53 protein-coding genes, 1 tRNA gene and 1 pseudogene (2 of these 55 only partly in view) are annotated in these 56,381 nt (G+C 72.5%); 28 read left to right on the top strand and 27 right to left on the bottom strand.

Annotation, left to right across the window (positions count from 1 at the left end):
- Positions 1–738: the 3' portion of an XRE family transcriptional regulator gene (locus AB8735_RS29170; RefSeq protein ID WP_372410434.1), read on the top strand. Its footprint begins 261 nt before the window's first position; 738 of the gene's 999 nt are visible here — the last part of the coding sequence; its start codon lies off the left edge, out of view; it ends in the stop codon at positions 736–738.
- An 88-nt stretch (positions 739–826) separates the two neighbouring features.
- On the opposite strand, the gene AB8735_RS29175 is transcribed toward AB8735_RS29170, so the two are convergent.
- The gene (locus AB8735_RS29175; protein WP_372410435.1) at positions 827–1,621 is read right to left on the bottom strand and encodes an SDR family NAD(P)-dependent oxidoreductase; all 795 of its coding nucleotides are present in this window, start codon (positions 1,619–1,621) and stop codon (positions 827–829) included.
- 152 nt (positions 1,622–1,773) lie between these two features.
- On the opposite strand from AB8735_RS29175, the gene AB8735_RS29180 reads away from it, so the two are divergent.
- Positions 1,774–2,361, top strand: a complete 588-nt coding sequence (locus tag AB8735_RS29180; protein ID WP_372410436.1) for a TetR/AcrR family transcriptional regulator — start codon at positions 1,774–1,776, stop codon at positions 2,359–2,361.
- A 91-nt stretch (positions 2,362–2,452) separates the two neighbouring features.
- A tRNA-Ala gene (locus AB8735_RS29185) sits at positions 2,453–2,525 on the top strand.
- Between the two features lie 43 nt (positions 2,526–2,568).
- Here AB8735_RS29185 and AB8735_RS29190 read toward each other — a convergent pair.
- From AB8735_RS29190 to AB8735_RS29215, 6 genes are read right to left on the bottom strand one after another with little or no spacing between them, the layout of a single operon-like run.
- Positions 2,569–3,588 carry an ABC transporter ATP-binding protein gene (locus AB8735_RS29190; protein ID WP_372410438.1) on the bottom strand — a complete coding sequence of 340 codons (1,020 nt, stop codon included), beginning with the start codon at positions 3,586–3,588 and terminating at the stop codon, positions 2,569–2,571.
- Between the two features lie 14 nt (positions 3,589–3,602).
- Positions 3,603–4,661, bottom strand: a complete 1,059-nt coding sequence (locus tag AB8735_RS29195) for a FecCD family ABC transporter permease (RefSeq protein WP_372410440.1) — start codon at positions 4,659–4,661, stop codon at positions 3,603–3,605.
- Positions 4,658–5,896, bottom strand: a complete 1,239-nt coding sequence (locus AB8735_RS29200) for an ABC transporter substrate-binding protein (protein WP_372410442.1) — start codon at positions 5,894–5,896, stop codon at positions 4,658–4,660. Before AB8735_RS29200 ends, AB8735_RS29195 begins: the two co-directional genes overlap by 4 nt.
- A gap of 11 nt (positions 5,897–5,907) precedes the next feature.
- Positions 5,908–6,378 (bottom strand): hypothetical protein, encoded by a 471-nt coding sequence (locus AB8735_RS29205; protein ID WP_372410444.1) that lies wholly within the window; start codon positions 6,376–6,378, stop codon positions 5,908–5,910.
- A 56-nt stretch (positions 6,379–6,434) separates the two neighbouring features.
- Positions 6,435–7,382, bottom strand: coding sequence for a cyclopropane-fatty-acyl-phospholipid synthase family protein (locus AB8735_RS29210; protein WP_372410447.1), 948 nt, complete (start codon positions 7,380–7,382; stop codon positions 6,435–6,437).
- A gap of 41 nt (positions 7,383–7,423) precedes the next feature.
- Positions 7,424–8,257, bottom strand: coding sequence for a phytanoyl-CoA dioxygenase family protein (locus AB8735_RS29215; RefSeq protein ID WP_372410448.1), 834 nt, complete (start codon positions 8,255–8,257; stop codon positions 7,424–7,426).
- 196 nt (positions 8,258–8,453) lie between these two features.
- Between AB8735_RS29215 and AB8735_RS29220 the strand changes: the two are divergent.
- A pseudogene (locus tag AB8735_RS29220) lies at positions 8,454–8,969 on the top strand (adenosylcobinamide amidohydrolase); the annotation flags it as partial.
- A gap of 66 nt (positions 8,970–9,035) precedes the next feature.
- Here AB8735_RS29220 and AB8735_RS29225 read toward each other — a convergent pair.
- On the bottom strand, positions 9,036–10,832 hold the full coding sequence (locus AB8735_RS29225; protein ID WP_372410449.1) for an ATP-binding cassette domain-containing protein: 1,797 nt from the start codon (positions 10,830–10,832) through the stop codon (positions 9,036–9,038).
- A gap of 292 nt (positions 10,833–11,124) precedes the next feature.
- Here AB8735_RS29225 and AB8735_RS29230 point away from each other — a divergent pair, with 292 nt between their 5' ends.
- The 7 genes from AB8735_RS29230 to AB8735_RS29260 all read left to right on the top strand — a co-directional run bounded on the left by AB8735_RS29230 (position 11,125) and on the right by AB8735_RS29260 (position 20,594).
- The gene (locus tag AB8735_RS29230; RefSeq protein WP_344019743.1) at positions 11,125–12,912 is read left to right on the top strand and encodes a trypsin-like serine protease; all 1,788 of its coding nucleotides are present in this window, start codon (positions 11,125–11,127) and stop codon (positions 12,910–12,912) included.
- 176 nt (positions 12,913–13,088) lie between these two features.
- The gene (locus tag AB8735_RS29235) at positions 13,089–14,906 is read left to right on the top strand and encodes a serine protease (RefSeq protein ID WP_372410451.1); all 1,818 of its coding nucleotides are present in this window, start codon (positions 13,089–13,091) and stop codon (positions 14,904–14,906) included.
- Positions 14,907–15,543: 637 nt separating this feature from the next.
- Entirely contained in the window at positions 15,544–18,288 is a 2,745-nt protein-coding gene (gene mgtA, locus AB8735_RS29240) for a magnesium-translocating P-type ATPase (protein ID WP_372410453.1), read from the top strand.
- Positions 18,289–18,333: 45 nt separating this feature from the next.
- Positions 18,334–19,134: an MgtC/SapB family protein gene (locus AB8735_RS29245; protein WP_344019750.1), complete on the top strand. Its 801-nt coding sequence runs from the start codon at positions 18,334–18,336 to the stop codon at positions 19,132–19,134.
- Between the two features lie 25 nt (positions 19,135–19,159).
- A complete protein-coding gene (locus tag AB8735_RS29250) occupies positions 19,160–19,660 on the top strand; it encodes a GNAT family N-acetyltransferase (protein WP_372410455.1) in 501 nt (166 codons plus the stop codon).
- A gap of 96 nt (positions 19,661–19,756) precedes the next feature.
- Positions 19,757–20,482, top strand: coding sequence for a glyoxalase (locus AB8735_RS29255; protein WP_372410456.1), 726 nt, complete (start codon positions 19,757–19,759; stop codon positions 20,480–20,482).
- Positions 20,382–20,594, top strand: a complete 213-nt coding sequence (locus AB8735_RS29260; protein ID WP_372411932.1) for a DUF397 domain-containing protein — start codon at positions 20,382–20,384, stop codon at positions 20,592–20,594. The genes AB8735_RS29255 and AB8735_RS29260 overlap by 101 nt, the downstream gene beginning before the upstream one ends.
- 67 nt (positions 20,595–20,661) lie before the next feature.
- On the opposite strand, the gene AB8735_RS29265 is transcribed toward AB8735_RS29260, so the two are convergent.
- Positions 20,662–21,237 (bottom strand): hypothetical protein, encoded by a 576-nt coding sequence (locus AB8735_RS29265; RefSeq protein ID WP_372410457.1) that lies wholly within the window; start codon positions 21,235–21,237, stop codon positions 20,662–20,664.
- 519 nt (positions 21,238–21,756) lie between these two features.
- On the opposite strand from AB8735_RS29265, the gene AB8735_RS29270 reads away from it, so the two are divergent.
- A complete protein-coding gene (locus AB8735_RS29270; RefSeq protein ID WP_372410459.1) occupies positions 21,757–22,539 on the top strand; it encodes a Rid family hydrolase in 783 nt (260 codons plus the stop codon).
- 6 nt (positions 22,540–22,545) lie between these two features.
- Here AB8735_RS29270 and lysA read toward each other — a convergent pair whose 3' ends face one another.
- Both lysA and AB8735_RS29280 read right to left on the bottom strand, forming a co-directional pair.
- Entirely contained in the window at positions 22,546–23,889 is a 1,344-nt protein-coding gene (lysA, locus tag AB8735_RS29275; RefSeq protein ID WP_372410460.1) for a diaminopimelate decarboxylase, read from the bottom strand.
- Positions 23,890–24,023: 134 nt separating this feature from the next.
- The gene (locus AB8735_RS29280) at positions 24,024–24,464 is read right to left on the bottom strand and encodes an SAV_915 family protein (RefSeq protein ID WP_344019772.1); all 441 of its coding nucleotides are present in this window, start codon (positions 24,462–24,464) and stop codon (positions 24,024–24,026) included.
- Positions 24,465–24,987: 523 nt separating this feature from the next.
- On the opposite strand from AB8735_RS29280, the gene AB8735_RS29285 reads away from it, so the two are divergent.
- Positions 24,988–26,697: an AMP-binding protein gene (locus AB8735_RS29285; protein WP_372410461.1), complete on the top strand. Its 1,710-nt coding sequence runs from the start codon at positions 24,988–24,990 to the stop codon at positions 26,695–26,697.
- Positions 26,694–28,313 (top strand): AMP-binding protein, encoded by a 1,620-nt coding sequence (locus AB8735_RS29290; protein WP_344019774.1) that lies wholly within the window; start codon positions 26,694–26,696, stop codon positions 28,311–28,313. The genes AB8735_RS29285 and AB8735_RS29290 overlap by 4 nt, the downstream gene beginning before the upstream one ends.
- 55 nt (positions 28,314–28,368) lie before the next feature.
- Here the strand turns inward: AB8735_RS29290 and AB8735_RS29295 are convergent, their stop codons facing one another.
- On the bottom strand, positions 28,369–29,367 hold the full coding sequence (locus AB8735_RS29295; protein WP_372410464.1) for an NADP-dependent oxidoreductase: 999 nt from the start codon (positions 29,365–29,367) through the stop codon (positions 28,369–28,371).
- A gap of 98 nt (positions 29,368–29,465) precedes the next feature.
- Between AB8735_RS29295 and AB8735_RS29300 the strand changes: the two genes are divergently transcribed.
- Complete coding sequence (locus tag AB8735_RS29300) at positions 29,466–30,347, top strand: LysR family transcriptional regulator (RefSeq protein ID WP_344019778.1); 882 nt, start codon at positions 29,466–29,468, stop codon at positions 30,345–30,347.
- 6 nt (positions 30,348–30,353) lie between these two features.
- Here AB8735_RS29300 and AB8735_RS29305 read toward each other — a convergent pair whose 3' ends face one another.
- A complete protein-coding gene (locus tag AB8735_RS29305) occupies positions 30,354–30,749 on the bottom strand; it encodes a hypothetical protein (protein WP_344019780.1) in 396 nt (131 codons plus the stop codon).
- A gap of 103 nt (positions 30,750–30,852) precedes the next feature.
- The gene (locus AB8735_RS29310) at positions 30,853–32,388 is read right to left on the bottom strand and encodes an FAD-binding oxidoreductase (protein ID WP_372410468.1); all 1,536 of its coding nucleotides are present in this window, start codon (positions 32,386–32,388) and stop codon (positions 30,853–30,855) included.
- Between the two features lie 358 nt (positions 32,389–32,746).
- Between AB8735_RS29310 and AB8735_RS29315 the strand changes: the two genes are divergently transcribed.
- Positions 32,747–33,457: an SDR family oxidoreductase gene (locus tag AB8735_RS29315; protein WP_372410470.1), complete on the top strand. Its 711-nt coding sequence runs from the start codon at positions 32,747–32,749 to the stop codon at positions 33,455–33,457.
- Between the two features lie 219 nt (positions 33,458–33,676).
- Here the strand turns inward: AB8735_RS29315 and AB8735_RS29320 are convergent, their stop codons facing one another.
- From AB8735_RS29320 to AB8735_RS29345, 6 genes are all read right to left on the bottom strand, one after another.
- On the bottom strand, positions 33,677–34,078 hold the full coding sequence (locus AB8735_RS29320; RefSeq protein ID WP_372410473.1) for a hypothetical protein: 402 nt from the start codon (positions 34,076–34,078) through the stop codon (positions 33,677–33,679).
- 309 nt (positions 34,079–34,387) lie between these two features.
- Entirely contained in the window at positions 34,388–35,317 is a 930-nt protein-coding gene (locus AB8735_RS29325) for a helix-turn-helix domain-containing protein (protein WP_344019788.1), read from the bottom strand.
- Between the two features lie 172 nt (positions 35,318–35,489).
- Entirely contained in the window at positions 35,490–36,035 is a 546-nt protein-coding gene (locus AB8735_RS29330) for a hypothetical protein (protein WP_372410475.1), read from the bottom strand.
- Positions 36,036–36,275: 240 nt separating this feature from the next.
- Entirely contained in the window at positions 36,276–37,493 is a 1,218-nt protein-coding gene (locus AB8735_RS29335) for a helix-turn-helix domain-containing protein (protein ID WP_372410477.1), read from the bottom strand.
- A 219-nt stretch (positions 37,494–37,712) separates the two neighbouring features.
- A complete protein-coding gene (locus AB8735_RS29340) occupies positions 37,713–38,615 on the bottom strand; it encodes a helix-turn-helix domain-containing protein (protein WP_372410479.1) in 903 nt (300 codons plus the stop codon).
- A gap of 168 nt (positions 38,616–38,783) precedes the next feature.
- Positions 38,784–38,990, bottom strand: a complete 207-nt coding sequence (locus tag AB8735_RS29345) for a hypothetical protein (protein ID WP_344019798.1) — start codon at positions 38,988–38,990, stop codon at positions 38,784–38,786.
- A gap of 69 nt (positions 38,991–39,059) precedes the next feature.
- On the opposite strand from AB8735_RS29345, the gene AB8735_RS29350 reads away from it, so the two are divergent.
- Both AB8735_RS29350 and AB8735_RS29355 read left to right on the top strand, forming a co-directional pair.
- A complete protein-coding gene (locus AB8735_RS29350) occupies positions 39,060–39,683 on the top strand; it encodes a TetR/AcrR family transcriptional regulator (RefSeq protein ID WP_372410482.1) in 624 nt (207 codons plus the stop codon).
- A 272-nt stretch (positions 39,684–39,955) separates the two neighbouring features.
- Positions 39,956–40,180 carry a hypothetical protein gene (locus tag AB8735_RS29355; RefSeq protein WP_344019802.1) on the top strand — a complete coding sequence of 75 codons (225 nt, stop codon included), beginning with the start codon at positions 39,956–39,958 and terminating at the stop codon, positions 40,178–40,180.
- A 52-nt stretch (positions 40,181–40,232) separates the two neighbouring features.
- On the opposite strand, the gene AB8735_RS29360 is transcribed toward AB8735_RS29355, so the two are convergent.
- The 5 genes from AB8735_RS29360 to AB8735_RS29380 form a co-directional block, all read right to left on the bottom strand.
- Positions 40,233–40,922 (bottom strand): hypothetical protein, encoded by a 690-nt coding sequence (locus AB8735_RS29360; protein WP_372410485.1) that lies wholly within the window; start codon positions 40,920–40,922, stop codon positions 40,233–40,235.
- 359 nt (positions 40,923–41,281) lie between these two features.
- Positions 41,282–42,988 (bottom strand): thiamine pyrophosphate-binding protein, encoded by a 1,707-nt coding sequence (locus tag AB8735_RS29365; protein ID WP_372411933.1) that lies wholly within the window; start codon positions 42,986–42,988, stop codon positions 41,282–41,284.
- A gap of 20 nt (positions 42,989–43,008) precedes the next feature.
- Entirely contained in the window at positions 43,009–43,896 is an 888-nt protein-coding gene (locus tag AB8735_RS29370) for a 2-hydroxy-3-oxopropionate reductase (protein WP_372410487.1), read from the bottom strand.
- A complete protein-coding gene (locus tag AB8735_RS29375; RefSeq protein WP_372410488.1) occupies positions 43,893–44,729 on the bottom strand; it encodes a TIM barrel protein in 837 nt (278 codons plus the stop codon). Before AB8735_RS29375 ends, AB8735_RS29370 begins: the two co-directional genes overlap by 4 nt.
- A 201-nt stretch (positions 44,730–44,930) precedes the next feature.
- Positions 44,931–45,464, bottom strand: a complete 534-nt coding sequence (locus tag AB8735_RS29380; RefSeq protein ID WP_372410490.1) for a transposase — start codon at positions 45,462–45,464, stop codon at positions 44,931–44,933.
- Positions 45,465–45,743: 279 nt separating this feature from the next.
- On the opposite strand from AB8735_RS29380, the gene AB8735_RS29385 reads away from it, so the two are divergent.
- The 10 genes from AB8735_RS29385 (at position 45,744) to AB8735_RS29430 (ending at position 55,629) form a co-directional block, all read left to right on the top strand.
- Entirely contained in the window at positions 45,744–45,995 is a 252-nt protein-coding gene (locus AB8735_RS29385; protein WP_344019963.1) for a hypothetical protein, read from the top strand.
- A complete protein-coding gene (locus AB8735_RS29390; RefSeq protein WP_344019812.1) occupies positions 45,992–46,357 on the top strand; it encodes a helix-turn-helix domain-containing protein in 366 nt (121 codons plus the stop codon). The genes AB8735_RS29385 and AB8735_RS29390 overlap by 4 nt, the downstream gene beginning before the upstream one ends.
- 137 nt (positions 46,358–46,494) lie before the next feature.
- Positions 46,495–47,340 (top strand): 2-oxo-4-hydroxy-4-carboxy-5-ureidoimidazoline decarboxylase, encoded by an 846-nt coding sequence (uraD, locus tag AB8735_RS29395; protein ID WP_372410492.1) that lies wholly within the window; start codon positions 46,495–46,497, stop codon positions 47,338–47,340.
- Positions 47,341–47,347: 7 nt separating this feature from the next.
- Complete coding sequence (pucL, locus tag AB8735_RS29400; protein WP_372410493.1) at positions 47,348–48,250, top strand: factor-independent urate hydroxylase; 903 nt, start codon at positions 47,348–47,350, stop codon at positions 48,248–48,250.
- A gap of 29 nt (positions 48,251–48,279) precedes the next feature.
- On the top strand, positions 48,280–49,659 hold the full coding sequence (locus AB8735_RS29405; RefSeq protein ID WP_372410496.1) for an 8-oxoguanine deaminase: 1,380 nt from the start codon (positions 48,280–48,282) through the stop codon (positions 49,657–49,659).
- Between the two features lie 132 nt (positions 49,660–49,791).
- The gene (locus tag AB8735_RS29410; RefSeq protein ID WP_372410499.1) at positions 49,792–51,174 is read left to right on the top strand and encodes a nucleobase:cation symporter-2 family protein; all 1,383 of its coding nucleotides are present in this window, start codon (positions 49,792–49,794) and stop codon (positions 51,172–51,174) included.
- 51 nt (positions 51,175–51,225) lie between these two features.
- Positions 51,226–52,728, top strand: coding sequence for a YfcC family protein (locus tag AB8735_RS29415; RefSeq protein ID WP_372410502.1), 1,503 nt, complete (start codon positions 51,226–51,228; stop codon positions 52,726–52,728).
- Positions 52,729–53,286: 558 nt separating this feature from the next.
- Entirely contained in the window at positions 53,287–53,943 is a 657-nt protein-coding gene (locus tag AB8735_RS29420; RefSeq protein WP_344019824.1) for a sporulation delaying protein family toxin, read from the top strand.
- A 103-nt stretch (positions 53,944–54,046) separates the two neighbouring features.
- Positions 54,047–54,649 carry an SdpA family antimicrobial peptide system protein gene (locus AB8735_RS29425; protein ID WP_344019826.1) on the top strand — a complete coding sequence of 201 codons (603 nt, stop codon included), beginning with the start codon at positions 54,047–54,049 and terminating at the stop codon, positions 54,647–54,649.
- The gene (locus tag AB8735_RS29430; protein ID WP_372410506.1) at positions 54,649–55,629 is read left to right on the top strand and encodes a sporulation-delaying protein SdpB family protein; all 981 of its coding nucleotides are present in this window, start codon (positions 54,649–54,651) and stop codon (positions 55,627–55,629) included. The genes AB8735_RS29425 and AB8735_RS29430 overlap by 1 nt, the downstream gene beginning before the upstream one ends.
- Positions 55,630–55,702: 73 nt before the next feature.
- On the opposite strand, the gene AB8735_RS29435 is transcribed toward AB8735_RS29430, so the two are convergent.
- Complete coding sequence (locus AB8735_RS29435) at positions 55,703–56,041, bottom strand: hypothetical protein (RefSeq protein ID WP_372410508.1); 339 nt, start codon at positions 56,039–56,041, stop codon at positions 55,703–55,705.
- Positions 56,042–56,044: 3 nt separating this feature from the next.
- Positions 56,045–56,381, bottom strand: partial view of a malate synthase A gene (aceB, locus tag AB8735_RS29440; protein ID WP_372410510.1) — the 3' portion only. The gene runs 1,292 nt beyond the window's last position; only the last 337 of its 1,629 coding nucleotides appear in the window; its start codon lies off the right edge, out of view; its stop codon occupies positions 56,045–56,047.

A 56,381-nucleotide genomic window follows, 5' to 3' on the forward strand; every position in this document is an offset into this window, starting at 1 on the left:
GTCGGCGAGCGACTGCACCGGCTCGCCGCCGGCCTCGCCCAGACCGTGGGGTGGCACCGCTTCGACCATGGTCAGCACGCCGCTGCCGCACGGTTCTGGCACGCCGCCGTCCACTCCGCGTACGCCTGCGGGGACCACGACCTCGGTGCCGGCGTCCTGTCCGATCTCGCCTACCAGGCACTGTGGTTGCGCGACCCCGCGACGTCGGTGGCCATCCTCGACCGCGCCCTGCGCCGCCCCCTGCACCCGGCCGCCCGCTCGGTGCTGTACCTGCGGAAGGCCCGCGCCCACGCCGCCCTCGGCGAGGAACGCACCTGCACCCGCGTCCTCGGTGCGGCTGAGCGCGCCTTCGAGGCGGCGGCCGACACGAGGGCGGCGCCCACCTGGTGCGGCTGGGTGTCCCACTCCGACCTCGCGGTGGACACCGGCCGGTGTCTCCTCGACCTCGGCCACCCCCGCCAGGCCCACGCGCTGATCCGGGAAGGCACCGACGTCCTGCCGGTGGCACGCGAGAAGACCCGTGGCATCTTCCTCACCTACGAAGCCGAGGGCTACCTCAAGCGCGGGGACATCGACCAGGCCGCGGACGCCGCGCGCACCGCGCTCGCCATGGCGCAGCGCATCGGGGCACCACGCTGCACGGCGTTGATCAGCGGCATGGTGCCCGCCTTCAGGAAGCACGGCACGGCCCCGGGGGTGGCGCAGCTCCTCGACGGGATCCACGTCGCCCGCCTCTGACTGCTCACCGCCGTACCCGGTCGGCAGCGGTGACGGTCGCATTGCGGTTCGTCTCACGGGCCGTTCCGGCGATTGCCCACCCCACCGGTCACACGGTCTTGATCGCCCCGCCGTCGATGACATAGTCCGCGCCGGTGACGCTCCCGGCCAGGGGTGACGCCAAGTGGGCCACCAGGGCCGCGACTTCGTCCGGGCGGACGAAACGGCCCGTCAGCATGCCCATGGCGCCGGGCAGGCCGGCCAGCAGCTGTTCCTGCTCCAGGCCCATCGTTGCGGCGAGTTCCGCGCCGTAGCCGTCGGGGGACTCCCACATGGCGGTGCGGACCGGGCCGGGCGAGACCGTGTTGACGCGGACGCCCTGCGGGCCGAACTCCTCGGCCAGGGCCTTGCCGAAGGCGGTGAGGGCGGCCTTCGCGGTGGTGTAGGGGACGGGGCCCGCGTGCGGGGTGCGGGCGCCGTTGGAGGAGACGGTGACGATCGCGCCGCCGTTGTCGGCGGTGAGGAGGGGTATCGCGGCGCGGGTGGTGCGGACGGCGGAGAGGAGGTTGAGGGTGAACGCCTCGTGCCACTGGTGGTCGGTGAAGGAGAGGAAGCCGCCCGTCTGCGCGCCGTCGGCGTCCCCGCCGCCGACGTTGTTGACCAGCAGGTCCAGGCGGCCGCCGAACTCGGCCTCCGCGCGTGCGACGAGCCGGGCCGGGCCGTCGGGTGTGGAGAGGTCCACGGGTACCGCGACCGCCCCCGTGGCGGCCAGCTCCGGGGTGACCGTCCGGGCCCCGGCCACCACGCGCATGCCTTCGCCGACGAGGGCGGACACGACGGCGAGTCCGATGCCCCGGCTCGCACCGGTCACCACGGCGGTCTTGTCCTTGAGCTGCAGATCCATGGAGTGCTCCCGTTTCGGAGAGGAGGGATGGAGATGAGTCGTTGGTGATGCGAGTAACTTAGAACCTGCGTCATTGATGTTGCAAGTGGGGGATGAGGTGAGTCTTCGGCGTAGTCTTTGGGCTTGAGCAGTGTCACGGTGAAGGAGAGGCCATGGAACGCAAACGGCCGCTGCGCGCGGATGTGGAGCGGACGGTCAGGGCGATCCTGGAAGCCGCCGAGCGCGTCCTCGGCGCGAACCCGGCGGCGACGATGGAGCAGATCGCCGAGGAGGCCGGCGTCGCGCGGACGACCGTGCACCGGCGCTTCGCCAGCCGGGAGGCCCTCGTCGAGGCCCTGGCGGCCTGGGCCGCCCGGCAGTTCCACGAGGCGGTGGCCAGCGCCAACGCCGACAGCGCCCCACCGCTCGTCGCCCTCTACCAGGTGACCGCCAACGTCCTGCGGGTCAAGACGAGTTGGGGATTCGCGATGGGAGGGGCGGCGGTCTCGGGGGACTCCGAGGTGGCGCGTGTCCACGCGGACGTGCTCGATCGCTGCGAGCGGCTCTTCCTGAGGCTCCGGGAGACGGGGGTGCTGCGCCCGGACACCGATCCGGTGTGGGCGCGCCGCGTCTACTACGCGCTGATCCACGAGGCGGCGCAGGGCCGGGCGGAGGGTGCGGACGTCGACGCGCTCGCGACCCTCGTCGTCGACACCCTGCTGCGCGGGGTCGGCGGACAGGGGAGTGCCCTCGGGGGGTGACCGCATGGCCCCGGCGGCCCGCTTTGGCGGGGGAGGGGAGGAATCGTGTAATCTCCTCTCCTGTCGCCGGGGGAACCGGCGCAACGCACACGGGGCTATAGCTCAGTTGGTAGAGCGCCTGCATGGCATGCAGGAGGTCAGGAGTTCAATTCTCCTTAGCTCCACAATTCCGTAGAAGAGTGAGGGTCGTTCCTTCGGGAGCGGCCCTCACTCTTCTTTGTCCGTCCGCAGCGCCCGCGCCAAGTCCTCGAACGTCGGCGCGCGGACGGTCCCGCCGTCCTCACGGGAGAGCAGGAGGGCGCCGTCGTCCGCCGCGACGATGTGGATGTCGGCCGGGCCGGGGACTACGGTCAGGCCCTCCCGGGACAGGAGGCGTTCCAGTAAGGGGCGCAGGGGCGGTGGCGCGTCGACGCTCGCCGTGCCCCGGGCCGGGCGGCGCAGGGCGAAGCTCGCGGTGCCGGGGTCGAAGGCCAGGTGCTCGGTGTCGAAGGCCGCCGCCACCGCCCCGGAGCGGATGAGGTCCTCCGGTGCGCCCGTGCGCAGCCGGCCCTCGCGGTCGGCCAGCCACACCACGTCGGCCAGGCGCAGCGCGAGTTCCACGTCGTGGGTACTGGCCACGACGGTCAGGCCGTGCTCATGCGCCAGTTCGCGGAGCAGCACGGTGACCGCCGCCCGGGACGGCGCGTCCAGGAAGGCCGTCGGCTCGTCGAGGAGGATGACGCGGGGCTCCTGGGCGAGGGCGCGGGCGATGAGGACGCGCTGCCACTCGCCGTCGGACAGCTCGGTGGCGGGCCGGTGCGCCAGGTGTCCCGCGTCCACGGCCCGGAGGGCCCGGTCCACGGCGGCGAGGTCGGCCGGGCGGAGGCGGCCGAGGAAGCCGGTGTGCGGGTGGCGGCCCAGGGCGACCAGCTCCCGCGCGGACAGCAGGGCCGGGGCGGTCCGGTCGGTGAGGACCACGGCCAGCCGCCGGGACAGTGCGGCGGGCGACTGGGCGGCGAGGTCCGCGCCCGCGATCCGGACGGTTCCGGCGACGGGGGGCAGCAGACCGCACAGGGTGCGCAACAGGGTGGACTTTCCTGATCCGTTGGGGCCGAGGAGGACGGTGAGCTCGGCCGGCCGCGCGGTGAGCCGGAGGTCGGCGAGGACGACGCGATGGACGGCGCGCCCCCACGCGGTCCGGGTCCGGTGGCCGACGGACAGGCCGTGCGCGGTCAGCGCCTCCGTCACCGTGCCGGGGGCGGCTATGACACCGGCTCCTGGGTGCTGCGCCCGCGCCGGAGCAGCGCGGTGATCACGACGGGGGCGCCCAGCAGGGAGGTCACCGCGTTCAGCGGAAGCACCGTGTCCGTCGTCGGCGGCTGGGTCGCCAGCGCGCAGGCCAGCGCGACCGCGGCCCCCGCGAACACCGCCGTGGGCACCAGGACGCGCTGGTCGGTGGTGCGCAGGGCCACCTTGGCCAGATGGGGCACGGCCAGCCCGAGGAACGCGACCGGTCCGCAGAAGGCGGTGCCCGCCCCGGCGAGGAGGGAGGTCGTCAGCAGGGCGAGGTCGCGGCTGCGCCGGACGTTGAGGCCCATCGTGCGGGCGTAACCCTCGCCCAGCAGCAGGGCGTTGAGCTGTTTGGTGGTGAGAAGGGCGGTGCCCAGCCCGACGGCGGTCACCGGGAGCATGACCTTGAGGTCGGGCCAGGTGGTGGCGTCGAAGCTGCCGAGGCCCCACAGCACGAACTGCTGGGCCTGTTCGGGACGGGCGTAGACGAGCATGACGCTCACCAGCGCCGTCACCGCCGAGCCGATCATGACGCCGACGACCAGGAGGGTCGCCACGGACCGGACCCGCCGCGACAGCAGCAGCACCAGCGCCAGCACGGCGCCAGCGCCGAGGGCCGCCGCCGCGACGACACCGGTCCGGCCCAGACCGGCCAGGCCGCCGGTGAAGGTGCCGGCGGCCCCGCCCGTGCCCGCCACCGCCGCGGCGACGCCCAGGCTCGCACCGGAACTGACGCCCAGGGAGAAGGGGTCGGCGAGCGGATTGCGGAAGAGCGTCTGCATCTGCACGCCGGCCACGGAGAGGGCCGCCCCGACGGCGGCCGCGGTCACCGCACGCGGCAGCCGCACCTCCTTGACGACGGCGTTCCAGCGCGGGTCCGCCGCCGTCCGCCCGGTCAGTACGCGCACCACGTCCGCGAGCGGCACCCGCGAGGGGCCCAGCGCGATCGTGAGGAGGAACAGCGCCAGCGCGGCGACGGCGAACGCGGCCAGGACGCCGAGGTGCCGTCGGCGGACGGCGGACAGCGTCACTTCGTGGGCACCTTCTCGTAGAAGGTGAAGGTGTGGTTCCGGGCGAGGTCGGGGTGGAGGATCGCCGCCATGTCGGAGAGGATCAAGTCGGGCCGCAGCACCCCGCGTTCGTAGAAGTCGTTGCCTCCTTCCGGGGTCGTGGTTTTCGTGTTGGACCACACCTCGCCGTCGCGCACCGCGGCCAGCCGGCCGTAGCGGCTGTCCGCCTTGAGGATGTCGGCGCCCGACGTCCACTTCTGGTCGGTCAACCACAGGCGCGCGTCGCCGGCCTTGGCGTAGACGGCCTCGAAGCTCAGCCGCAGACTGCCGGTGCCCCGGTCGCCCGCCCAGGGGTACGTGCCGCCGGCGTCCTTGATCAGGGTGCCGACGTAACTCCCGCCCGCGGCCATGGTCCAGGTGCCCTGGAACATGCTTCCGGAGAGGACCCCGACCGGTGTGCGGGCCTGCGCCGCCTGCCGGGCGGCCTCGGTGTAGGCGGTCTCCACGTCGTGGAAGACCCGGTCGGCGCGCTCCTCGGCGCCGGTGAGCGCGGCCGTCGCCTTGACCCACTCGGCGCGGCCGAGCGGAGTGGGCTCCAGCCACTCGGCGTCGGCGACCACGGGAATGCCCGCCGCGCGCAGCTTGGGGTAGTGCGGGTCGTCCGACCCCTGGGTCAGCAGTACGTCGGGCCTGGCCGCGATCACCTTCTCGGTGTTGATCGTGCCGCCCTTGGCGTACTCGGCCACCTTGCCCGCCTTCACCCTCGCCCGGACCTCCGGGGTGGTGACGAGGGAGGTGTCGGCGACACCGGTGAGCACACCGAGGCGGTCCGTCGCGGTGAGCAGCGGCAGATGGGTCGTGGACATGGAGTACAGGCTGTGGACCGGCACGGTGATCTGCTGGGCCTTCGCCAGGTCACCGGTGAGCGAGGGCTTCGGCGCACCGCACTTGACCAGGACGTACGACTCGGGCTTCGCGTTCGGGTAGGGCTGGGCGACGGTGAGGACCTGGTAGCTCTTCTCGTAGCGGACGGAGAAGTTCTTGGCGTGCCGCACCGTGGACTTGACCGGGAAGTAGTCCTTGTCCGGGGAGAAGTCGGTGACGCAGCCGTCCCCGCGGCCGTCGGCTTTCGTCTGCGACGGGGCGGGGGAGGAGTCGTCGCCGCAGGAGGCCACGAGCAGGGCGGTGAGCAGCAGGGCGGCCGCGCGGAGACGGGGCCGCCGCCGGTGTAATGCGCTCGTGCGTAACGCGCTCATGCGTAACGCGCTCATGCCCGGAAGCCGAAGGAGGCCACATAGGCGAAGTCCTGGGACCGGTTCGACAGCCGGGTGAGGACGAAGTCGTCGTAGAGGCCCGGCGGGACGTCCGTGTCGATGCCCAGCCGCACGCCCACCCGGTGGGGCGACTGGTGGCCGGTGAAGTCGACGGCGATCGTGTGCCGTTCGCCGTTTCCCGTGAGCCGGGTGCTCGCCAGGAGCTTGCGGGTGAAGTGCTGGGGGGTGGTGGCCGGGACGAAGAGGAAGATCTCCAGGAGGTGCCCCGGGTATCCCTGGAAGGTCTGCATGTCCTGGATCTCCAGCTCCAGGGTCGTGGTGAACGGGCCGGTGGTGGCGAGGCGTTCGAGGGTGACGGGCAGTTCCACGGTCAGGCCCGAGTACGAGGCGTCCCCGTAGACCCCGGGTTCGTCGCCGAGATGGATCCGTCCCTGCCAAATCAGCTCTGCCTGTGCGGACAGCATTGCAGACACCTCCTGCAGCGAACGCTGCGTTCAATAGGGGGGAAATAGGCGGCACTTCAGCCCTTGCGCACCAGGATTCTCCGGTACGTCATCCGCCGCTGCGCGTAGAGGCGGATGGTGGTGTTGACGGCCTCGACGAACTGCTCGATCATCAGCCGGCCGTAGGCGGGTCTGCCCGGGGATTCCACCGGGTCGCCCGGCCAGTCCGAGATCACCTGGGGGGCGAAGTACTCCCACATCTGGCGCTCGAAGTGGTCGGCCATCGGCCCCCGTCCCACATGGCCGAGGTCCAGCGCGACCTCGGCGGGCGGGAAGCCCGCGGCCAGCAGGTCGTCCTCGACCGTGTGGGTGCGGGCGAAGTGGGGGAAGCGGAAGTGGGCGGCCAGGCCGGCCACGTCCTCCTCGGTGGCGCGCGAGGTCAGCATCCAGTCGTCTATGACGAACCGCCCGCCCGGCGCGAGGCCGTCGAAGACCCGGCGGAACAGGGCGCGATGGTCCCGCACCTGGTAGAGCATGTTGACGCTGAGCGCGGCGGCGAAGGGGCCGCGGGGGAGGGCCCGCTGGCCGTCGCCGAGGACGACGGCGACGCTTCCGGGGCCGGGGGACAGGGACGCGTTGAGGATGCGGCTCGTCCTGGCGTGCGCGGCCGAGTTGGTCACCGAGGTGACGTGCACGCCGTAGTCGTGCGCCAGTAACCGGGCGGGCCCGCCGAGCCCGCCGCCGATGTCCAGGACCCGTTCCCCGGCGGCGAGTTCGGCGAGCTCGGCTATGCGCCGGGTGTGCAGCGCGGCGCCCTGCTTCCACCGTCTGCCGTCGGACCAGATCGCACTGTCGGGGACCATCGGGGGGTGCAGCAGATCACCGGTGAGATAGATGTGCAGGCCGCCTCCGGGCAGTCCGCGGCGGCCGCCGACGACGTCGAGGGTGTAATGGCCGGTGTCGCGGGGGGAGTTGCCGGGCGGTTCTTCGACGGCCGTGTCGGATGCCCGTTCGCCACTGTGCATGAACGTTACGTCTCCTCGGGTGCCGAGCGATGGACCGCATCTCAGGCCGTCGCCGGCCGCCGGCGCGGCCGTCGCCGGTAGGGGACGGGCGGGTGGTCGGGGCCCTCGTACGTCGGCAGCATGCGGCTGACCGGGGTGCCGCGCAGGGGATGGCCCGGTTCGCGCCACCAGCCGGCCTCCGGCAGGCAGAACTGCCGTACGTAGTGGGCCCGGAACTCCTCCGGGAGGTCCCGGAAGTGCGGGGCGAAGAGCAGGTCGACGGCCGTGCGCGGACGGTCGCTGCGGTTGGGGTGCGTGGCGTGGAGCACCCGGACGTCACCGATGACCAGATCGCCCGCGTCCGCCTCGATCGTCAGCTCGCCGGGGACCGGGAGGTGGGAGAGCGATTCCTGCGGCTGGTTCTCGATGTCCGGGGTGTGCGGCTCCGGCAGGGTGTCGTGCAGCTCGTGGTGGCGGCGGTGGCTGCCGGGGATGACGCGCAGGGCCCCGTTCCCCTCGTGGGTGTGCTGGAGGTAGAGCATGCAGAAGACCTGGGCGGGCCGGTCCGCGAAGCTGAGGTCGTGGTCCCAGGCCCACCAGTCCTGGTGCCACCACAGCCCTGGCGAACGGGGCGGTTTGGTGATGACATAGCCGCTGATCCAGCGCGGGTCGGTGAAGCCGAGGTCCCGGAAGGCGGTCCGCAGCGCGGGCGAGGTGAGGAGGTCGGTGTGCGGATCGTCCTCCAAGTGGACGGGGATCAGGCTGCCGTGGTGGGCGTACCGCCGGAAGTGCCCCTCCTGCTCGGAGCGCAGCTTGCGCGCCGCCAAGCCGCGCAGCCGCTCGACGAGCCCGGGATCCAGGGCGCCGGGGATCAGACAGAATCCGTCGGTCGCCATGCGGTCGATGAGATCCGAAGTGCGCGTGTGGGCCATGGAGTTCGTCCCCCCGACACCTGAATATCGTGGCACCTGGATATGCCGTAGGCGGACGGTACCAGCGCGCGGAGAGAGGCAGGAAGGTGTGATGGACGTCGAGTTGCTCGGCCCGCCGGGCGCACAGGTGCTGGTCTGGCGGGCCGGTCCCGGGTGGCGCATGCTCTCCTCCTGCGTCGCGGGCGGTGGGCTGGGCCCGCGCGCGTGGGTGCTCAACGCCCAGGTGCCGGTCTCGTACGCGCGGACCGACCCCGATGTCCATGTGGGCGAGCTCGCGGCGGCGTACGGGCTGCGCGGGCCGGGGGCCGGCATGCTGACGGCGGCCGCGGTCCGGCACCGCGCGCACGCCGAGGAGCGGGGTGTACGGGCCGTCGCCACCGTCGGGCTGAGCGTCCCGGCCTGGGCCGCCGGACCGGACGGCCCGCCCGGCGCGCCCCGGCCGGGCACGGTGAACATCGTGGCCGCCCTGCCCGTACCGCTGGACGACGGCGCGCTGGTCAACGCGGTGATGACGGCGACCGAGGCGAAGACCCAGGCGCTGCTGGAGGCCGGGTTCGCCTGCACGGGCACGGCCTCGGACGCGGTGTGCCTGGCCGTGCCGTACGCCACCGCCGCCGTGCCCGAGCGCTTCTGCGGGCCGCGCTCGCCGTGGGGCGCCCGGCTCGCCCGTACCGTGCACGCCGCGGTGCTGCGCGGCGCCCTGTCCTGGCTGGAACGGCACCCGGACCGTACGACCGCCGCCTCAGCGCAGTCCTCGCCCCGAGCGCGCGGGGGAGAGGCGGCCCAGCGTGAGCAGGCAGCCGACGGCGAACAGCAGCAGCACCGACAGCGGAACGGCCAGCCCGGCCCGCCACCCGTCCAGGACCAGGCCGCGGATCACCTCGATCGCGTACGTCAGCGGGTTGAACCGGGCGACGGCCGCCAGCCACCCCGGCATGGCGTCCAGCGCCACGAACGCGTTGCTCGCGAACAGCAGCGGAAATGAGGCGAACCCGCTGATCGCGAAGAAGGTGGTGTTGCTCGACGAGCCGTACGCCAGGGCGATGAAGCCGGCCGTCAGCGTGCCGGTGAGCAGCATGACGGCGACGAGCACGAGCACCGCGTCGACCGGCCCCGCCGCCGGACGCGCCCCCAGCGCCAGGGCCACGAGCATGATGAGGGCCGCCTGCGCCGCGCCCAGCACCATCTGGAAGAGGAGCCGGCTGAGGACGATGGAGCTCCGGGCCAGCGGCATGCTCATCAAGCGGCCGAGATAGCCCGTCTCCTTGTCCCAGAGCAGGGGCACGGCCCCGCTCACCCCGGCGCCGACCGCGTTGAACGCGATCACGCCCGGCAGCATGAAGGAGATGTAGTCGGCGTCGGCGACCGCCCCGGGGTCCACCGCGCGCCGCAGGGAACTGCCGAAGAAGACCAGCCAGATCGCCGGCTGGAGCAGGGTGAAGACGAGGTTGAGGCGCTCGCGGCGCAGCTGGAGGAACCAGCGGCGCAGCAGTGCGGCCGTCTCCTGCCGGCGTCCGCGGAGGGCGCCCCGGGCCGTGGTCGTCCGGGGCACGGGCGCGGCGGCGGGCGGGGAGGACGGCGTGTGCGGTTGCTCCTCGTCCGCCGCCGCGCCCGTACCCCGGCCGGTGTGCAGGAGGAACACATCGTCCAGCGTGGGCCGTTGGAGGCCGATCTGCTCCAGGGCGACGCCGCGCTCGCGGGCGGCGCCCGCGACCTCCGCCAGTGCCGTCATCGCGTCGCCGACGTGGAGGTTGACGGTGCGCGGTCCCGTCTCCAGGACGCGGTGGGCCCAGGCCCGGCCGTCGGCGATCCCGCGCAGGCCCGCCACGTCGTCCGTCACCACGTGCAGGACGTCCGCGCCGACGGCCCGTTTGAGGGCGTCGGGGGTGCCCGCGACCACCTCCTTCCCGGCGTCGATGATGGAGACGCGGTCGCACAGGCGGTCCGCCTCGTCGAGGTAGTTCGTCGTCAGCAGCACGGAGACGCCCTGGCGGCGCAGCCGGGCGACGTGGTCCCAGATGCGGTGCCGCGACTGCACGTCGAGGCCGAGGGTCGGCTCGTCGAGGATCAGCACCTCCGGCTGCTGCAGCAGTCCGCAGGCGAGGTCGAGGCGCTTGAGCATGCCGCCGGAGAACTCCGCCACCTGCCGGTCCGCGTCGGCCAGCAGGCCCACGACCTCCAGCACCTCCGTCACCCGCAGGGCCCGCTCCCGGCGGGAGACATGGTGGAGGTCCGCCTCGATCTCCACGCTCTCCCGGGCCGTCAGGAGATGGCGCACACCCTTCTCCTGGGACACATAGCCGATCCGCCGCCGCACCTGGGCGGCCTCCCGCGACACGTCGTACCCGCACACCAGGGCCCGGCCGCCGCTCGGGGCGAGCAGCGTGGTCAGCATCCGTATCGTGGTGGTCTTCCCGGCGCCGTTCGGCCCGAGCAGGCCGAAGACCTCGCCGGCCTTGACCTGGATGCCGAGCCCGTCCACCGCCTTCCGTTCGCCGAACTCGCGGGTCAGGCCCTGTGTTTCGATGACGTAGCTCATGCGGACGAGGATCTCCTTCCGGCCGGGGAGGTGTCCAAGCGTTCCGGCCGTGGGGTGTCCAAGCGGCCCGGCTCCCACGGGCGGGAAGTGGCGGTGGGTCAATTCGCCTCCCCGCGCGGCCACTTACGGCTCCTGCTCGCGGGGGCGCGGGAACGGCCCCGACCCGGGCGCGGGGAGTCCGATGGCTTATGCAAATATTTGATCGAACATTTGCCCTTGTCCCCTATCTCGGTGAGTCGTTTTGACCTCTTCCAGACCTGGACGTTCCCGGACCCTCGCGATAGCCCTGAGCATGGCCGCCTGCGGCACGGCCGCCGTCTCCGCGCCGGCCGCCGCCGCGCCCGCGCCCCCCGCATCCGCGTCCTCCGCACCCGCGCCGACCGCACCCGCGCCGACCGTGAGCGGCACGCCCGACGCGCGCGGCGCCGAGCAGTACTGGACGGCCGAGCGGCTGGCCGGTGCCCGGCCCGTCGACGCCGGGCGCGGCGCCGCTCCGGCCTCCGGCGCGCGACGGTCGGCGCGCGCCGTCCAGCAGGGCGCGCTCGGGGGCGGCATCCCCCCGGTCGGTACGTTCTTCGCCGCCGGGCCCTCCGGCGCCACCTACTGCAGCGCGAGCATCGTGCGCAGCGCGGGCAAGAACCTGGTGCTGACGGCCGGTCACTGCGCCAAGTCCCTCAAGGCGGACGGCCGGACGATCTTCGTTCCGCAGTTCCGCAAGGGCAAGGACGCGGCGCACCAGCCGTTCGGCGCCTTCCCGGTCCAGCGGGTCTTCATGGACCCCCGCTACCGCAGCAACTCCGTGAACGCGGAATCCGACCTGGACTTCGCCTTCGTCCGCGTGGGCGCCAACGCGCAGGGCGCGAAGGCGGAGAACCGCGCGGGCGGGCTGCGGCTGGCCGACACCCCGCGCTGGACGAACACGGTCACCGTGCACGGCTACCCCAAGTCGAAGAACCCCGGCCAGCAGGCCGTCAGTTGTACGGTCGACACGAGCCGCGCGCCGAAGTTCCGCCAGCTGAAGATGGAGTGCGGCGGCTTCTACGGCGGCGTCTCCGGCGGTCCGTGGATCGCCGGCTACGACGCGAAGAAGAAGACCGGCGACGTGATCGGGATCGTCGGCGGCTACAACGGCGGCGGTGACCTCCAGAACCACGACTGGGTGAGCTACTCCCCGGTCTTCGACCAGGAGATCCGGGCCCTCTACGCGGACGCGGTCGCCGACCGGGCGCCCGTGCGCGGGCCGTTGCGCTCGCTGTCGGGGCCCCGGCTGCCCGAGAGCGCCCGCATGATGACCAACGCCCGGCACCTGGCGGCCGGTGAGTTCACCGGCGACGGCCGCGACGACCTGGTGGTCGTCTGGCGCGACGGCGAGGTGACGCTCTACCCCGGCGACGGGAAGGGCGGGTTCGGCGCGGGGCGCCGGATGATGCCCCAGGGGAGTGCCTGGGGGCGGGTGCAGACCGTCACCGCCGGTGACTTCACGGGCGGCGGCCGCTCCGACCTCATGGTCGTGTGGACGGACAAGGCGGGCCGCCCCAGTGGCAAGGTGAGCGTCTTCGCCGACCCGGGCCCCTCGGGCCCCGGCAAGGAACGCGTGGTCGCCAAGGCCGGCTCGGTGTGGAAGGACGCGTCCCGGATCACGGCGGGCGCGTACACCTCCGGCCGCGCGAACGACGTGGCCGTCGTCTGGCGCGACGGCGAGGTGAGCCTGTACACCGGGGCGAGCGGCTCGGGCACGGGCCGGGAGCGTCAGCTGGTGGCCAAGGGCCCGGCCTGGAAGAGTGCCGCGGCCGTCACCACCGGGCGGTTCTCCGACGGCGCGGCGCGGCTGGTGGTGCGCTGGGGCGACGGGCAGCTGCAGACCGTCGCCGCGACGAAGGGGCTGAAGTCCCGGTCCACGCTGATGCCCGGGAACCGCTCGTACCGGGGGAACTCGCCCATGATCGCGGGAGCCTTCACGGGCCCGGCGCGGCGGGCGGACGACCTGGTGGTCCGCTGGGCGGGCAACGGCGAGACCGCGCTGTACGCGGGGACGGGCGCGGGGCGCCTGGGGGCGTGGAGTCCGCTGGTCTCCCCCTGAGGGGGTGCCCGGTGCGCGGGGCCGTGGCCGTACGGGCCGCGGCCCCGCGCCGTTGTCGGAGGGGCGCGTCGGAGGTGTGTGTTCCGTCCCGTGGCCCGGGCGACCCCCGGGAAAGGAACGCAAACGCGTTGTGTGAACATGTGCGCGACCGTTTCCCCTCACCCCAGTGAGTAGCTTTGACCCCATCCAGATGGTCCCGATCCAGATGGTCCCGGACCCTCTCCATAGCCCTGGCCGTCGCCGCCTGCGGCACGACGGCCTCCGTCGCGGTCGCCGCGCCCACGCCGCCGCCCGCGCCCACGTCCACCTCCGCCGCGTCGGACGATCTCCGCGCCGCCGAGAAGTACTGGACGGCCGAGCGCATGTCCGCCGCGAAGCCCGCGGACGACAAGGGGACGCCGGCCCGCGCACCCCGCTCGGCGAAGGCGGCCGGGCCGCCGAAGGGTACGCCCCAGGGCACGCTGGGCGACGGACTGCCCATGGTCGGGACGTTCTTCTACAAGTCGGCGCAGGGCGACACCTCCTGCTCCGCGAGCGTCGTGAAGAGCCCCGGCAAGAACCTGGTGCTCACCGCCGGGCACTGCGCCAAGCCCAGGGACCTGAGCAACTACCCGATCTTCGTCCCGCAGTTCCGCAGTGACAAGGACGCGGGTCACCAGCCCTTCGGGGTCTTCCCGGTGCAGGCGAAGTTCGTGGACCCCGCGTACACGGACTCCCGGAGCACGGGCCAGGATTCGAACCTGGACTTCGGCTTCCTGCGCGTCGGTGCCAACGGCAACGGCAAGGTCGAGGACGTCGTCGGCGGGCTGCGGCTGACGGCGACGCCGCGCATGACCAACAAGGTCACCGTCGTCGGCTACCCCAACGACAACAACCCCGGCCGGAAGGCCGTCAGTTGCACCACCGGCACCAAGCACTACCAGGGCTACCGCCAGATGGAGCTGGACTGCGCCAACCTCTACCGCGGAGTCTCCGGCGGTCCCTGGATCATGAACTATGACGCCAGGAACCGCACGGGCGACGTGATCGGCATCGTCGGCGGCTCCGGTGGCGGCGGCGCCAACCACTGGACCAGCTACTCCCCGGTCTTCGACCAGGCGATCCAGCGGCTCTACGCGGACGCCGTCAACGACCGCACGCCCACCGGCGGCCCCCTGCGCCCCCAGAACAGCCCGGTCATGCCCGAGAGGGCCGGAATATGGAGCTCCGCCCGGCACCTGGTGACGGGCGACTTCGACGGCGACGGCCGTGACGACCTGGTCGTCGTCTGGAAGGACGGCGAGGCCACCCTCTACCGGGGCGACGGGAAGGGCGGCTTCGAGAGCGGCCGTCGGATCGCGGACCAGGGCAGCGCCCTGAAGCGGGCCGTCTCCGTCACCGGCGGCACTTTCACGGGCAGCGGTCACGCCGACCTCGTCGTGCTCTGGGGGGACGACAAGGGCACGGTCTCCGGCAAGCTCAGCCTGTTCGCCGACGTGGCCAAGGCCGGTGTCTTCAAGTCCCGTGAGTCCGTGCTCGGCAAGGCCGGCTCCGACTGGAAGTACGCCGCCAAGCTCGTGGGCGGCGGGTTCACCTCCGCCGCGAGGCGGAACGACCTGGTCGCGGTCTACCGGGACGGCGAGGTCGGCCGCTTCAACGGCGTCGGCGCCTCGGGCACGGGCCGGGAGACCGTGATCCTGAAGAAGAACGACGCCTGGAAGGGCGCCACCGCCGTCACCGCCGCCCGGGTCTCCGGCCGGGGCGGCGAGGACCTGCTGGTCCGCTGGCCGGGCGGCATGCTCCAGGCGTGCGCGGGCACCGACTGCAACACCCGTACCACCCTCCAGCCGGGGAACACCTCCACCAAGGACGCCTCCGTGATGGCTGCCGGCGACTTCTCGTCCTCCGGCCGCAGGGACGACGTCGTCGTCCGCTGGAGCAACGGCGAGACCTCCCGCTACGAGGGCTCCACCGCGCGCGGTCTCGGCATCTGGAATCCGCTGGTCTCTCCCTGATCCCGTTCTGATCCCGTTCGATCCTGGGGTGACCCCCGCCTGACCTGGGGCGGGACCGGCTTGTGGCCGGTCCCGCCCCGGTTTTCGTTCACCCCCGCGTTACCCGCCGCCCCGCGGCGTATGGCAAGCTGGGCCGCGAAAGGTGCCGTACAGAGCAGCGCTTCCGCGCGTCCTGTGCACTCCGCGGCCGTCGGGCCGTTCGGCACCCACGCTGTCCGTTCGAGCGAGGAGGTGATCGGGATGAACAGTCGGAGTCCCGAGGGAAGTCCTCGCCACAGTGTGCTCGTCGTCCCGGTCACGTTCGGCTGACGTCTTCGCCCCTGCCGAATAAACCTGCTGAATGAACCCTGCCGAATGAACCGGCGGGATTTCCGGGCTCGTTGACCTGTACCGCCTTCGGCGCTGTCGCGTGAATTTCCCCCTCTTCCGGCCTTCACAGGCCCGTTCCTCATCCGCGATCGGGATCAAGTAGCCGTGTGACAGCGGGACTTGTCCTTGTGCACTTGTCCTTGTGCATCGCGCGATTCCCATTCACCGTTCCGGGCTGCGCCATGCCGCCGTGCCGCCATGCCTTCGCACCGCCATGCCGTCGTGCTGTCGCGCCATCGCGCCGTCGCGCCCGGAGAAGGGTTCCGCCATGACCGACACCACCCTCACCCCGCAGAAGCTCGCCCCGCCGGGCGGCCGCACCCCCGGCCCCCGCCGTGAGCGCAAGGCCGCCGAGCTGGAGGCCCGTACCCGTGCCGTCGCCGCCCGGCTGGCGGCGATCAGCGCCCAGCCGGCCGCGCAGGTGCTGCAGAACCAGCGGTCCACCGCCCGCGGACTGCGCCAGGACGAGGCCGCGGAGCGCCTGGAGCAGCACGGCCCCAACGCCGTCGAGCAGGAGCGCGCCCCGCGCTGGTTCGTCCAGTTCGCCAAGGCGTTCTGGAACCCGTTCATCCTGGTCCTCGTCGCCCTGGACGCCGTCATGCTCTGGCAGTGGCTCCAGGTCGCGGACGAGGAGCCCTTCGACCCCGGCATCGCCATCCTCGCCACGATGGTGCTGGTCAGCGGCGTACTGCGGTTCTGGCAGGAGTACCGCTCGGGCCGCTCGGCGGCCGCGCTGCGGGCCCTGGTCACCACCACGACGGCGGTCGAGCGCCGCGCGGGCCGCGGCGACGGCCCCGCCACCGTGGAGATCCCGATGGAGCAGGTGGTCCCGGGCGACGTCGTGCGGCTGGCCGCCGGCGACCTCGTCCCCGCCGACCTGCGGCTGCTCACCGCCAAGGACCTCATGGTCGGCCAGGCGGCGCTGTCGGGGGAGTCCCTCCCGGTGGCCAAGGCCGACACCCGCACCCACGACTACGGACAGCGGACCACCACCGACCCCGTCGAGGCCGACAACCTCTGCCTGATGGGCACCTCCGTCACCTCCGGCACCGCCACCGGCGTGGTCGTCGCCACCGGGGCGGACACCTACTTCGGCTCGATGGCCGGCTCCCTCGTCGGCGAGCGCCCGCGGACCAGCTTCGACACCGGGGTGCGGAAGGTCAGCTTCCTGCTGATCCGCTTCATGCTGGTGATGGTCCCCGTCGTCCTCGCGATCAACGGCTTCACCAAGGGCGACTGGGCCGAGGCGTTCACCTTCGCGCTCGCCGTCGCCGTCGGGCTCACCCCCGAGATGCTGCCCATGGTCGTCACCACCAATCTGGCGCGCGGCGCGGTCGCCATGTCGAAGCGCAAGGTCGTCGTCAAGCGGCTCAACGCCATCCAGAACCTGGGCGCCATGGACGTGCTCTGCACGGACAAGACCGGCACGCTCACCGAGGACCGCATCGTCCTCGACCGCTACCTCGACGTGCACGGCCGGGAGGACGGCGAGGTCCTGGAGTACGCCTACCTCAACAGCCACTTCCAGACCGGGCTGCGCAACCTGATGGACCAGGCGGTCATCGACCGCGTGACCGAGGCCGAGGAGGTTGTCGTCGACGCGCGCTTCACGATGATCGACGAGATCCCCTTCGACTTCGCCCGCCGCCGGATGTCCGTGGTCCTGGGCCGCAACGACGCCACCGGGCCGGCCGCGGAGCATGTGCTGATCACCAAGGGCGCGGTGGAGGAGGTCCTCGCCCTGTGCACCCATCTGACCGAGAACGGTGAGAGGGCCGAGCTGACGGACGCACTGCGCCGCCGCGTCACCCGCACCGCCGAGGACAACAACCGGCAGGGCCTGCGCGTCCTGGCCGTGGCGACCCGGACGTTCCCCGCCGGCCGGGACACCTACACCGTCGCCGACGAGGACGGGCTCACCCTGATCGGCTTCCTCGCCTTCCTCGACCCGCCGAAGCGGGACGCGGCCGAGGCGCTGCGCGCCCTCGCGGACAACGGGATCGCCGTCAAGGTCGTCACCGGCGACAACGAGCTGGTGGCCGCCCGGGTCTGCGCGGACGTGGGCATCGACGTGGGCGAGGTCGTCACCGGCGCGGTGATCGACACCCTCGACGACGCCGCCCTGCGCGAGCGCGTCCGCACGACCACGGTCTTCGCCAAGGCGAACCCCGTGCAGAAGGCCCGTATCGTGCGCGCCCTCCAGGCCGAGGGGCACACGGTCGGCTTCCTCGGCGACGGCATCAACGACGCCGCCGCGCTGCGCGACGCCGACGTCGGCATCTCCGTGGACACCGCGGTCGACATCGCCAAGGAGTCGGCCGACATCATCCTGCTGGAGAAGGACCTGACGGTCCTGGAGCGCGGGGTGCTCCAGGGGCGGCTGACCTTCGGCAACACCATCAAGTACATCAAGATGACGGCCTCCTCGAACTTCGGGAACGTCTTCTCGGTGCTGGTGGCCTCCGCCTTCATCCCCTTCCAGCCGATGCTCGCCATGCAACTGCTGGTGCAGAACCTCGCCTACGACATCTCGCAGCTGGCCACGCCGTGGGACCGGATGGACAAGGAGTACCTGCGCCGGCCGCGGACCTGGGACGCGCGCGGGATCGGCCGGTTCATGCTGGTGATGGGCCCGACGAGCTCGGTCTTCGACATCACCACCTTCCTGCTGATGTGGCATGTCTTCGGGGCGAACAGCGAGGACCACCAGGCGCTCTTCCAGTCCGGCTGGTTCGTCGAGGGGCTGCTGACGCAGACCCTGGTCGTGCACATGCTGCGCACCCGGAAGATCCCGTTCGTGCAGTCGCGGGCCACCGCGCCGGTGCTGCTGATGACCGCGCTGGTGATGGCCGTCGGCATCGCCCTGCCGTTCTCCCCGCTGGCTCCCGCGCTGGGGATGCAGGCCCTGCCGATGAGCTACTTCCCGTGGCTGGCCGGCACGCTCCTCGCCTACTGCCTGCTGACCCAGGTGGTCAAGACCTGGTACATCCGCCGGTTCAACAGCTGGCTGTGAGCGGCCGATAGAGATCACGACACGCACCGAGGAGGACGGAGCACCATGATCCGGAGCACCACGATCAACGAGTGGCACATGGCGGCCAACATCGGGGCCGGCCTGGGGCTGGGCGCGATCATCGGGCTGGAGCGGCAGTGGCGGGCCCGGGAAGCGGGACTGCGCACCAACGCGCTCGTCGCGGCCGGATCGGCCCTCTTCGTCCTCCTCTCGACGTTCGGCTTCGCGGACGCGACCAGTACGACGGGGTACGACGGCTCGCGGGTCGCCGCGCAGATCGTCTCCGGCATCGGTTTCCTCGGCGCCGGTGTCATCATGCGGGACGGACTGCGGGTGCGGGGGCTGAACACCGCGGCCACGCTGTGGTGTTCGGCCGCGGTCGGTGCCCTCGCGGGCACCGGGCTGTACATCATCGCCGTGCTCGGCACGGTCGGGGTCGTCGCGGCCAACACGCTGCTGCGGCCGCTGGCCCGGCAGTTGGACCGGGACCTGCGGGGCGGTGCGGAGGTCGCCACCGACTACCTCTTCGAGGCCGTCTGCACCGAACCGGAGGAGGCCCACGTCCGCAGCCTCGTCGTCCAGTCCGTCACCCGGCCCGGCTTCCGGCTGCGCTCCGTCTCCAGCCGGGACGCCGAGGCGGCCGGCCAGGTCGCCGTCACGGCCGAACTGACCACCGAACGGCGGGACGACAGCCTCCTGGAGGAGGCCGTCAGTCGCCTGTCGCTGGAACCGGCCGTCTCGGCGGTCAGCTGGACGGTGCTCCACGCGCCGGACGAGGAGACCGAGGAGGAGAACGGCGCCGGGCGGGCCCGACGGTGGCCGCGGAACCCCTTCACCGGCCGCTGAGCGCCTCCGTCCGTACCATTGCCCCATGCGTATACGTATCGCCCGCCCCGACGAACTCCCCCTGCTCCAGGACATCGAGAGGGCCGCGGGCCGTTGCTTCCACGACGTCGGCATGCCGGAGATCGCCGACGACGACCCGCCGTCCCTGGAGGAACTCCGCCGCTTCCAGGGGGCGGGGCTGGCGTGGGTGGCCGTCGACGACTCCGACAGCCCCGTCGCCTACCTCCTCGCCGAACCGATCGACGCCGCTCTGCACGTCGAGCAGGTGTCCGTGCACCCGGACGCGGCGCGGCGGGGCGTCGGGCGTGCGTTGCTGGAGCACGCGGCGGGCGTGGCCCGGGAGTCGGGCGCGACGGCGCTGACGCTGACGACGTTCGCGGACGTGCCGTGGAACGCGCCGTACTACGAGCGGTGCGGCTTCCGGCGGCTGGGAGAGGGGGAGTTGACGCCGGGGCTACGGGCGGTGCGGGAGCGGGAAGCCGTGCTGGAGCGGTGGGGGAGGGTGTGCATGGGCCGGGACCTGTAAAGCACATGGCCCCGTAGGCCCGGTCCGACGGAGGCCCGGAACAATCCATGTGCGGTTTTCGCCGAAGGGTGCGACCATCGCCGGGCGACCCGGGAGGTGAGCGGCTTGAGCGAGCCGACAGTCCGGCCGAACGAGACGACGGTGCCGATCATGCGGTGCGCGTCCGTGGAGGAGACCCTCGACTTCTATGAGGCGCTGGGGTTCGAGACGGTCTACAGACAGAGCAGGCCGTACACGTATCTGGTACTGCGGTGGAGCGGCTTCGAGTTGCACTTCGGCCCGGGTCCCGAGGATCCCGGCAGTTGCCTGGTCATGGTCGACGCCGTGGCGCCGTACCACGCGGCGCTCGTCGCGGCGATGCGCCGGGCCTACGGAAAGGTGCTGAGTTCCGGCCGTCCGCGGATCACCCGCTACCGGCCCGGTGCGTCACGGTTCACGCTGTTCGACCCGTCCGGGAACTCGGTCTATTTCGTCCAGCGCGACGAGCCCCTCGAAGTGGAGTACGGCGGTTCCAAGGAGCTGACCGGCCTGGCCAAGGCGCTCGACAACGCCCGGATCCTGCGCGAGTTCAAAAACGACGACCTGCAGGCCTTCCGTGCGCTCAAGTCCGCGCTCCGCAGGCACGGCGCGGACGCCGCGCCGGCCGAGCGGGCCATCGCCCTGTGCCACCTCGTCGACCTGGCGACGGCCCTCGGCGAGCCCACCGACCCCTGGCTCACCGATCTGCGCGGTCTGGAGCTCACCACCGACGACCGGCGGCGCATCGAGTCGGAACTCGGATATCTCACCGGACTTCAGGGGTGGCTCCCCCCGAAGCGATGACCTTCCCGTCCGTGACTCCAGGGACCCGAACAGCCCGGCTTCAGGCTTCGCCATAGAGGCGTTCTCTTCCTTCGTGGCAGGCGTCAAGGCCGGAGAGTTCGGCATCGCCTGAACACTCTTGGCTACGGGAAAGGGCGGGGCAGGGGCGGAAAGCCCCCGGCGCCCGCCCCCGCACAGCCCTACGGCTGGAACTGGCAGATGGTGTACCGGTAGCCCTCGTAGTTCGGCTTCGAGGCCGACTGCCACGTCCAGAAGAACGCGACGACCCTGCCTTCCGGCAGCGTGAACTTCTTCTTGTTGTCGGCGCGGACGAACGTCCGCGGCACGGTGCCATGGAAGTTGTAGTTCCACTGCCGCTTCTGGGTGCCGTTACCGGCGACCTCGTGGCCGTCCGCGAAGATCTGGGTCCGGAAGTTGACCGTCCCCATCGGGGCGTTGAGCTTCTTGGTCAGGGCGACCTGCCACGGGATGCCGCCCTTGAGCGACTCCTTGACCGTCACGTTGGCGATGGTCTGGTTCCACGTGCCCTGGCACTTGGGGATCGTCATCGCGGCGGCCGCGGACGGCCGGGCGGTGGCCCGCCGCAGGTCCGCGGCGGACGGCGCCCCGGACCCGCCGCCCTGGCCCTCGGCCGCGAGGACGCCCCGGGCCGGTGCCTGCCCGGGGGCGGCGGCCTGCGCGCCGGACACCGACCCGAAGACCAGTGCCGCGCCACACGCGGCGGCGACGGCGACGCGCGAACGGGATATGTGCATGAGTGTTCTCCCCGTGATCTTGATGAACTCGGCATGCACCGTACAGGACCGCTCGGCCTAGGACAGACGGAGGAATCTATTCCGGTTCCTGGGGCGGACGCGCCGGAGGTGGTTCATCCCTACTGTGCGGAATGTCCGCGATACGACCCGAAGGATGATCATGCGCCTCGATGAAGTCGTCCCCGTCAGCCAGCCCTCCGGCCTCGCCTTCTGCTCCGGATACGCCCTGGAGGCCGGCGCCCAGCTGGTGTTCCCGAGCCTCGTCACGCCCGAACGCGACGGCGACGTCCCGCCGGACACCCGCGGTCAGATGCACGCCTGCCTGGACAACCTGCACGAGGTGCTCGGCCTGGTCGGTGACGGCGCGGAGCCCGTCAAGCTCAACTACTTCGCCACCGAGAGCCGGGAGATCGCCGAGGCCGGACGCGCGTGGGAGGACCGGTACGGCCGTCAACTGGCCGCGGCCTGGCTGGAAGGCCCCGGTGCCCCGGTCCGGGGCGCGCGCGTGACGATGGACCTGTGGGCGGCCGCGCCCCGGCCCGGGAGCCGGTGGGAGTGCGGCGCGTCCGTCGCGACGGCCCCGTGCCCGTCGCGACGGTCGTCGACAGCGCCGCGACCCTGCACACCCTCACCGTCTCCCCGCCGGCCCCCGGCCCCGGCCCCGTCGAGGAGCTGGCCGGCTGTCTCGACGAACTGGACCGGCGGGTCGCCGCGTTCGGCGCCGCCCGGGCCTCGCTCGTCAAGCTGGTCGTGTACGTCCGCGACGCCGCCTCCTGGCCGCTGCTGGAGGCCCTGGCCGGCAGGCGTTACGGCCGGGACTGCCCGGCCGTCAGCCCGGTCGTGGTGAGCAAGGCGACCCGGCCCGGCCAGTGGACCGAGGTCGCGGCATGGGTCGCCACCGACCACGGCGCACGCCCGGACCCGGACGGCGGCATCGGTTCGTTCGACGTACGGGGCCGCCTGCTGGCCTCGGCCGGCACCGGCTCGATCCCGATCTTCATCGGCGGGACGGCCGAGGAGATGTACACCGGCTACGCGCCCCCGGCCACGATCGAGGAGCACACGCACATCTCGATGCGCAACCAGCTCGCGATCCTGGAGGCGGCGGGCACTTCACTGGACCGGGTCTTCAAGTCCACCTGGTACGTGACCGACTTGCGCGAACGCCCCGGAGTGGAGGCCGTGGCCCGCGAGTACTTCGGCCGTGACCTGCCCGCACCGACATTCGTGGAGATCTCCCGGCTCGCGCCGGTCGGTGCCCGTCTGGAGCCCGACCTGTGGGCGGACATCCCCGTGCAGTAAGGCGGTTCAGACCCCGACGTCCCGCCCCCGCAGATCCTCCGCCGTCTCCCGGCGCACCAGCAGCCGCGCCGCGCCGTCGGTCACGGCCACCACCGGGGGGCGGCCCACCAGGTTGTAGGCCGAGGCCATCGACACGTGGTAGGCCCCCGAGGCGGGGACCGCGAGGACGTCGCCGGGGCGGACGTCGCCGGGCAGCGGCACATCCTCGGCGAGGACGTCGCCCGCCTCGCAGTGCCGGCCCACGACGGTGACCGCCCGCGCGGGCTCCCGCGAAGTGCGGCCCGCCAGGCGGACGGTGTAGTGCGCGCCGTAGAGCGCGGGTCGCGGGTTGTCGCTCATGCCGCCGTCGACCGCGACGAACGTCCGGGCGCCGGTGGTCTTGACGGCCAGGACCCGGTAGAGGGCCACGCCGGCGGGGCCGGCGATCCAGCGGCCGGGTTCGACGGTCAGGCGGGGGACGGGCAGGTCCGCCCGGGCGCAGCGCAGGGCGAGTTCGCCGGTGACGCGCAGGGCGTAGGCGGCGGGTTCGAAGGCCGGGTCGCCGTCGCGGTAGGCGATGCCGAAGCCGCCGCCGAGGTCCAGCTCGGGGAAGGTGACGCCGTGCCGGTCGCGGAGCCGGGCGAGGAGGCCGACGAGCCGCTGGACGGCGGTGACGTACGGGCCGGTGGAGGTGATCTGGGAGCCCAGGTGGCAGTGCAGGCCCACGAGTTCGAGCCGGGGCTGGACCAGGGCGCGGGCGACGGCCTCCTCCGCCTCGCCGCCGGCGATGGGCAGCCCGAACTTCTGGCCTTCCATGCCGGTGCGTATCGCCGCGTGCGCCCCCGCCTCGACGCCGGGGACCACCCGGATCAGCACGCGCTGCCGGGAGCCGGGCGGGACGAGGGCGGCGAGCCGGGCGATCTCGCCGGGGCCGTCGATGACGATCCGGCCGACGCCGAGGCGCAGGGCGGTGGCCAGGTCGACGGGGCTCTTGGCGTTGCCGTGCAGGATGATCCGCTCGGCGGGGAAGCCGGCGTGGGCGGCGAGGTCGAGCTCCCCGGCCGAGCACACGTCCAGGCTCAGCCCCTCCTCGTCGATCCAGCGGATCATCGCGCGGGAGAGGAACGCCTTGCCCGCGTAGGCGACTTCGGCGTCCGGGAGGGCGGTGCGCCAGGCCCGCGCCCGGGTGCGGACCTCGTCCTCGTCGAGGACGTAGGACGGGGTGCCGAACCGGTCGGCGAGCTCCGCGAGCGCGACGCCGCCGACGGAGAGTCCGCCGGTGGCCAGGGCGAGGGTGGAGGCGGGCCACACCGGGGCGGGCACGGTGTCGTCGGGCACGAGCGGCGGGAGGGGGGCGACGGGGAGGGACACGCGGTTTCCTTCAACGGGCGGACGGCACAGGGGCGGAGAGGGCCGCGGGCGGCGGCCCGTGCGGTCCCGGTGCAAAGGGGGGCCGTCGGGCGGGCGGCCGTGCCGCGCCGCCCCACGGCGCGGGGCCGGCCGGGTCAGCCGGGGAACGTGGGCAGCAGGGCCGCGGACGCGGGGCCGTCGGGCGAGGAGCGCACCGGCGGGGCGGTGAGCTGGGGATCCACGGAGACCGTGGTGACGCCGAGGGGGCCGGCGAGGGAGCGTACGGCGGGCAGGGCGAGGCGGACGGCGGGCTGGCCGGGGCCCAGGCACGCGGCGAGCCGGCCGGCGGTGGTGAAGGCGACGGCGGTCCGGGCCCCGAGGGGCGTACGGAAGACGCGCAGGGCGTAGCCGTCGGCGCAGGGGCGCACGGGCACCAGGAGTGCTTCCGAGGGGCGGCCGGTCCGCCGCGCCCCGCCGGGATGGGACGGCTCTTCGGAGGATTCGGAGGAGGACTCCCCGCCCTCGGCCCGGGGGCCGTTGGCGGCCGTCACGGCGGCGACGGCCGCCGCCTCGGCGGGGGTTCGGTTGACATGCATGGTGATCCTCGGATGGGAGGAGGGATCCGTCGTGGAGACGGCCGCGAGGCCGCGCCGCTCACGCTATGCCCGCTCCATGGGCGGACGACCGTTTCCTTGACAGCCTGTTGACCCCTGCCCGGACACCCTTGACGGCCCGTTGACGGGCCGTTGCCCCGGGGTTCCCGGGGGTTCGCCCGGGGGACGCCTCCCGGTTTCCCGGCCGCAACAACCATGGGGGCGCCCGGACCCCTGCCGTGACCCCGTGCGCCGGGTGTGCGCCCCTGCCGTGCGCCGGGTCCCGCTACCACGCTGCCATGGAGGGGCAAAAACTTTGGAAGAATCGCGGCGGGGTCGGCGATCCCGTGGCCGCGCTTCTGTCATCGACTCAGGAAACCCACTCAGGAAACCCGTGTTCGCGAGGCGCGGTCAATACTGTCCGGGGTGGGGGCACCTCCCAGCGGTAGCTGGGGGAGGGTCCTCGATCACCGTCGCACGATGCTCACCTGCGACCGACGGCCCACCCGGCAACCTGGAGGTACACGTGACGACGAGGCGGCCCGAACACGAGCCCGTGCAGGAGCGGGTGCGGGAGCGCGAGGAGTTCCGGGCGGCGAGGGACTTCCTCCTCGGCCACCGGGCGGACTACGAGGCCGCCTGCGAGGGTTTCGTCTGGCCCCGGCCCACGACGTTCAACTGGGCGCTCGACTGGTTCGATCCGCTCGCCCGGGGCAACGACCGCACCGCCCTGTGGATCGTCGAGGAGGACGGGAGCGAGGCGAAGTCGTCGTTCGAGACCCTGCGCCGCCGGTCCGACCAGGTCGCCCGCTGGCTGCGCGGCCACGGCGTGGCCGCCGGCGACAGGATCGTGGTCATGCTGGGCAACCAGACCGAGCTGTGGGAGACCATGCTCGCCGCGATGAAGCTGCGCGCCGTCGTCATCCCCGCCACCCCGCTGCTCGGCCCCGCCGACCTGGCCGACCGCGTCGGCCGGGGCCGGGCCCGCCATGTGATCGTCCGCGCGCAGGACACCGGCAAGTTCGCCGACGTCCCCGGCGCGTACACGCGGATCGCGGTCGGCGGCGCCCCCTCGCCGGAGTGGCTCGCCTACGAGGAGAGCGCCGGGGCCGAGGAGGAGTTCACCCCCGACGGCCCCACCCGCGCCGACGACCCGCTGCTCCTCTACTTCACCTCCGGCACCACCGCCCGCCCCAAACTCGTCGAGCACACCCACGTCTCGTACCCCATCGGTCAGTTGACCACGATGTACTGGATCGGGCTGCGCCCCGGCGACGTCCACCTCAACATCTCCTCGCCCGGCTGGGCCAAGCACGCCTGGTCCAACCTCTTCGCCCCGTGGAACGCCGAGGCGACCGTCTTCGTGCACAACTACACCCGCTTCGACGCGGCGCGCCTGATGGCCGAGATGGACCGCTGCGCGGTGACCAGCTTCTGCGCCCCGCCGACCGTGTGGCGGATGCTCATCCAGGCCGACCTGAGCGCGCTGCGCACCCCGCCGCGCGAGGCCGTCGCCGCGGGCGAGCCCCTCAACCCCGAGGTCATCGAGGCCGTCCGGCGGGCCTGGGGGGTCACCATCCGCGACGGCTTCGGGCAGACGGAGACCTCCGTCCAGGTCGCCAACCCGCCCGGGGCACCGCTCAAGACCGGTTCCATGGGCCGCCCGAGCCCCGGTTTCCGCGTCGTCCTCCTCGACCCGGTGACGGGCGAGCCGGGCGACGAGGGGGAGATCTGCCTCGACCTGCGCGAGCGCCCCGTCGGCCTGATGACCGGCTACGAGGGCGATCCCGAGCGCACCGCCGAGGCGATGGCGGGGGGTTACTACCGCACCGGCGACATCGGCTCCCGGGACGAGGACGGGTACATCACCTATATCGGGCGCGCCGACGACGTGTTCAAGGCCAGCGACTACAAGATCTCCCCCTTCGAGCTGGAGAGCGCCCTCCTGGAGCACGAGGCCGTCGCCGAGGCGGCCGTCGTGCCGGCCCCGGACCCGCTGCGCCTCGCCGTGCCCAAGGCGTATGTCGTCCTCGCCGCCGGCTGGGAGCCGGGACCGGACACCGCGAAGGCCCTGTTCGCCCACTCGCGCGCCGTCCTCGCCCCGTACAAGCGCATCCGCCGGCTGGAGTTCGCCGACCTGCCCAAGACCGTTTCCGGCAAGATCCGCCGTATCGAACTGCGCGAGCGCACCGCACAGGGCGGCGGCACCGAGTTCAGAGAGGAAGACCACCGGTGAGCACACCCTCGTACGCGGGAGGCCCCACTGACACCCCCCTGCTCGACGAGACCATCGGCGCCAACCTGGCCCGCACCGTCGAGCTCTTCGGCGAACGCGAGGCGCTCGTCGACGTACGGGGCGGTCGCCGGTGGACCTACGCGGAGTTCGCGCGGGCCGTCGAGGAGGTCGCGCTGGGGCTGCTCGCCAAGGGGGTGGCCCAGGGCGACCGGGTCGGCATCTGGGCCGTCAACTGCCCGGAGTGGGTGATGGTCCAGTACGCCACCGCGCGCATCGGGGCGGTCATGGTCAACATCAATCCCTCCTACCGCGTCCACGAACTGGCGTACGTGCTGCGGCAGTCCGGGGTCTCCGTGCTGATCTCGGCCGTCGAGTACAAGAAGAGCGACTACCGGCGCATGGTCGAGCAGGTGCGGGGGGAGTGCCCCGCGCTGCGCGACGTCGTCTATCTCGGCGACCCGACGTGGACCGGCCTCGTCCGGCTCGGCGGGAGCATCCCGCGCGAGCGGCTCGCCGAGCGGGAGGCCGGGCTGAGCCCTTCCGACCCCGTCAACATCCAGTACACCTCCGGCACCACCGGTTTCCCCAAGGGCGCCACCCTCACCCACCGCAACATTCTCAACAATGCCTATTCCGTGGGCGAGTTGCTGGGCTACACCGAGGAGGACCGCATCGCCCTCCCCGTGCCCTTCTACCACTGCTTCGGCATGGTCATGGGCAACCTCGCGGCCACCTCCCACGGCGCCTGCGTCGTCATCCCCGCCCGCACCTTCGACCCCACCGCCACCCTGCACGCCGTCGAACGCGAGCGCTGCACCTCCCTCTACGGCGTCCCGACGATGTTCATCGCCGAGCTCGACCTGCCGGACTTCGCCACGTACGACCTGTCGACGCTGCGCACCGGCATCATGGCGGGCTCGCCGTGCCCGACGGATGTGATGAAGCGGGTCGTCGCCGAGATGCACATGGAGGAGGTGGTCATCGCCTACGGGATGACCGAGACCTCCCCGGTCTCCACCCAGACCCGCCGCGACGACGACCTCGACCGCCGCACCGGCACCGTCGGACGCGTCCTCCCGCACATCGAGGTCAAGGTCGTCGACCCGGACACAGGCGCCACGGTCCCGCGCGGCGAGACCGGCGAACTGTGCACCCGCGGCTACTCCGTGATGCTCGGCTACTGGAACGAGCCCGAGCGCACCGCCGAGGCCATCGACGCCGACCGCTGGATGCATACGGGCGACCTCGCGGTGATGGACGAGGACGGCTACGTCCGCATCGTCGGCCGCAGCAAGGACATGATCATCCGGGGCGGGGAAAACGTCTACCCCCGGGAGATCGAGGAGTTCCTGCACACCCATCCGAAGATCGCCGACGTCCAGGTCGTCGGCGTCCCGGACGAGCGCCTCGGCGAGGAGATCATGGCCTGCGTCATCCTCCGCGACCCGGCGGAGCCCCTCACCCGCGACGAGCTGGCCCGCTACTGCCGCGGCCGGCTGGCGCACTACAAGGTCCCGCGCTATCTGCGGATCATGGAGAGCTTTCCGATGACGGTGAGCGGGAAGGTGCGCAAGGTGCGGCTGCGGGAGGAGGCGGCGGCGCTGGTCGGCCCGTGAGCCGGCGTCCCTGCGTCCCGGTGTCCCTGCGTCCCGGTGTCCCGGTGTCCCTGCGTCAGGGGGTGACGCGGACGAGCATCTTCCCGGTGTTGCGCCCCTGGAGCATCCCCCGGAACGCCTCCACGATCCCCTCGAATCCGTCCATCACGGTCTCGTCCTGCACCACCCGTCCCGCCCGGATGTGCGGGACCAGGAAGTCCTCCCACTCGCCCTGCAGATGGCGGTTGTTGCGGACGAGGAAGCCCTCCAGGCGGATGCTCTTCTCGACGACGTCGTAGAGGTTGCGCGGCGCGGGCGGCGGCTCGGTGCTGTTGTACTGGGCCACCGCCCCGCACCAGGCGATCCGGCCGTGCGGGCGCATGGCCGCTATCGCGCCCTCCAGATGGTCGCCGCCCACGTTGTCGAAGTACACGTCGATGCCGTCCGGGGCGGCCGTCGCCAACTGCCCGGCCACCGGCCCGTCGTGGTAGTCGAAGGCCGCGTCGAAGCCCAGGTCGTCCACGAGGTGCCGGACCTTGGCCGCCGAGCCCGCGCTCCCGACCACCCGGCCCGCGCCCATCAGCCGCGCCAACTGCCCCACGGCGCTGCCCACTCCGCCCGCGGCGGCCGAGACGAAGACCGTCTCCCCGGCACGCAGCCGGGCCACCTTCGCCAGGCCGACGTACGCGCTCAGGCCCGTACCGCCGAGCAGGCCGAGCCAGGCGCTCAGCGGTACGCCCTCGTGGCGCGGCAGCGCCCGCGCCCCCTCCGCCGTGCTCACCAGCGCGTGGGTGCGCCACCCCGCGCGGTGGAAGACGAGGTCGCCGACGGCGAGCGCGGGATCGCGGGACTCCACGACCCGGCCCAGGGACCGGCCTTCGAGCGGAGTGTTCAGCTCCCACGCGGCATCCATCGCCTCCCGCATGTACGGGTCCACGGACAGCAGGACGTTCTCGACGAGCGCCGTGCCGGGGGCGACGGCCGGGAGCGGCTCCTCGACGAAGGCGAAGTCGGCGGCGGTGGGCAGGCCGTGGGGGCGGGCGATCTGGTGCACGGCGTGGAAGGTGCTGGTCATGGCTGCACGGTAGGCGGCGGTGTGCGGCCCGTCCCAGCGGGCGGGACTACTGGATCGACCCCTTCCATGAATGCCGTTCATGATCGTAGATTCGGCGCATGCCGCAGACCGCACCGACCGTCCCTGGACCGACCGTCCCCGAACTGCGCGTCCTCGTCGCGATAACGGAGGAGGGCAGCTTCACCGCCGCCGGATCCCGCCTCGGCCTGACCCAGTCCGCGGTCTCCCACACCGTACGCACCTGTGAACGCAAGCTCGGCGCCGTCCTCTTCGACCGCGGCCGGCACGGCGCGCGCCCCACGGACGCGGGCCTGCGGGCGGCCGGCCGGGCGCGCCGCATCCTGCGGCTGCTGGAGACCATGGGCGACGAGACCCGCGGCCCCGGACCCGAGGGCCTCTCCGGCCCGCTGCGGATCGCCGCCTTCCGCAGCGCCGCCGCGCATCTGCTGCCCGGGCCCCTGGCCCGGCTGCGGGCCCGCCACCCCGGGCTCTCCCCGGAGGTGCGCGTCGTCCGCGAGATCGGCCGCGGCACGACGGGCGAGGTCGCGGACGGCCGTGCGGACCTGGCCATCGCGACCCTGGACGCCTCGTCCGCCACGATGGTCTCCGCCCGCCTCGTCACCGAGCCGTACTCCCTGGTCGCCCCGGCCGGCCACCCCGACCCCCGCTCCCTCCCCCTCGTCGACTGGGCCGAGAACTGCGGCTCGTACACGAGGGATTGGTGGGCCGCCCAGGAGTGGATCCCGCCCGCCACGATCGACGCGGAGGACGACAGCGTGGTCCTGTCGATGGTCGCCCAGGGCCTCGGCATGGCCATCATGCCCGCCCTCTCCCTCGCCTCCGCGCCGTCGACGGTGACCGTCACGGACCTGGGCGACGGACGCCCGACGCGGGCCGTCGGCTACGTCACGACACCGGAGCTGGCGGGGAGCGCGGCGGTGCGTGAACTGATCCGCGAGCTGCGGTCCGGTTCCGCGTAGGTGCGTTCAGTAGGTCCAGGTCACGAAGGTCCCGGTGAGCGCGCTGCCGGCCCGTATCTTGGGAGAGCCCACCACGTTCCCCCAGGGGATCACGCCCTCCCCCGACGATCCGCAGCCCAGGAAGTGCCACTTCTGGTCCTGGTAGCTGAACGCCTGGACGCACACCGGCGATTCGGCGTCGGCGTCGACGGTCTGCCAGACGATGTCCTCGGTCACCCCCGGACTGCCCAGGACGTGACAGCCGGAAACGGAATCGGGGCCCCAGAACCCGCCGGGCGGGGCGTAGGCCCGGCCGCCGGGCTCGCAGGTGACGGCCGGGGGAGCGGCCAGCGCCGTCGGGACCGTCGTGGCGACGGCGGTGCAGAGTGCGAGCGATACGAAGCGAATTCGCGGACAGCGCATGAGGGCCTCCTGCCATGTACCGGGGTCCGGCACCCCGGTACACCTACGGCATACCGTGAGGGAATCCCTCCGTGAACTCCCGCGCCGCGCGTCCGGCGATCACCTACGCCGGTTCCACCCCCAGCACGTGGGTGAAGACGTTCCGCGGGTCCCAGCGGGCCTTCACCGTCTGGAGCCGGGCGTAGTTGTCCTTGTAGTAGAGGGTGCTCCAGGGGGTTCCCGAGCTGTTCCACTCGGGATCCGCCAGATCGACGTCGGGGTAGTTGATGTACGAGCCGTCGCAGTTGCCCGCCCCCGGTACGGGAACGCCGCCGGTGTCGGCGTAGAAGTCCCGGTAGAAGGCGCGGACCCAGGCCAGGTGCGCGGCGTCCTCCGCGGGATCCGTCCAGGCGGCCAGGTGAACGGCCTTGAGGACGGAGTCGCGCTGTGCGCTCGCCGTCGCGTCCGGGGCGACGGCGTTGACCTCTCCGCCGCAGGTGTAGAGGCCGAGCGCGCCTCCGACGACCGGGGAGTCGGGCCGTGTGAGGTGGTGGTACGCGGCCGCGGTCTGCCGGTCGGTGAGCCGTCCGCGCAGGTAGCCCGACTTGGGCTTCAGCCGGTACGGGTTCTCGTCGAGACCCGGGCCGCGCAGCGTGGCGGTCAGCCAGGGCAGCCGCTCCTGCCGGACGGTGAAGGGGGAGCCGACGCCCTCGTTGAGAGCCGTGACGTAGTCGTCGAGCATCCGCTGCGCGCTCGCGTCGCCGACCGAGATCCGGCCGTCCAGGACGCTCCTGCCCGCGAGGGCCCGGAACAGATGGAGTTCGCTGTCGAGCCGGGCGAAGGGGGATCCGGGGGAGCTGTGCTCCTCGCTCCACCGGCCCTGGTTGCCCACCAGACGGGAGAAGGCCGCCTCGTCCATTCCCCGCCAGTCCCACTCGGCGTGGAAGTTCAGCACCGAGGCGGGCGGCGCGGGCAGGAGCCGGCGCGGGTCGTGGCCCGTGGCATCCGGTGCACGGAACCAGTAGCGGGTGGCCACACCGAAGTTGCCGCCTCCGCCGCCGGTGTGGGCCCACCACAGCTCGCGGTGCCGGTCGCCCGGCTCCCGGGTGGCGACGACGCGCCGGGCCGTGCCGTTCCGGTCGACGAACACGACCTCCACCGCGTGGAGATGGTCCGCGCTCAGCCCGGCCCACCGGCACAGGGGTCCGTAGCCGCCGCCGACGACGTGACCGCCCACGCCGATCCCGGGACACCAGCCGGCGGGAACGGTGACTCCCCACCGCAGGAACAGCTCGCGGTACAACTGGCCGAGCGTGGCCCCGGCTTCGACGGCGAAGGCGCGGTGCCGCCGGTCGTAGGAGACCGTCGTCATGCAGGACAGATCGATGACTACCTGCACGGAAGGATCGTCGACGAAGTCCTCGTAACAGTGCCCGCCGGAGCGGACCGCCAGGCGCTTGCCCTTCCGGACGGCCTCCTGGACGGCCCGTACGACGTGGTCGGTCGTCCTGACCACCCAGACGTACTCCGGCGTGCCCGTGCCCCGGAACCGTGGAGTTCCGAGACTCGTCAGCGAGGCGTAGCGCGGATCGTCCCTGGTCACCTTGGTCGGCCCCGGCGGCGGGCACACGGGGCGGAACGGGGTCGGCGCGAGTCGCATGGTGCACCATCCCTGACGTGATGGGGGGATTGCCCCTTCCGTGACGGAGAGGGTGAAAGGTGAATACCCGGTCGGTGCGGGGACGGAACGGGTGGCGGCGTCGGCGGAATGTGCTACCGGCGCGTACCGCATTTCCGCACAACCCGGTTCTCGGGGGCGGGTGTGGCGGGTCGGTCGGCGGGGGTGCGGCCGCCTCCCCGCATTCCGTTCCGGGCGAGGCGAGTTGACGGACCATGCCGATGGTCCGCCCGGCGCCGCACCGGCAACGCGACACTGTCGAGCGGACAGTGCCCGGACGGTGCCCGGAGGAAGACCGGGACGGGCAACGGCGGGAGAACAGCGGAAGTCTGGGGAGCACATGAAGGACGTACTGGTCACCGGCGCCGGCAGGGGCATCGGGCTGGCGATTTCCCGGCGGCTCGCGAAGGCGGGGTACGGGGTCGTCGGCGTCGCCCGGAACGCGCCCGAGGAGGAGTCCCCCGGCACATTCCTGCGGTGTGATCTCGCCGACGTCGAGGACACCGCGCGCATGCTTGAAGAGCTCACCCGAAGGCGCAGGGTCTGCCGGGTCGTCAACAACGCGGGCATCGCGCAGCCCCAGCCCATCGAGGACCTCGATCTCGCAACCCTGCACCGGGTGATGGACGTGAACCTGCGCGCTTCGGTCCAGATCGTCCAGGCCCTCGTGCCGGGCATGCGCGCGGAGCGGTTCGGCCGGATCGTCAACATCGCCTCGCGGGCGACGTACGGCGCCAAGGACCGTACGTCCTACGCGGCGGCCAAGAGCGCGCTCGTGGGCTGCACCCGTTCCTGGGCGCTGGAACTCGCCCCGGACGGCATCACTTCCAACGCGGTGTCGCCCGGCCCCACCGCGACCGAGCTGTTCCGCCGTGCGCGGCCCGTCGGCAGCGAGGCCGAGCGCAGGACGATCGCCTCGATCCCGATGGGGCGCCTGGGCACTCCTGACGACGTCGCCGCGGCCGTCGCGTTCCTGCTCTCCGACGACGCGGGGTTCGTCACCGGCCACGTCCTCGACGTCGACGGGGGGAGCAGCCTCGGCGGACGCTGACGGCCGGGTGGCCGTGGGCGATGAGGGACTCCCGGGTTCCGGCGGGCCGCTGCTCCGAGCAGGCCCGCGATAGTTCCACGACGAAGGCGCGGGGGCGGAGACGGTTCCTGCCCGAGTGGAACCTCGCCTCCCAGCCCGGGGCTTCGGCGAGCCGCTCGACCAGATGGCCCTGCGGGATCGGCAGGGCCACTTCTGGGACCACGTGGGCCCTCCGCCGGATCAGGGCGTCTCGTCGGCGTGCCAGAGGGAATGCACCACCAGTCCGTCCTGGAGGATCACGGTCTGGGTCCCCGGGCGCTGCGCCCAGGCGAGGGCCTCCGGGAAGTCCTCCCATTCCTGCGCGAGTTGCTCCCAGTGCCGGGTGATGTCGGGGCCGGTCGGGTAGCACTCGTCCAGCGTGTACATGGTCCGGTCGGTCACCGGCGACCGAGGGTCGAAGGGGTTGACGGATTCCGGCCCCTTGGTGAGCGTGTAGGCGATGAGGGACTGTCCGTGGCCGTTCTCCAGATACGCGAAGTAGCTGTCCCAGAGACGGTCGCCATCGGCGACGTTGCCCGGATCGGTCGTCATGACGATGGTGATCTTGTGGCGGTTTTCCCCGCAGGGATTGGGTATCGGCACCTGGCTCCCCCTTCGGGCAGGCCCTATGACAAAGACTCTAGGCCCGGGCCCGATCTCCCACGATCACCCACATGGGCTACCCGATCCGGACCGGGCGGACGTGTGGTGCTTCAGCAGGGCGCGGATGGCCTCGGAGGCGCGGAGCCTCCGCTCGGCCTCGGGGGCGGGCAACAGCCAGTGGGCGCGCGGAGGTTGGTGGTGTGTGGTTGGTGGCGCCGAGGCATTGGGTGCCGGGGACGTGTCGGTCGGCATGGGTACCCCGCTACGGCGCGGAGGGGGCCGCCCCGAGTACCACGAACCCGGGGTGGGTCAACGGCGAAGCGTCCCTGAACTCCCGTTCGTTATGCGGCGGAGAAGGGGCTGGTGGGTCATGAGCGGATTGCCCGTCAGCAGGCCGGACCAGTCCGTCATGAGGTTGCGGAGCCCGGTCGGGGTGCAGCCGGCGAGCATCCTGAAGTCGCGGTTGAGGTGCGGCTGGTCGGTGAATCCGCAGGCCGCGGCGGCATCGGCCCAGGTGAGCCGCCGGGTGTCGTTCATGAGGGACAGGGTCCGCTGCAGTCGTGCGATGCGGCCCACGGTCTTGGGCGGCAGGCCGATCTCCTGGTGGAACCGGGCGTTCAAGTGCTGCCGGGACCACCCCACTTCGTCCGCCAGGGTACTGATCCGCACATCGCCCGACAGGGCTGTCAGACGTTGCCAGGCCCATACGGCCGGTGCCACCAGTTCCGGTCCGGCGCCGATGCGCGTGATCAGGAAGCTGTCCAGCAGCCGGAACCGTGCGGGCCAGCCGGGGGCTTCGGCGAGCCGCTCGACCAGCCGCCGGGCGTCCGCGCCCAGGAGATCGCCGAGATCCAGCGCTGTGTTCGTGAGTTCGTGCAGGGGGAGGCCGAGCAGTGCGCGGGCGCCCGGCGGAGTCAGCTGCACCGTCATGCCGTAGGCCCGTCCGGCCTGCTCGATCAGCATCGGCCGGTCGCTGAGACCGGCGACCAGCGAGGCCGCCGGAGGCCGTACCGGCGGGTGGCCGTGGGTGATCACCCGCCGGACCGGCGACTCGAAGTCGATCACGAGGACCACGGAGGCCAGCGCCATCACCCGTCGCACCAGCGGCCGGGTGAGCGTCCAGTCCTGTCCCGTGTACGTCAGGACGAGGCCGCTGAGGCGGGGATCGGGGGCGCAGTAGGCGAGTTCGGCGGACTCGGATGCCCGGATGCCGAGCACAGCCGCCTGATCTGTCCGCATCGCGCCCCTCCTTCGGAAGCAGGGAACGACGGACCACCGGGTTCGTGCCATGGATCCTACATTTTTCCAATCCCGCGTACTGGGGCGCTCGTTAACGTCGTGCCCATCCCGCAATCGGGGTGAGGGCGGTGAGCCGCCTCCCGCGGTCGCGCGGTTCCGTCGTGGACCGCCTCTACGGGGGTGAGGTGGTCCACGAGGGCCGCGCGACGGCCGGGGCGCGACGGTTCAGCAGCGCCCGGATGGTGTCGGGTGGGCAGAGCTGGTGCTCGCCTTCCGGGGCGGGGAGGAGCCAGTGGGCTCCGGGGGGCTCGTGGCGTGTGGGTGGGGGTGTGGCGAGGTAGTTGGTGTGGTGGGTGGAGCCGAGGCAGTGGGTGCCGGGGACGTTCCAGGTGTTGGCGGTGTCCGGGGGGACGAGGATGCTGTAGCGGTCCTGGCGGCGGGAGATGAGGACGGCGGTGGTGATGCCGGCGGTGCGGAAGTGGTGTTCGATGGCGTCGCGGTCGCGGGGGACGGGGATGGTGCGCTCGACGAGGGTGGCGGGGATGTGGACGGCGTCGAAGTGGATTCCGGCGCGGAGGGTGGCGGGCAGGCCCTTGGCCCAGGCCTCGCGGGCGACACGGGGGTGTGTCTCGCGGGACACGAGCCAGAGGCCGGCTTTGTCGGTCGCCTGGTGGCATGCGCAGGTGCAGGGGAGGGCCTCGGTACGCGCGGTGCCCACGTGGCGGATGGGGGTGGCCCCGATGCATGTGGCATGTTGCCCGATCCTGCACGGCTCGGTGGCGTGAGGACGTGTATGAGGCATGGGGGCCGCTCCTGTCATGGGAATAGGGGCGTCGGCCCCGCTGCCTGGCGGGGGGTCGGGGCCGACGCCGTCCGACAACGAGGACGTTAGGGGTCGGCGAAGAGGCGTCCCAGGGACGGGCCGTCCCGTATTCGGCGCCGGGTAGGGCACGCCGTCCTAGTCCGCGAGACCGAGCCGCTCCGCCAGGGCGAAGACGGGTGCGCTGCCCCGCGTCGCCCTGCCCCGCAGCTCCTCCACCAGCCGCCGGGACGTGGCGTGGTAGCGCATCCACTCGGCGGCGTCCTGCTCCGCGGTGAGCAGCGCGCGGACCGCCCGGGCGTCCTCGCCGAGGTCGGTGTGGGCGAGGGCGCGGTCCACGTGGAAGCGGGCACGCCAGGTCGGGGGCAGGGACGTGAGATCGGGGACGGCCGGGGCGGTGCGGACGGCCTCGCGGCTGCGGTCCATCTCCACCAGGAAGTTGACCTTCGCGATGCCGACGTTCGTGGGGCCGAACGGGGTGGCGTAGACGAGCCGGTCCTCGCCGACGAGGTCCGCGGCGGCCGTGGCCTGCCGCATCAGGTCCTCGACCTGCTGCTCCTTCTCCTGGCGCACCGCCGCCGTCGCGGCGCGGAGGAGGAGCACGCCCCACAGGGCGATGTCCTGCGGGGCGGAGCGGAAGCCCGGTTCGATCTGTTCCGCCCGGGCGAGGGCGATGCGTTCGGCATCGCCGAGCCTGCCCTGCTTGGTGAGGACCCAGCTCAGGGTGGACGCGGCCAGCGTCTCCAAGTTCGGGTCGTCGCACGAGCGGATGGCCGCGAGTGACCGCTCCATCGCGGTGAACGCCGCGTCCTCCTTGCCGAGCGCGGTGAGCGTGGTCGCCGCGACCTGGTAGGCGACGGCGAGTACCGAGTTCGCGGCGGCCGCGTCCCGTCCGGCGGAGGCGTGCACCGCGGCGCGGGCGTCCCGGATGAGCTGGGGGAGGACCGCCCCGATCTCCGCGACGCGCCCCTCCCTGCGGATGCTGCCGGTCGAGGCGAGCGCCTCCTTCAACTGGACGATGGACGGGGCGTCTTCGACGTCGTCGTCACCGCCGAGCAGGTCGGCAACCGGTGAGACGGCCTGCCGCAGGGCGAGCACGGAGGGCGCTTCGTCCGCCGTCGGCGGGACCTCGAAGGTCGTGAGCTGCCCGAGCAGCGCCGACGGCTCGGTGTCCAGCGCGGCGGCGAGGGCGTTGACGGTGGACAGCCGCGCGGTCCTGCGCCGCCCCTGCTCCAACTTCCGTACGACGTCCACGGACAGGCCCGCCTTCTCGGCGAGCCGCTCCTGCGTGAGCCCTCGCCGCATGCGAAGCCGGGCGATGCGCTCGCCCATGCCGGACTCGTGTGTGGCGCTCATGACGACCCCCGCCAGAAGGTGTTGGTGCCACAGTACGCCGGGCCCGACCGCCGGATGTGCTCGTGTGCCGCCCGGGGCAGGCGGATCGGGCGGTAATGCGCCCGGGCAACGTCTTCCACGCCGCCCCGGGGCGCGCTCCGGACGCCGGACGTCCGGTCGCGAAGGGCGACGGTTCGTGCGGCGCCGTGCCGCGGCCGGGGCACCTGTGCGGTGTACTCGTCACGCGGCATGGTCGCCGGTGAGCCGGAGGAGCGACCGGCGGGTCGTGGAGGGATCGCCCGTCAGCAGGTCGCGCCAGTCGATCATGAGGGCGCGGAGTTCGGTCGGGGTGCAGCCCGTGAGCAGCCGGAAGTCGCGGCTGAGATGGGACTGGTCGGTGAAGCCGCAGGCAGCGGCGGCGTCGGCCCAGGATATCGGCCCGGCGCGGTTCACGAAGGAGAGGGTCTTCTGCAGCCGGGCGATGCGCGCGACGGCCTTGGGCGGGAGGCCCAGCTCCTCATGGAACCGGGCGTTCAAGTGCTGGCGGGACCAGCCCACTTCGTCCGCCAGCGTGCCGATCCGGACGTCGCCCGACAGCCTCGTCAGGCGCTGCCAGGCCCATCCGACCGGTGCCGCCGGTTCCGGCCCGTCATGGATCCGGCGGAGCAGATAGCCGTCCAGCAGCCGGAACCTCGTGGGCCAGTCCGGGGCTTCGGCCAGTTGCTCGGCCAGCCGCCGGGCGTCGGTGCCCAGGAGGGTGTCGAGGCCGACGCTCCGGTCGGTGACTTCGTGCAGGGGGAGACCGAAGAGCGCGTGGGCGCCGGGCGGGGTCAGCTGGATCATCATGCCGTACTCGCGGCCGACTTGCTCGACCACCGTCGCCCGGGTGCTCGGACCCCTGACCAGGCTGGCCGGTACCGCCGCCGGGCCGGCACCGGTGATCAGCCTCCGCACCGGCGGTTCGAAGTCGATCACGACGATCACGGACGCCAGCGCCACCACCCGGCGCAGCATCGATCGTGCGAGAGTCCAGTCCTGCCCGGTGTAGCCGATGACGAGGCCGGCGAGACGGGGGTCGGGGGCATGGAAGACGAGTTCGGCGGACTCGCTTGTCCGGCCGATGAGTTGGGCTGTGCTGTCCACACCGCTCCCCTCCATGGACAGCGTGTCACTGCCAGGGTAGCGGGAGCGCGGGCGCGCCGGCCGGTCACTTGGTCCGGCGCCAGACGACCGCCATGCCCAGGGCCAGGGCCGCGACGGCCACCACGACGATCGCGGCCTTGAGCGCGCGGTCCAGCAGGAGGTGTTCGATCACCGTCGGCCGCCCCGGTCCTCCATGCGGCGGGCCGCCGCGCGGAACAGCGCCCGGGCCGCGGGATCGGCGTAGCGCCGGGCCCGGTCGAGGCGGCCGCGCCGCTTGAGGGCCAGTGCGACGGCGAAGACCACCAGGGCGAGGACGACCAGGCCGCCCGCCACCAGACCGAACCTGATGAGCATGAAGTTGAGGTACCGCTCCATGGAGGCTCCCTTTTATTTGTCACCAGCGTGATACGAAAGAATTTATCACGGGCGTGATAGAAAGAGTCCATGCCGAAGATCGTGGATCCCGAAGCCCGCCGCCGCGAGGTCGTCGACGCCCTGTTCCGCGTCGTCGTGCGCGACGGCCTCCAGCGCGCCTCGCTGCGCGCCGTCGCCGACGAGGCGGGGCTCAACATCGGCTCGGTGCGCCACTACTTCGCGGGGCAGCGGGAGCTGATGGAGTTCGCGATGCGCTCGATGCTCGACCGGGTGACCGGGCGGCTGCTGCGCGGTGTGGAGGGGATCGGGGACCTGGGGGCGCATCACCGGGAGGAGCGGCTGCGGCTGGTGGGCGGGCTGCTGGCGGAGCTGCTGCCGCTGGACGCGCGCAGGCGGGCGGAGGTCGTCGTGTTCCTGGAGTTCACCGCCGCCGCGCGCACCGACCCCGCGTTCGCGGAGCTCTCGCACCGGGCCGCCGCCGGCACGCGGCGGCTCATGGGGCGGGTCCTCGCCCGGCTCGACGAGTCGGGGATGCTGCGGCCCGGCTGCGACCTCGGCGTCGAGACGGAGCGGCTGGCCGCGCTGCTGGACGGGCTGGGGCAGGCGGCGGTGCTGCATCCGGACGTCGTGGCTCCGGAGCGCTGTGCGGAGGTGCTGACGGCACACCTGGAGGAGCTGGCGGGCATTCAATGAAATGCCCAACCTGTCCGGTATTTACCTCTGTTGGGTGAAGTGTCGAGCGGATCGTTTTGCCCTCCCCGGGGGCCGGGGATGCTCACCGTGGAACAAGTGCCTGGGTGGGGTCCCTGAATACACGAACGGGGAAACGTTTTCGTATCTGCGTGTCGTTCTCGTGCGAGTGACGCCGAGAGGCACGGGGCATGTCGCGAGAGTGCCCAGGGCAAGTCGTGATGTGTCTCAGCCGATGAGCGGATTAGAGGTACTTCATGCGCAATGTCGCCGTAATGACCCTCCGAGCCGCCGCTTTCCTGGGTGTGCTCTCGAAGCCGTCCTCCCCGCCCGCGTCGCGGGACACCGCGCAGCCCGCGGAGGGGACCGTAGTACGCACCGGATTCTTCGACGACGTCGTCAACTCCGGCAAGGACGCCCTGGAGGCGTGGAAGCTGGAGGCGGCCGAGACCGTGGCGAGCGTGATCGCCCTGTCGCAGGTCGCGGAGCAACGCGGCTGAGCCGGGGGCCGGTTCGCCGTCCTCACCGTCTTCACCGTCTGCGGACCGTGCTTCACCGTCTGCGGACCATGGCCTCCGCGCGGTCGTTGAGCGCCCGCGGGGCGCCGCTGAGATCCATGACGAAGAGGGGCACCCCGAGGCCGTCCGCCCGCGCCCGGGCCTCGGTCGTGTACCCGGCCAGGGAGAAGCAGACGCCGGTCGCGTCGTCGGCCAGGGCGTAGAGCCACAGGCACTCGACGTCGCGCACGGTCGTGGGCAGCGTCGTGGGGTCCACCCGGACGACGAGGCCGCCCGCCACCAGGTCGACGACTCCGCCGCCGGCGGCGCGGTGCGCCGGGCGCTGCACATGGGTGTAGCCCAGCCAGCGCAGATAGCGCTGGGCGGCGGTGACCGCGTCGCGCTCGGTGCGGATCGTGACCGGGCGGAAGGCGGCGCGGGCCGCGCGGCGGACGGCGGGGCGCGCCTCGTCGCCCGCCGCGGGGACGTTCTCGACGGGCAGTTGGAGGACGGCGCCGCAGGTGCAGTCGAACTCCGGCCTGGGCCACTGGCCCTGGCGTCCGCAGCCCGCGCAGCGGACGGCGACCCAGCTCTCCTGCCAGGTGCGGTGGGCGAGCAACTGCGGGGCGGCGCCCGGCAGGACGGGCAGGGTGAGGGGTGCGCCACAGGCGCAGGGATAGGTGGGGGGAGTGAACGGGTGCTCCCTGCCGCACGTCGGGCAGGGTACCGGCACGCTCTTGGCCATGGTCGGCTCCAGCGAAAGCGAACAGGTCCGTGGGACTTCACGGGACTTCGTGGGACTTCGTGGGACCTCGATAGGACTGAGGCACTCCAATAGTCCACGATGCGGACGCCGCCGGGGGCGCGAATGGCCGAAGGAGGAGTCCGGACGGCGGCTCCACGGCGCGAACACGGCAGGTGCGGGCGCCGCCGTCCGGACGTCTAGGTCGTGTCCGATGGGTCGGTGCGGGCCCTGCGGCGTCCGGTGCGGTGCATCGCAAGGCGGAGCATCACCCGCGTACTGGGCGTACTCGGGTGATGCGACAACGCGGCGAGGTGCCGTGCCGGGCGTCGCAGGGCCTGTGCCGACCCATCGGACACGGCCTAGGCGCACACGGGTGGGGGCTCGAACTCGCGGACCGCGTCGATGTCCGGCCCGTGCGGGGTGTTGGCCTCGCGCTCGATCATGATCTCGACGAGGACGGGGCGCGAGGTGGCGGCGGCGCGCCCGCGCGCCCACTCCAGCGCGGGCCGGATGTCCGCGGGTTCCACGACGCGCCGTGCCGAACCACCGTACGCCTCCACGATCTTGACGTGATCGGTGCCGGTCGTGTCGTAGTGGATGTCGACCTGGTAGTTCATGCCGTAGCCGAGGGACGCCTGGCGGATCAGGCCCAGGTACTCGTTGTTGAGCATGACCAGCACGAGGGGGATGTCGTACTGGGCGGCGACGGCCAGTTCCTCGACGGTGTACTGGAAGCCGTAGTCGCCGACGACGGCGACCACGTCGGCGTCCGCGCGGCCCATGCCCTCCAGCGCCTTGCGGACGCCGATGGCCGCGGGGAGTTCCCAGCCGAGCGGTCCGGCCTGGCCGCAGACCTGGTAGTGACGGGGCCGGTGGGCCTTCTGGTGCTGGCCGCCCCAGATCTGGTACAGGCCGATGGCGGTGACCACGTAAGCGTCCTCGTCCAGCAGCTCGTTGAGCTCCTTGTAGACCCGTGGAGCCTTGACGGGGACGGTGCCGAAGTCCTCGCGGCGCCGCAGCGTCCGCCGGAGCTCGGCGCAACGGGCGCGCCAGGCGCCGATGTCCGGGCGCGCGCCGCGCGCGGCGGCGGCCTTGCGCAGGGCGGCGAGGAAGGCCCGGGCGTCGGCGGCGATCCCGAGGTCCGGCTCGATCACCCGGCCCAGCTGGGCGGGTTCGACGTCGACCTGGACGAAGACGCGTCCGCCCCGGTAGACGGAGAGGTCCGCCCCGGTGTGGCGGTCGCCGAACCGGGCGCCGACGGCGAGGACGAAGTCGGCCTCCAGGAACGAGGCGTTGGCGTAGCGCTGGGACGTCTGGATGCCGGTGGTGCCCATGTTGAGCTCGTGGTCGTCCTCGACGGCGCCCTTGCCCATCAGCGTCACCTGGAACGGGAGGCCCAGCTCCTCGGCCAGCGAGCGCAGTTCGTCCGCCGCACCGGCGAGGATCACCCCGCCGCCGGCCAGGAGCAGCGGCCGCTCGGCGGCCAGCAGCAGATCGAGGGCGGCCTCGACGGCCGGGCCGTGCGGCGGGCAGGCGCGGACGGGCAGCCGGGCGTCGGCCGCCGGGTCGTAGGGGATCTCGCGCCGGGCGACGTCCAGCGGGATGTCGACGAGCACCGGCCCGGGCCGTCCCTCGCGCGCGGTGCGGAACGCCTCGCGGAGCGCCCAGGGGATCTGTGCCGCCTCCTTGACCTGGACGGACCGTTTGGTGACGGGGGCGGCGACGGCCGCGATGTCCACGGCCTGGAACGCCTCTTGATGCAGCTTGGCCGAGACCGCCTGGCCGGTGAGGCAGACCATCGGCACCGAGTCCGCGTACGCCGTGTAGAGGCCGGTGACGAGGTTGGTGGCGCCCGGTCCGGAGGTCGCCAGGGCCACGCCGACGCGGCCGTTGGTGCGGGCCCAGCCGTCGGCCATGTGCGCCGCGGCCGTCTCGTGGCGGACGATGAGGTGCTCGATGCCGCCGTCGGCCTCCAGGGCCTGGTAGAGCGGGAGGTTGGCGGCGCCGGGGCAGCCGAAGACGACGTCGACGCCCTCGTCCTTGAGGATGTGCACCGCCGCGCCCATGGCGGGGATCCGGGCGGCGCTCACGGTGCGGCCGTCCGCTCGACGCCGCGCAGCAGCGCGGAGTGGTCGAGCCCGCCGTCGCCCCGGTCCCGCGCCTCGGCGACCAGCCGGGCCATCAACGCCCCGAGCGGCAGGGCCACTCCGGCCTCGCGGGCGGCGTCGGTGACGATGCCCATGTCCTTGTGATGGAGGTCGATGCGGAAGCCGGGGGTGAAGTCGCGGCCGAGGAAGTTGTGCCGTTTGCGGGTGAGGACGGCGGACCCGGCGAGCCCGCCGTTCAGCACGTCGAGCGCCGCGTCGAGGTCGACGCCGGACCGTTCCAGGAGGACGACGGCCTCGGCGCACGCCTGGAGCCCGGCGGCGACGATCAGCTGGTTGGCGGCCTTGACGGTCTGCCCGGCGCCGTTCGGGCCGCAGTGGACGACGGTGCTGCCGAGCACCTCGAAGAGGGGGCGGGCGGCCGCGAAGACCTCCGGCGGGCCGCCGGCCATGACCGACAGCGAGCCCTCGACGGCCCCGGACTCGCCGCCGGAGACCGGTGCGTCGAGCACCCGCAGCCCGTGCCCGGCGCCGGCGGCGGCGAGTGCCGTGGCCGTGCGCGGGGCGACCGTCGACATGTCGATCAGGAGCGCGCCGGGCCGGGCGTTCGCCAGGATCCCGGCCGGGCCGTGCGCGACGGACTCCACGTCGGCGTCGGCGGGGAGCATGGTGACGACCACGTCGGCGTGCCGGGCCGCCTCGGCGGCTGAGCCTGCGGGGACGCCACCGTGGGTGGAGAGCCGGTCGAGCTTGTGCTGTTCGAGGGTGTACCCGGTGACGGGGTAGCCGGCGCGGAGCAGGTTCTCGGCCATGGGCGAACCCATGACGCCGAGACCGATCCACGCCACGCGGGGGAGCGGGGCGGTCATCGGGCTTCCTCTCGACAGGGGATGAGCCGGGTGAGTCCGTCGGCGGTCCGGCCCGAGGGGCGGTACTCCAGGGCGATCCAGCCCTCGTAGCCGTTCGCGCGCAGCCGGGCGGCGAGGGCGGCGAGGTCGAGCGCGCCGGTGCCGGGGGCGCCGCGGCCGGGGCAGTCGGCGAACTGGACGTGGCCGGTGGCGGCGGTGTGGCGGTCGATGACGTCGTCCAGGTCGGCGCCGCCCCGCGCCAGGTGGTAGAGGTCCATGAGGAACGCGGTGTTGCCGAGGCCCGTGACCGCATTGACCCGTTCCGCGAGGGCGACGGCCGCGTCGGCGGTGACCAGCGGATAGTCCGGCGACTCGGCGGAGTTGAGGGCTTCGACGAGCAGCCGGGCGCCGACGCGGTGCGCGGCGCGGGCGGCGAGGACGAGGTTCTCCAGGGCGAGCGCGTCCTGGACGCCCGGGGCGAGGCCGGGGAGGCGGTTGCCGTACAGCGCGTTGAGGGCCGTACAGCCCAGGGACGCCGCGAAGTCCGCGGCGACGGGGAGGTTGGCGCGGAAGCGGTCGGACGCGGGGCCCGGCAGGGACAGGGCGCCGCGGTCCGGGCCGGGGAGGCGTCCGGCGTAGAGGTTGAGGCCGACGAGCCGGGTCCCGGCGTCGGTGAGCGCGGCCCGGAGTGCTGTGAGTTCGGCGGGCGGGGGAGCCGGGTCGTCCGGCCAGGGCCACCAGAGTTCGACGGCGTCGAAGCCGGCGGCGGCCGCGGCCGCGGGCCGTTCCAGGAGGGGGAGTTCGGTGAAGAGGAGCGAGAGGTTCAGGGCGAGACGGGGGTCGGGGAGGGGCACGTCGGGCAGCTCCTTTCGCATTCCGTATGACGGAAATTCAAATCCGTTGAATGGAAGGGAGGGTGCTCGTGCGGTGCCCGGCTGTCAAGGTCCGTGGAACGGCGGACGGCCCGCCGGGGGCGTCGACTGCCGCCCGGCGGGCCGTCCGTGGTGCCGGCGGAAGCGGCACAGGTGCTTCCGCCGGTGATGGTGCGAGGTCGTTCAGGCCTCTGGGGGCGGGGAGGGCGGCCGGTCGCCGCGCGGGAACGAGCCCGCCCTGCACGACAGTCCGGCTCGTTTGCGGATGTGATGACAGGCGATCCGGGTCCAGTCGGCGCGGACGGGGGTGCCGTGCCGGTCGGAGGCCATCGCGCACAGGGAGTCCCACAGGCCCGCGCTCGTCCACTCGGTGAAGCGGCGGTGCACGGTCTGCCAGGAGACCCCGAAGACCGGCGGCAGCTGGCGCCAGCTGCATCCGGAGCCGGCCAGGAAGACGATGGCGGCCAGGACTTCGCGGTCGTCGACCCGTTGCCGTCCGCCGCCCTGGGGGCGCTTCGGCGTCGCCGGGATGGCTCTGCGGGCCAGCAGCCACAGGTCGTCCGGGACGAGCCGTTCGACGAGGATCGTGGCCGTGGGGTTCGGGGGTGCGGGGGGTGCGAGGGGGGTCGGGGGCGGGGGGATCCGGCCGGGCCGGGGCCGGGCGGCCGGGGCCCGGCGGTCGGGTAACGCGGGTGGGGTCACATCGTTCTCCGTCATCGCTGTGTGCGGTAGGGAACTGTCGTGTGCGACACGGTGGTTGGCGCCGCGGGCCGGTGATTCGGGAGCCGTGGAGATCGGAATTCCTGCATGGCTGCGCCCCTCGGCCGCCGCACCGGGGTGGTGCGGACCGGCGGCAGGGATCATTCGGGCGTCTCGCAGGAGATCCTGAAACGGCGGCAGTTAAATCGTTGGCCAATACAATGATGGATGTAATGCCACAGAACCGGCAAGTGTGATCCATGCCACTTCCACCCCCGGCGCTACCGTGGGTGCATGGTGCGCTTGAGAGTGGAATTCACCACGGAGCCGTTCGACTTGGAGCAGGCCCCGCCGCACGCCGTCGTCGCCCGGGAGGTCGTCCAGGGCGCCGGTCTGGACTCCGTGGACGTCGGCCCGTTCGGCAACACCGCGGAGGGCGGGGCCGACGCCGTACTCGCCGCCGTGGGCGAGCTGTTGCGCCGCTCCCTCGGGGCGGGCGCCACGCGGGTGTCCCTGCAGGTGAACGTCGTCGGCGAGGCCGGCGCATGAGCGGCGCCGAGGAGCGGGAGCGGTTCCGGGCGGCGGTCGCCCCCCTCGTGGCCGCCGTGGGCGGGCGGATGATCGACCCCGATCGGGCCGGGGCGGACGACGTGGTGCTCTCCTGGGAGGGGAGCGAGGCCGTGGCCGTCCGGCTGCCGCAGCTGTCCGACTCGCTGGACCGCATCCTCGGCGAGCTGGAGCGCCACCACGGCATGCCGCTCGCCCGACTCGACCGCAAGGCCAAGCAGTTGATCGTCCACAGCCTGGAGGCCCGGGGTGCCTTCGCGCTGCGTCACGGCGTGGAGACGGTGGCCGCGGCCCTGGGTGTCAGTCGCTTCACGATCTACAACTACCTCAATCGCGAACGCTAGTTCAGGCTCCGCCGTCATGTTTGGCAAAGTGTTTTCAACAAACTGTTGACGCCATGTTCCCCAGGGCGTTAGCTGTCGGCAGCTCGGTCGGAGCGCCACTCGGTCGGAGTGCGGCGAGAAGCACCACGGAGGTTCCCGTGACGGCGAGTTCGGCACCGGGGCTGGCCCGGTTCAACGCGGCGGAGGACGACGCGGCCCGCACCGCGCTGCTGGAGATCTGCGCGAGCACCACCTGGACCGGCGCGCTGCTGGCCCGCCGCCCCTATCCCGACCTGCGGACCCTGCTCGGCGCCTCCGACGCGGCGGTGGCGGCCCTGGACGAGGCGGACCTCGCCGAGGCGATGTCCGCGCACCCCCCGATCGGCCGCCCGGCCGGGGGGGACGGCCGCTCGGCCCGCGAACAGCACGGCATGGCGGACGCCCCGGACGATCTGCGGGCCGAGCTGCTCGGGCTGAACCTCGCCTACCAGGAGAAGTTCGGGCACGTCTTCCTCATCTGCGCCAGCGGGCTGACCGCGACCGAGCTGCGCGACGCCGTCCGCCGCCGGATCGCCGACCCGCCGGAGAAGGAACGGGAAGCCGTCCGCACGGAGTTGGCGAAGATCAACCGGTTGCGGCTGGCCGCCCTCGCGGGGGCATCCGCCGCCACCGTCTCCACCCACGTCCTGGACACCGCCGCCGGCCGGCCCGCCGCCGGGATCGCCGTGGCGCTCGCCGCCCGCACCGGCACCGGCCGCTGGCGGGAGGTCGGCGAGGCGGTCACCGACGCCGACGGACGCTGCGCCCGCCTGCCGCCGCTCCCGGCGCACGCCACCCACGCACGGCTGCGGTTCGGGACCGAGTCCTACCTGACCCGTGAACCCGCCGGAGGCGCAGCGTTCTTCCCCGAGGTGACGGCCGTCCTCGCGGTCGCCCCGGGCGAGCACCACCATCTTCCGCTGCTGCTCAGCCCCTTCGGCTACTCCGTCTACCGAGGGAGCTAGCAGGCCCATGACCGCAGAAGCCCGCCGGGCGGTGCTCGGCCAGAACCAGTACGGCAAGGCCGAGACCCGTGTCGTCAGGATCACTCGAAGCGGCACCACTCATCACATCAAGGACCTCAACGTCTCCGTCTCGCTCTCCGGTGCCATGGACGACGTCCACCTCACGGGTTCCAACGCCCACGTCCTCACCACGGACGCCACCAAGAACACCGTCTACGCCTTCGCCAGGGAGCACGGCATCGCGTCTGCCGAGGAGTTCGGCATCCGGCTCGCCCGGCACTTCGTCACCAGCCAGGAGCCGATCCACTCGGCCCGGATCCGCGTCGAGGAGTACGCCTGGGAGCGGATCGGGACGCCGGACGCGGGCGAGGCCCCGCACTCGTTCGTCCGTGCCGGGCGGGAGACCCGTACGGCGGAGGTCCTGTACGACGGCGAGGAGTGGGAGGTCGTCTCGGGGCTGGAGGGGCTCGTGGTGCTCAACACCACCGACTCCGAGTTCCACGGCTATGTCAAGGACCGCTACACCACGCTCCCCGAGACCCGCGACCGCGTCCTCGCCACCGAGGTCAACGCCCGCTGGCGGTACGCCGGTACGGACGTCGACTGGGACGGCGCCTGGGCCCGCGCCCGTGACCACCTGCTGCACGCCTTCGCCGGGACGTACTCCTACTCGCTCCAGCAGACGCTCTACGCGATGGGCGCCCGCGTCGTCGAACGGCTCCCGGAGGTCGAGGAGATACGCCTCTCCCTCCCCAACAAGCACCATTTCCTCGTCGATCTGGAACCGTTCGGGCTCAAGAACGACAACGAGGTCTACTACGCGGCCGACCGGCCCTACGGTCTCATCGAGGCCACCGTGCTGCGCGACGGAGCGCAACCGCGTCTGCCGGTGCACCCGGCCCGTCCGTGACCCCCCACCGCGCCGTCGGAGGAACCACCGTGACAGCACCGCCCCCGCGCACCGTCATCGAGAACTGCGCCGTCGCCACCGTGGACGCCCACGACACCGAACACCCCACGGGACACATCGTCGTCGCGGGCAACAGGATCGAGAGCGTCGGGCCCGGCCCCGCGCCCGACGCCCTGGACGGCGTCGTCCGGCGCGTCGACGGCACCGGCCATCTCGCCACCCCCGGCCTGGTCAACACCCACCACCACTTCTACCAGTGGCTCACCCGCGGACTCGCCCAGAACTCCGGGCTGTTCGACTGGCTCACCGCCCTCTACCCGGTCTGGGCGCGCATCGACGAGCCCATGGTGTACGAGGCCGCCCGCGCCTCCCTCGCCATGATGGCGCGCGGCGGGGTCACCACGGCCATGGACCACCACTACGTCTTCCCGCGCGGGGCCGGGGACCTGCTCGGCGCCGAGATCCGCGCCGCCCGCGAGCTCGGCGTCCGCTTCCACCCCACCCGTGGGTCGATGGACCTCGGCGCCTCCGCCGGCGGACTGCCGCCGGACTTCGCCGTCGAGACCACCGACGAGGCGCTCGCCGCCACCGAGGCGGCGATCGACGCCCACCACGACCCGTCCCCCGGCTCCATGCTGCGCGTCGGCGTCGCGCCCTGCTCCCCGTTCTCGGTCTCCACCCGACTCCTGCGGGAGGCCGCCGCGCTGGCCCGCCGCAAGGGCGTCCGGCTGCACACCCACGGCTCGGAGACCGTCGAAGAGGAACGCTTCTGCAAGGAGCGGTTCGGCATGGGCCCGACCGACTACCTCGACTCCACCGGCTGGCTCGGCGACGACGTGTGGATGGCCCACTGCATCCATATGAACGACGCCGACATCACCGCCTTCGCCCGCACCGGCACGGGCGTCGCCCACTGCCCCTCCTCCAACGCCCGTATCGCCGCGGGCACCGCTCCCGTCCCCGCCCTGCTCGCCGCGGGCGTCCCCGTCGGCCTGGGGGTGGACGGCACGGCCTCCAACGAGACCGGCGAACTCCACACCGAGCTGCGCAACGCCCTCCTCGTCCACCGACTCGCGGGCGGGCCGGGGGCGTTGACGGTACGGCAGGCACTGAGGCTGGGGACGCACGGCGGCGCGCGGGTCCTCGGCCGGGCGGACGACCTCGGCTCGCTGGAGCCGGGCAAGCTCGCCGACCTGGTGCTGTGGCGGCTCGACGGGCTGGGCCACTCCACCGTCGCCGATCCGGTGGCCGCCCTCGTCCTCGGCCCGCCCGCCCCCGTCACCCTCTCCCTGGTCGACGGCCGGACGGTGGTCGAGGACGGCCGGCTCGTCACCGCCGACGAGGAGGGCATCGCCCGCCACGCCCGTACCCAGGCGCGTCGTCTCGCCCGGCTCGCCGCCGGAGGCTGACGCGGCGGACCGGCCGAGGGGGACGGCCCTCGGCCACGGCGGGGCCGGGGCGCGGGCCTCGGCCCCGCACCCCCGTCCTCGGCGTGGCAGGAGCGTCACGACAGGAGCATCACGACAGGAGGAACCCCCCACGTGGTCACCGCCTCCAAGCCCCCCGCCGTCCACCCGGTGGACGAACTGCCCCGCACGGGCAGGCTCCTGGCGACCGGGCTCCAGCACGTCGCCGCCAGCTACGCGGGCGTCGTCGCCCCGCCGCTGGTCATCGGCGCCTACGTCGGGCTCTCCCCGGCACAGGTCACCTTCCTCGTCGGCGCCGCCCTCTTCACCGCGGGCATCGCCACCCTCCTCCAGACGATCGGCTTCCGGAAGGTCGGCGCCCGGCTGCCGTTCGTCAACGGCGTCTCCTTCGCGGGCGTCGCCCCCGTCCTCGCCATCGCCGACCAGCAGGCCGACAAGCGCGACACACTGCCCGTCGTCTACGGCGCGGTCATGGTCGCCGGGGCGCTCGGCTTCCTCCTCGCCCCGTACTTCGGCCGGCTCGTCCGCTTCTTCCCGCCCGTCGTCAGCGGCACCGTCATCACCCTCATCGGTCTCAGCCTGCTCCCCGTCGCCTTCGGCTGGATCCAGGGCGGCCACCCGGAACGGCCCGCCTCCGGCACCAACCTGGGCCTGGCCGGGGCCACCCTGGCGATCGTGCTGCTGCTCCGGCGGCTGCTGCGCGGCTTCGCGCGGCAGATCGCGGTCCTGCTCGGCCTCGTGGCCGGCACCCTGCTGGCGATCCCGGCCGGCGCCGTACACACCGATGTCACCCGGCACGCGGCCCTCGTCGGCTTCCCCACGCCCTTCCACTTCGGGGCGCCGCACCTCCAGCCCGGCGCGGTCGTCAGCATGTGCATCCTCATGCTGGTCTGCATGACCGAGAGCACCGCCGACATGCTGGCGCTCGGCGAGATCGTGGACCGGCCGGCGGACGAGCGGACCATCGCCGGCGGGCTGCGCGCCGACACCCTCGGCAGCGCGCTCAGCCCGCTCTTCAACGGCTTCGCCAACAGCGCCTTCGCGCAGAACATCGGGCTGGTCGCGCTCACCGGGGTGCGCAGCCGCTTCACCGTCGCCGCCTGCGGGCTGATGTTCGCCCTCCTCGGTCTGAGCCCGGCCTTCGCCTCGCTGATCGCGCTGGTGCCGCAGCCGGTGCTGGGCGGGGCGGGTCTGGTGCTCTTCGGGACGGTGGCGGCCAGCGGCATCGGGGTCCTCGTCAAGGCCGGGCTGGAGCGCGGCGACACCATGCTGATCGCCGCCGTCTCCCTGGGCGTCGGCCTGATCCCGGTGGTCTCCCGGACCTTCTACGCCGGCCCGGCCGTCCCCGAGACCCTGCGCACCGTCCTGAACTCGGGCGTCAGCGCGGGGTGCCTGACCGCCGTCCTGCTCAACCTGGCCTTCCACCACCTCGGCCGGGGGCGGGACCGGGAGGTCCCCCGGCCCCGCGTGGCGGCCGAGGAGAAGCGGATGATCTAGCGATAATGCGGGGCATTCCTGCCGAGCGGTTGTGCGGAGAGAGGCCCCACCATGGAGCGACAGGGCGAAGAAGTAGGACGGAAGTTCACCTTCCCCAGCGCGCTCACCGTCCTGGCCGTGGTGACGGTCGCCGTCTGGGCCCTCGCCTTCGTCGTCCCGTCCGGCACCTACCGCCGCACCCCCGCCGGCGACCCCATTCAGGGCACCTACCACCGCGCCGCCGCCCCGGGCGACTTCGTGCACCGCCTCGGCCAGCTCTTCCTCGCCCCCGTCAACGGGCTCTACGGAGTGCGGGACGCCGCGACCGGACAGGTGGCCCCCGACGCGGCGGGCACGCTCTACGGCAGCGCCGGGGTCTTCCTCTTCGTCCTGGCCATCGGCGCGTTCATCACCGTCGTCTTCGCCACCGGCGCCCTCGACAGCGGCATCGAGCGCCTCGCCCACCGGCTGCGCACCCGCGGCGCGCTGCTCATCGCCGGTGTCATGACCGTCTTCTCGCTGCTCGGCACGGTCGAGGGGTTCGCCGAGGAGACGCTCGGCTTCTACGGTCTGCTCGTGCCGCTGATGCTGGCCCTCGGCTACGACCGGATGGTCGCCACCGGCGTGATCATCCTCGGGGCGGGGGTCGGGGTGCTGGCCTCCACGGTCAACCCCTTCGCCACGGGGGTGGCCTCCTCCGCGGCGGGGGTCTCGCTCGGGGACGGGATCGGGCTGCGGTTCGCGATGTGGCTGGTCCTGACCGCGGTCACCATCGCGTACGTCGTGCGGTACGCGCACCGGGTCCGCACCCGTCCCGACCGCTCGCTGGTCGGATTCCTGCCGGGCGACCGGGAGTTGGCCGCGGCGGCCGAGGAACCGCCGTCGCTCACCGGGCTCCAGAAGGCCGTGCTGGTCCTGGTCGCCCTGGTCTTCCTCTTTATGATCTTCTCGGTGATCCCCTGGGCCGGGGCCCTCACGGGGCGGGCGGACGCCACCCCCTACGGCTGGGAACTCGACTGGTCCTTCGCGCAGTTGGCGGCGCTCTTCCTGGTCGCCGCGGTCCTGGTCGGGCTGGTGGCCCGGCTCGGCGAGCAGCGGCTGAGCTCCCTGGTCGTCCAGGGCGCGGGGGACTTCATCTCCCCGGCGCTGACGATCGTCCTCGCCCGGGGGATCACCGTCATCATGAACAACGCCCGGATCACGGACACCGTGCTCCACGCGGTCGAGAGCGCCGTCGCCGGCACCGCCGCGGCGGCCTTCGCCGTCATGGTCTTCGTCGTCAACCTCCCGCTGGCCTTCCTCATCCCCTCCTCGTCCGGCCACGCGACCCTCGCGATGCCGATCCTGGCCCCCCTCGCGGACTTCGCGGGCGTCTCGCGCGCCGTGGTCGTCACCGCCTGGTCCGCGGCGAGCGGCTGGATGAACCTGTGGGTGCCGACGACGGCGGTGGTCGTGGGCGGGGTTTCGCTGGCAAAGGTGGGCTACGACCGGTATCTGCGGTTCGTCTGGCCGCTGTTGGCGGTGCTGGCGGTGGTGATCTGCGGGTTCGTGGCGTTCGGGGCGATGGCCACCTGAGGCGTCGGCGCGATGGCGGGAAATCGCCCGTTTGTGGCCGAAGTTGATGTTCGATCAAGAGCATGTCAAGTTCGGGTGGGATCTGTTGATCGCGATGGGGCACCGTGCCACGATGAATGGGCGACGGCGTGCTCGGGCCGTCGAATCTCAGGGGGGAGATGGATTTCGGTGTCAGGGTATTCGGCTCGGCTGAGGTGGTACCCGTGAACACCCTTCTGTACGCGGGTATTTCCCGCGGCGCCGGCTCGGCCGGCATTCCCCCGACGGCTCCGGCCCCGACGGGCCAGGTCTTTTCCCGGGAATTCCGGGACGGAATTCACCGCGCCTCCTGAGCCGCCCGTCGCACGGTCCGGCCGGTGACGGAGAAGAAAACTCCGCCACCGGTCCGGTACGCCGTCGGCCGCGGGCTCACCGAGCCCCCGGCCCTCGACCCCGCCGTCCGGGACATTCGTGCACTCGACGCTCCGCCTTCCCGCCTGCCAGCGAGCGGAGCGCCGGTCACGCCTGCCCCCGGCCGGCGGAGCGCATGAACAACGACTATTCGAAGGTATCGCACACATGAATCTCAAGAAGACCGGTGCGCTCGTCTGCGCCGCCGCCGTGCTGACCCTCGGCGGTGCCTACGGGGCGCAGGCCGCCTCGTCCTCGTCCGCCCCGGCCACGGTCGCCTCCGCGCCCGTCCAGCACCATGTGAAGTACTCCGACGAGGACATCGTCGGCCTCCTCGTCTTCGGCAAGGGCAAGGCCGCGGACGAGCACAAGGACCTGGCCGAGAAGATCCGTTCGCACCGCGGCTCCGACAACGACAAGGTGACGCTGGAGCAGATCGCGCAGTTCACCAACGAGCTCCGCAAGATCGACCCGGAGCTCCACGACAAGGTGACCGTCCCGGTCCAGATCAACGACCCGTTCCAGGCCAAGGCCGGCATGGAGCGGCTCGCCGACGACATCAAGGCCCTCGTCGCCAAGAGCAAGGGCAACGTCAAGAACCCGAAGGTCGCCAGCGGCGTGGTCTGGCACGACGCCAACGTGCTGATCGAGCTGAACGCCCTCGGCTTCATCAACGCGGTGGGCTACGCCAACGTGGCCGGCGCCACCGAGGCGGTCGTCGCCCTCGTGGTCGTCCCGTCGGCGGTGAGCTACGGCTTCGACATGCAGAAGTCGAACGGCCTGGACGCCGACGACATGGTCTCCGCGGTCTCCTCGGCCCTGTAGCCGTGACGGCTCCGCCGCGCCGCCCCCTCCGGAGGGGGCGGCGCGGCGGGCCCCGGCGACCACTTCGACCGACAGCTCCCGCACGCAGAGGGATCGCGCCGCCATGGCCAGCACGTCCACCGACAACCGACCGAGACCCGGGGAGTCCCCCCGGGGCTCCGTCCGCCAACTCGCCCTGTTCAGCGTCGCCTGCCTCGCCCTCTTCGGCTATCTGGCCACGGCGCTCTTCTACACGCTGCCCACCAACGCGCTGAGCAGCCGCCACTCCAAGGGCGCGCGGACGGTCCTGAACACCGTGACACCGGAGAACTGGGCCTTCTTCACCCGCAATCCGCAGAACGGACAGATCGGCGTCTACGCCTCCGGGCGGGACGGAGCCGTCCGCAACCTCCTCGTGACGCCGCAGGGAGACCCCTCCAACCTCTTCGGAATCTCCCGCACCCAGCGCGCCCAGGGCCCGGAACTGGGCTATCTCAACGCCGCCGCCGCCTCCCGCTGGGTCCCGTGCGCCGGCTTCCTGGAGCCCTGCATCAAGGAGGCGACGGCCCGGCCGGCGCAGCAGGTGACCAACTCCAGCCCCGTGCCGACCGTGTGCGGCGACGCCTTCCTCACCCAGGAGAAGACGGTGCCGTGGAGCTTCCGCAACCAAGTCCCCTACACCCGACGCGTGGTGCAGATCGCTCACCTGGACGTGCGATGCAAGTGATGCCCGCAGTACAGTCCCTGGCCGACCGGCTCGCCGTCCGCACCGGCCGGCACGACCTGCGCTCGCGCTGGTTCGGCACCGGCCGCACCGTCATGGCCCTGGCGCAGCTGAGCGTGCTGCTGTTCGCCCCGGTCAAGGCGCTGCTCGTGCCGGTCGTCGGCATGGGGGAGTACCCGAAGTGCGACGGCGTCCGCGCGGCGTCGGCGCTCTGTCTCGGCGGTGACACCGTGGGCATGGAGCCCCGGCGGTGGCTGCTGATCGTGATCCTGGCGGTGGTGGCCAGCGGTTACCGCCCGCGCTGGACGGCGATTCCGCACGCGTGGGCCGCGTACTCGGTGGCCGTGAGCATCGCCGTGCCCGACGGCGGCGAGTCGGTGGGCATGATCATGGCGCTGCTGATGATCCCCGTCGGCCTGGCCGACGACCGCACCTGGCACTGGCGGCGGCCGGAGCGCGAGGCCCGCCCCTCGTGGCGGACCCTGTCGTTCGTCGCCTTCCTGGCCATGCGGGTGCAGATCGCCTATCTCTATCTCGACTCCGCCATCGCCAAGTTCGGGGTCGCCGACTGGGCCAACGGGACGGCCGAGTACTACTTCCTGCGCGACAGCATGTTCGGCGTGGCCCGGCCCTGGGACTCGTTCTTCCTCTGGCTGTCCAAGAACTCCCTGATCGTGGTCGCCCTGACCTGGGGCGCGCTCGTCATCGAGATCGCCATCGGGGTGTGCCTGCTGGCCTCGGAGCGCTGGCGCAAGGCGGGCATGGTGATGGACGTCGTCCTGCACGGCTCGATCATCCTCACCATGGGGCTGTGGAGCTTCGCCCTGGTGATGATCGGTTCCGCGATCGTCTGCGCCTCGCCGGACCGCCGGCGTCCGGTGACCGGGGATCCGGGGGCCGGGGGCGACGAAGGGGCCTTGCCCGACAGCGGAGTTCACTGCGCGGAATGCGGTGCGGCGGTACGGGTCGTCACCGCCGTGTGACGGCCGGGGCGAGGAACGCCCGTCCTCGCGGCGGGCGTTCCTCGTCGGCGAAGGGGCGCGGAAGGCCGCCCCGTCAGACGCGAGCCACCGGATCGCCGATCCGGAACGGGGTGCGGTTGAGCGCGCCGAGCCGTGCGGTGATGTCCACCCGCCGTACCCCCCGCTCCGCCGTGAACTCCCTGCTGCTCTCCGCCAGCCGGGCGCGGCGCTGCCCCCGGTAGCGGAAGTACGCGCCGATGCGGTGCGGTCCGGGGGCGACCGGAATCTCCCTGGTGCCGCCCCAGGAGGACGCGTACGCGCGGCCGTCCACTTCGACGACGGGGTGCGTCAGCAGGTGGTGGAACCACGCGGCGACGGGCGAGGGCCGCACCCGGACCGCGACGACGACTGTGGCATCGGTGGCATCGGACACGCCCTACGACTCCAGCCGCTCGTACGCCGGCAGGGTCAGGAACTCCACGTACTCCTCGTCCAGCGCCACCTTCAGCAGCAGGTCGTGCGCCTCCTGCCAGCGGCCCGCCGCGTACGCCTCCTCGCCCAGCTCGGCGCGGAGCGCGGCCAGTTCGCGGGACGCGAGGTCGCGGACGAGGGCGGCCGTGGCCTTCTCGCCGCCCTTCTCCCCGCCCTCCAGGACGACGCCCGCGTTGATCCACTGCCAGATCTGCGACCGCGAGATCTCGGCCGTCGCCGCGTCCTCCATCAGGTTGAAGATGGCGACCGCGCCGTGGCCGCGCAGCCAGGCCTCGATGTAA

The organism is Streptomyces luteireticuli, from assembly GCF_041519305.1.
In the GTDB taxonomy this organism is placed as follows: Bacteria; Actinomycetota; Actinomycetes; order Streptomycetales; family Streptomycetaceae; genus Streptomyces; species Streptomyces luteireticuli.

What these genes read in the sequence shown, in the direction of transcription:
- AB8735_RS29175 (WP_372410435.1), bottom strand. Translation starts at nt 1,621, where the DNA reads ATGGATCTGCAGCTCAAGGACAAGACCGCCGTGGTGACCGGTGCGAGC.
- AB8735_RS29180 (WP_372410436.1), top strand. Translation starts at nt 1,774, where the DNA reads ATGGAACGCAAACGGCCGCTGCGCGCGGATGTGGAGCGGACGGTCAGG.
- AB8735_RS29200 (WP_372410442.1), bottom strand. Translation starts at nt 5,896, where the DNA reads ATGAGCGCGTTACGCACGAGCGCATTACACCGGCGGCGGCCCCGTCTC.
- AB8735_RS29205 (WP_372410444.1), bottom strand. Translation starts at nt 6,378, where the DNA reads ATGCTGTCCGCACAGGCAGAGCTGATTTGGCAGGGACGGATCCATCTC.
- AB8735_RS29210 (WP_372410447.1), bottom strand. Translation starts at nt 7,382, where the DNA reads ATGCACAGTGGCGAACGGGCATCCGACACGGCCGTCGAAGAACCGCCC.
- AB8735_RS29215 (WP_372410448.1), bottom strand. Translation starts at nt 8,257, where the DNA reads ATGGCGACCGACGGATTCTGTCTGATCCCCGGCGCCCTGGATCCCGGG.
- AB8735_RS29225 (WP_372410449.1), bottom strand. Translation starts at nt 10,832, where the DNA reads ATGAGCTACGTCATCGAAACACAGGGCCTGACCCGCGAGTTCGGCGAA.
- AB8735_RS29230 (WP_344019743.1), top strand. Translation starts at nt 11,125, where the DNA reads ATGGCCGCCTGCGGCACGGCCGCCGTCTCCGCGCCGGCCGCCGCCGCG.
- mgtA (WP_372410453.1), top strand. Translation starts at nt 15,544, where the DNA reads ATGACCGACACCACCCTCACCCCGCAGAAGCTCGCCCCGCCGGGCGGC.
- AB8735_RS29245 (WP_344019750.1), top strand. Translation starts at nt 18,334, where the DNA reads ATGATCCGGAGCACCACGATCAACGAGTGGCACATGGCGGCCAACATC.
- AB8735_RS29250 (WP_372410455.1), top strand. Translation starts at nt 19,160, where the DNA reads ATGCGTATACGTATCGCCCGCCCCGACGAACTCCCCCTGCTCCAGGAC.
- AB8735_RS29265 (WP_372410457.1), bottom strand. Translation starts at nt 21,237, where the DNA reads ATGCACATATCCCGTTCGCGCGTCGCCGTCGCCGCCGCGTGTGGCGCG.
- AB8735_RS29280 (WP_344019772.1), bottom strand. Translation starts at nt 24,464, where the DNA reads ATGCATGTCAACCGAACCCCCGCCGAGGCGGCGGCCGTCGCCGCCGTG.
- AB8735_RS29295 (WP_372410464.1), bottom strand. Translation starts at nt 29,367, where the DNA reads ATGACCAGCACCTTCCACGCCGTGCACCAGATCGCCCGCCCCCACGGC.
- AB8735_RS29300 (WP_344019778.1), top strand. Translation starts at nt 29,466, where the DNA reads ATGCCGCAGACCGCACCGACCGTCCCTGGACCGACCGTCCCCGAACTG.
- AB8735_RS29305 (WP_344019780.1), bottom strand. Translation starts at nt 30,749, where the DNA reads ATGCGCTGTCCGCGAATTCGCTTCGTATCGCTCGCACTCTGCACCGCC.
- AB8735_RS29310 (WP_372410468.1), bottom strand. Translation starts at nt 32,388, where the DNA reads ATGCGACTCGCGCCGACCCCGTTCCGCCCCGTGTGCCCGCCGCCGGGG.
- AB8735_RS29315 (WP_372410470.1), top strand. Translation starts at nt 32,747, where the DNA reads ATGAAGGACGTACTGGTCACCGGCGCCGGCAGGGGCATCGGGCTGGCG.
- AB8735_RS29325 (WP_344019788.1), bottom strand. Translation starts at nt 35,317, where the DNA reads ATGCGGACAGATCAGGCGGCTGTGCTCGGCATCCGGGCATCCGAGTCC.
- AB8735_RS29335 (WP_372410477.1), bottom strand. Translation starts at nt 37,493, where the DNA reads ATGAGCGCCACACACGAGTCCGGCATGGGCGAGCGCATCGCCCGGCTT.
- AB8735_RS29345 (WP_344019798.1), bottom strand. Translation starts at nt 38,990, where the DNA reads ATGGAGCGGTACCTCAACTTCATGCTCATCAGGTTCGGTCTGGTGGCG.
- AB8735_RS29350 (WP_372410482.1), top strand. Translation starts at nt 39,060, where the DNA reads ATGCCGAAGATCGTGGATCCCGAAGCCCGCCGCCGCGAGGTCGTCGAC.
- AB8735_RS29355 (WP_344019802.1), top strand. Translation starts at nt 39,956, where the DNA reads ATGACCCTCCGAGCCGCCGCTTTCCTGGGTGTGCTCTCGAAGCCGTCC.
- AB8735_RS29360 (WP_372410485.1), bottom strand. Translation starts at nt 40,922, where the DNA reads ATGGCCAAGAGCGTGCCGGTACCCTGCCCGACGTGCGGCAGGGAGCAC.
- AB8735_RS29365 (WP_372411933.1), bottom strand. Translation starts at nt 42,988, where the DNA reads ATGGGCGCGGCGGTGCACATCCTCAAGGACGAGGGCGTCGACGTCGTC.
- AB8735_RS29370 (WP_372410487.1), bottom strand. Translation starts at nt 43,896, where the DNA reads ATGACCGCCCCGCTCCCCCGCGTGGCGTGGATCGGTCTCGGCGTCATG.
- AB8735_RS29380 (WP_372410490.1), bottom strand. Translation starts at nt 45,464, where the DNA reads ATGACGGAGAACGATGTGACCCCACCCGCGTTACCCGACCGCCGGGCC.
- AB8735_RS29390 (WP_344019812.1), top strand. Translation starts at nt 45,992, where the DNA reads ATGAGCGGCGCCGAGGAGCGGGAGCGGTTCCGGGCGGCGGTCGCCCCC.
- pucL (WP_372410493.1), top strand. Translation starts at nt 47,348, where the DNA reads ATGACCGCAGAAGCCCGCCGGGCGGTGCTCGGCCAGAACCAGTACGGC.
- AB8735_RS29415 (WP_372410502.1), top strand. Translation starts at nt 51,226, where the DNA reads ATGGAGCGACAGGGCGAAGAAGTAGGACGGAAGTTCACCTTCCCCAGC.
- AB8735_RS29420 (WP_344019824.1), top strand. Translation starts at nt 53,287, where the DNA reads ATGAATCTCAAGAAGACCGGTGCGCTCGTCTGCGCCGCCGCCGTGCTG.
- AB8735_RS29425 (WP_344019826.1), top strand. Translation starts at nt 54,047, where the DNA reads ATGGCCAGCACGTCCACCGACAACCGACCGAGACCCGGGGAGTCCCCC.
- AB8735_RS29430 (WP_372410506.1), top strand. Translation starts at nt 54,649, where the DNA reads ATGCCCGCAGTACAGTCCCTGGCCGACCGGCTCGCCGTCCGCACCGGC.